Here is a 57671-nt window from a genome sequence, read left to right as displayed (position 1 = left end):
ACCAGCAGGATCACCGGGGTGAAGGAGACCATGGCAAGGCCGTAGTGCCGGGTCATGAACAGCTCGGTGCTGAACTGCAACACGATCACCAGGCAAACCAGGACGGCGGCCTCCTGCCCGGGGAAGGCCAGCAGCGGTGACCCCGGCCACGGGAACAGGACCGCCGCGACCACCACGAGACCGCCCAGTGTCCCGACGATCCGGTGGACGCCGCGGTACACGCTGCTGGGCAGGTCCGCACCGGCAAGCGGCACCGCCGCCGCGGCCATGGCCCAGTGAGGGTGGCCGCTGCCACTGAGGACCCCCAGGGTCCCGGCGCCGCCGACAGCGGTGACGTAGCGGGCGGCATGCAGCCACGCCGCCCGGCGCCCGGCCCCGCGCAGCACTGCGACGTCCCGCCGCCTCCCGCGCTGCCAGGTGCGGCCGACAAACCAGCCGCCAAAGCCGACCATGATGGAGAACGCGGCCGATCCCGCGGCGATGAGAACGCCCGTGTGCCAGGGGACGGCGGCGGGAACGGAGGCGCACGCGCCCAGGGCCAGGATCCCGAAGAAGGGACCGGCGGGTTTCAGGGCCGTCTTGTCCGTGAACAGCGAGCCCGCGCCGGCGAACGCGGCCTCAATGATCACCAGGGCCCACGAATGAATGTGGTGGGCCGAGAGGAAGACGCCGACTCCTACGCCGGCAACCAAAAGGACAGCCGCCTGGCCCTGATGCCGGAGCCGGAGCTGGTGAGGCTCGGTGCGGCCGTACATGCCGGTCAGCGCGCCGAAAACAGCGTAGCCCGCCAGCCCGGGGCGACCGGCCGCCAGGAGCGCCAGGGACGGAACGGCCACGCTGATCGCCACCCGCCAAGCCGACACGTGGTCCTTGTTGGCCGGGGCCAGGCTGTGCAGCGAACGGATGTGGTGCAGCAGGGACATCACAACTGCCTCTCCGGTTCCTGTGGTTCCTGTGGTTTCCCCGGGGGCCCGGGGTTTGCGGGGTTCGCGGGGCCCGGGTGCTGATAGTGGTTCGGACACGCCTAAGGCCTGCCCGGATGCGTCCCCAACGGGTAAGCATCCGGAACAGGCCTCAAAGGGCGGGGCTGTCAGCTACGTAGCCTGGACTGCTGCTGCCGGTCCGGTCGGACCGGCAGGCTTAGGCTGTGGCCGGGACTTTCTCGGCATCCCCGCGCCCTGCCGTGGAATCGACGGCCGGTGCGACCATGGGCATGTCCATGTGCTCGAGGTCGATCAGCGGGTTCTCGTCCTGCGTCGCGACCAGCTCGCGGGCCTCAGCCTGGGTGTCCACGCTCGGCATGGAGCCGGGCAGCGGCATCTGCGCGGATTCCTTGAGGAAGTAGATCGCTACTGCGCCGATCGCCGAGGTGGCCATCAGGTAGTAGGCCGGCATCATGTCGTTGCCGGTTGCGCTGATCAGGGCGGCAACGATGAACGGCGTGGTGCCGCCGAAGATGGCCACAGAGAAGTTGTACGCGATGCCCATGGCGCCGTAGCGGCTGGCCGTCGGGAACTGGGCCGGCAGGGCCGACGCCAGGTTGGCCACGTAGAACGTCACGGGGAAGGCAATCAGGGAAAGGCCGGCCAGCGTGGACCAGATTTCACCGATGCCGATCAGCAGGAAGGCGGGGGTGGCGAGGACGACGGTGCTGATGGCGCCGATCCACAGCACGGGGCGGCGGCCGATCCGGTCAGAAAGCCTGCCGGTCAGCGGGATGCAGAGGCTCATGATGACCAGCACGGGGATGGTCAGCAGCGTGCCGTGCAGCTCGTCGTAGCCCTTGGACTCCGTCAGGTACGTCGGCATGTAGGAGGTCAGTGCGTAGCCGGCGGTGTTTGCTGCCGCGACCAGGATCATCGCGACGATGAGGGAGCGCCAGTACGCCTTCACGATGCCCACCGGGCCCTTGGAGGCTGTGGTGTCCGAGGCGGTGGCGTCCTTGGCGAGGTTCTCCTGGGCATCCAGGGTTGCCTGGAACTGCGGGGATTCCTCGATCTTGCTCCGGAAGTACACGGCGATCAGGCCGAGCGGGCCGGCAAGGAGGAACGGGATGCGCCAGCCCCACTGCTCCATGGTGTCCTGGCCGAGGGTCAGCTGCAGCACCGAAACGAGGGCCGCGCCAAGGGCGAAACCGAGGTAGCTGCCCATGTCCAGGAAGCTGGCGAAGAATCCGCGGCGCTTGTCAGGGGCGTACTCGCTCACAAAGGTCGTGGCGCCGGCGTATTCACCGCCGGTAGAGAAGCCCTGGATAACTTTGAACAGGACCAGCAGGACCGCAGCCCAGATGCCGATCTGTGCGTAGCCGGGCAGGAGCCCGACGGCGAAGGTGCTGGCGGCCATGATCATCAGGGTCGCGGCGAGGACCTTCTGGCGGCCGATCTTGTCGCCAAGCCAGCCGAACACGACTCCGCCGAGGGGGCGGGCGATGAAGGTGGCGGCGAAGGTTCCGAGCAGGAACAGTGTCTGGACGGACTTGTCCGCCTCCGGCAGGAATACCGGTCCCATGGTGGTGATCAGGTAGCCGAACACGCCGACGTCGTACCACTCCATGGTGTTACCCACGATGGTGCCGCCGAGTGCCTTCTTTAGCATCGGCTGGTCGACAACGTTGACGTCGGACTCGCGGAGTCGACGGCGACGTAGCTTCGGTTTCTTCACACCCTTGGGTGCGCCTTGGTTGGTTCTGCTGGCGTCGATGACGCCTGCTGAAGAGTCGGTCGTGCTTCGGTCTGTGGGCATTTGGGAAGCTCCTAGGGAGATCATTTGCTTGCGACTTGTAGCTGCCCCGCTCTGGGCAGGCTTTCAATTTTACGGGAATTCTCTGGAGTTTCCGAGTTGTGTGCCGTATGATCGCCCATTTCGGGTGCAAATTGGGGGCAATTCATTAATTTCTTTTGCCCACTTTCGCCGCGCGGATACTGGGAACCGGCCTTCCCGGCGGCGCCGCGCCCAAAATTTTCCGCGCCAGCCCTCGATTGCGGGGGTTTCCGACGGGATTCGGGCCGACGGAAAGTCCGACGGCGGGCGCTACAGACATCTCCCCGGGGCAGTCCTACGATTGATGGACACTTCATTTCACAGCGGTTAATTACAGCGGAAAGGAAGATCAATGGCGGATCATCAGTTCGGAGAAGAAATCGAGCCCGAGGTCGCGAGCCATCTGGCGCAGTCCATGGCTGAAGCCCCGGGACCCGAGGCCCTGCACCACGCTCCCCCCGGGCCCGGCCAGGGACAGCAATGGCCGGACGGCAGCGGCAAGCAGCGGCACCCCAAGGACCGCGACACCGCCCGCGGGCGGCAGGGCCAGCAGGTGGCCGCCGGCGCCATGCACCGGCAAAGCCGTCCGCAGCTGCCCCACCACGACTAGCCCCATCACCGCTGGCCCCACACGACTAGGGGCCGGCGGCAGGGTCAGCCACGACGTCGGCTGGCGCCTTATCCAGGCGCCAGCCGCGCCACACCGGGTGCCGGAGCTTCCCGTTGCCGGTCCATTCCCCGAAGGTGACCTCGCCGACGAGTTTTGCGCTCACCCAGTTGGCGTCTGCCGCGTCAGCGTCCGGCACGTCCCGGAACGGGGAGGTCTTCCGTGGCAGGGCGTCGAGTTGTTGCCTGAGTTCCTTGAGTTCACGGGTGCTGAAGCCGCTGCCCACCCGGCCCACATACCGTAGTTTCGAGCCGTCCGGAATCCCCAGCAGCAGCGAGCCCACGGATTCCCGGCGCCCCCCTTTCCCGGGCCGCCAGCCGCCCACCACCACCTCCTGGGTCCGTTCAACCTTGAGCTTGAGCCAGGACCGGCTGCGCTGGCCGACGTAGCGCCCGTCCGTGCGCTTGGCCATGACCCCCTCGAGTCCGAGCTCGGCGGCGCTTTCCAGGATGTGCGCGACGTCGCCATCGATCACGCCGGAAAGCTCCACCGGGGCGGCGGAAGGGCGGAAAAACTGCTCCAGCCGGCGGCGCCGCTCACTCAGCGGCTGGCGCCGCAGGTCCTCGCCGGCGTCGAAGAGCAGATCGAACAGCATCAGCCGCACGGGCGTCGACTGCTGCGCCCGGGCGACGTCGGCGGCCCTGCTCAGTTTCATCCGGCCCTGCAGCAGCCCGAAGTCGGGCCGGCCGGAGCGGCCGACGGCGATGATCTCGGCGTCGGCGACGAAGCCCTGCTCCGGCCAGGAGGACCGGTCCGTCAGCTCGGGGTAGCTCACTGACATGTCGATGCCATTGCGGCTGATGAGCCGGACTGTCGTTGCGTCGCCGATCACCAGGGCCCGCACCCCGTCCCACTTGAGCTCGATCTGCCAGTCCAGGTCCGGAAGGTCCGCCAGGGTCCCTGATGTGGCCAGCATCGGGCTGAACCCTGAGGCGTCGGGGGCACGTTCGGTGCCGGCGGCGGTTTCCGCTCCGCCCTCACCATGGCCGCGGCCGTCCCCTGAGCCGTCCTCCCCGCCCTCGTCCGCTGCCTCGTCGGTGTCTTTCTCGGTATGCTCCGCCGTGCCGGCCGGGTTGTCCGCTGTGCCGGCCGGGGGCCGCGGGCCGGGACGGCCCTGCGGGCCCGCAGGGTCCATCAGGTGGATCAGCCACTGGTCATCGGCCCGGCCGGTGTGGATCAGGGCGAACCTGCGCGCTCCGCCGAGGCCGCCGCCCTCCGCGCCGGTCAGGGTGGCGATGACCTCCTTGCCCGCGATCCATTTTTCGCATTCGTAGTGTCCGTGGTCCCAGATGCTGACCGTCCCGGCGCCGTACTCGCCCTTGGGAATGTCACCCTCGAAGTCGGCGTAGTCCAGCGGGTGGTCCTCGGTCTGGACCGCGAGGTGGTTCTTGGTTTTGCTGGTCGGGACACCCTTGGGCAGCGCCCAGGACACCAGCACGCCGTCGCGTTCCAGCCGGAAGTCGTAGTGGAGCCGGCTGGCGTGGTGCTCCTGGATGACGAACTTCTCCCGCCGTGTCCCGCCGTCGTCCCCGGCGTGGTGCCGGTCCGCGGTGAAGGGCTCGGGAGTGGCCGCCCTGTCCCGTTTGGTGCGGTACTTTTCCAGCCGCGGATCGGTGTCGCCGCCGTCGCCGGCCGGCTCGGGAGAGATTTCGGCCCGCCCTCCGGGCAGGTGGACGTCCCGGTGGTCCACCCGGCGGTCCGGCGCGTGCGCCGCCGGGGCTCCGGCGCCGTGCCGGCCACCGGAAACCGGGGCGAACGGATCCTTGCCGGCTGCGACGCGCTTCATCACCTCCTGGAAATCCAGCTGGTGCAGCGACGCGGAGCTGAGTTCCCGCCATGTCCGCGGGGCGGCCACCGTCGGCCGGAGCCGGCCGCGCAGCGAGTACGGCACGATCGTGGTCTTGGCCGCGTTGTTCTGGCTCCAGTCCACCAGCACCTTGCCCGTGCGCAGGGTCTTTTTCATGTCGCTGACGGCGAGATCCGGGTGGTCTGCCTCGAGCGAGCGGGCCAGTTCGCGGGCGAAGTCGGAAATCCGGTCCGAGGTCTGGGACCCGTCCAGGGCCGCGTAGAGGTGGATGCCCTTGCTGCCGCTCGTCACCGGTACGGGGTCCAGGCCAACGTCCTGCAGGATGGTGCGGGCCAGCCTGGCCACCTCCACGCACTCCGCCAGTCCCGCGCCCTCGCCCGGGTCCAGGTCCAGCACCAGCCGGTCGGGCGGCATGGCGTTGCCGTGGGAGTCAACCCGCCACTGCGGCACGTGGATCTCCAGGGCCGCGATCTGGGCCAGCCAGGTGAGGGTGGCGGGATCATTGACCAGGGGATATTGGATGGTCCGGTCCTTGTGCGTGATGGCGGCACGGGGCACCCAGCCGGGCGTTGAATGGTCCAGGTTCTTCTGGAAGAACATCTCTCCCGGGGCATCTGCGGTCCCGACGCCGTGGACCCAGCGCTTCCGCGTGGCCGGCCGGTTGCGGGCGGCGGGGATCAGCACCGGCGCGACGGCGGCGTAGTAGGCCAGGACGTCGGCCTTGGTGGTGCCCGTCTCCGGGTACATGATTTTTTCCAGGTTGGTGAGCACCAGTTCGCGCCCGTCCACGCGGACGCGTTCCTTACCGTTGGGCAAAACCCTTCACCTCCGCGCAACTGTGATGTTCACTTGATCCATGAGAGCCATCTGGAAAGGCGCAATAGCGTTCGGGCTGGTCAACGTGCCGGTCAAGGTCTACAGCGCCACCGAGGACCACGACATCAGCCTCCACCAGGTCCACAACGCCGACGGCGGCCGGATCCGCTACCAGCGCCGTTGCGAGGTCTGCAGCAAGATCATCGACTACGAGGACATCGACAAGGCCTACGAGGACGACGGCCGCACGGTGGTCCTGACCCGCGACGAGCTCAAGTCCATCCCGGCGGAAAACAGCCACGAAATCGAAGTGGTCCAGTTCGTTCCGGTCGACCAGCTCGACCCGATGATGTTTGAAAAGAGCTACTACCTTGAACCCGACTCCAAGTCGCCCAAGGCGTATGTGCTGCTGCGGCGCGCCCTCGAAGACACGGACCGGGTCGCAATTGTGCAGTTCGCGCTCCGGGACAAGACCCGGCTTGGCGCGCTGAGGATTCGCGACGAGGTCCTGGTCCTGCAGTCGCTGCTGTGGGCCGACGAGGTCCGCGAGGCCAGCTTTCCCGCAATCGAGACCTCCATCCGGATCTCGGCGCAGGAACGCGAGATGTCCGCGGCCCTGGTTGACTCGATGGCCTCCGACTTTGAGCCGGACCAGTTCACGGACGATTACCAGGAGCAGTTGCGCCAGCTGATTGAGGCCAAGCTGGACAAGGGGGAGTCGCTGGACACGGAGGAGACCTTCGGCGCCCCCGCCGAGGCCGGCGAGGGCGAAGTTATCGACCTGATGGAAGCCCTCAAGCGCAGCATCGAGAAGAAACGCGGCGGCGGGCCGGCGGAGACTCCTGCCGGGGGCTCCGGTTCTGCTGCGAAGGCCGCCCCGAGGACCTCCGCCAAAACGGCGGCAGCCAATGCCACAGGCACTAAATCCACGGCCACCAAGACGGCGGCAGCCAGGAACGGTTCCAAGGCTGCCGCGGCTTCCAAGACTGAAGCGGCGCCTAAAGTGACGGCGTCGAAGACGGCGCGAAAGCGTGCCTGAGCCCGGATGCCGGCTGGCGCCGTCGTGCACGTTAATCAGGAGTTCCGCAGGGCGGAGATGAGCTCGTTCTTCTTCTTGGCCGAGTAGCCTTTGAGGCCGATCTCCTTGGCGCGTGCCTTCAGCTGCGGCACTGTCCAGTCCTCGTAGTCTCCGGCCTTGCCGCCCTTGCGGCCGACCGAGGAACGGCCCCGCTTGGCGGCGGCGTTGGAGATCCTGGCGGCTTTTTGCTTGGAGGCGCCGTCCTCGAGCAACTTCTCATAGAGCTCGGGGTCCTTGATGCTGGGGCTCTCTGAGCCTTGTGGCTTGCCTTTCGTCGTTGGCATGGCTGCGCGATCATCTCCTTCGGCCGGGAACCACCTGAGCGGCGTCCCGCGGTCGGTGCCGCGGGGGATTCCAAACTATCCGCGCCGCGGGGCCGTGACAAGCATTTGCTAAGGCCCCTTATGAAAGTTGCCCCCACGGTCCGTCGCCAGAGCAACGCGGGGTCACTTAGCGCCCAAGTACCCCACCGGAATGGGCCGTAAATGACCCCGCGTTGCTTCTGAACGAAGCGGCAGGCAACGCGAAGGCCCGGCCGGCCCCTGATCGGGGCCGGCCGGGCCTTCTGAAGCTGCCGGTGTTCCGGCGCGGGGCCGGAAGGTGAGGCTATTCGGCGTCGTGATCCGTCTCAAGGATCTGCACGAGGCGGTCAAGTGCGGCGTCGGCGCCCTCACCTTCGGCACGCAACACCACAACTTCGCCGTGCGATGCGCCGAGGCTCATCAGCGACAGGATGCTGGCGGCGTCCATCGCCTCGTCCTCGGGCTCGCCCAGCCGGGCAATCGTGATCTCGAGGTTGTCGAACTCGCCTGCAGCCTCGGCGAAGATGGCGGCCGGACGGGCGTGCAGCCCGACCCGGCTGGCAATGGTGGCGTTACGTTCGGTCATTTCTGCTCCTTGAAGTCAGCTTGGGTGTTTGTCAGCTGTGAGTATCTGCTAGGAAAAAGCGTCCCGGTTCAGGCGGCTACGGGAACCGTTTCCACCGTACCAACCGGCTTCTTGACTGCCCAGCGCTTGAGCCCGATCACGGCGAAGGCGCCGACAACGGTACCGGCCGCAATGGCGATGCAGAACCACAGGAACGAATCGATCGCGAAGAAGACGAAGATTCCGCCGTGGGGGGCCTTCGAGCCCACACCGGCCGCCATCGAGATGGCACCGGTCACGGCGCCGCCGAGCATGCTGGCGGGGATGACGCGGAGCGGGTCCGCGGCGGCGAACGGGATGGCGCCTTCGGTGATGAAGGAGGCCCCCAGCAGCCAGGCAGCCTTGCCGTTTTCCTGTTCCGCAAGGCTGAAGAGCCTCTTGTTCAGCACGGTCGCGGCCAACGCCATGGCCAGCGGCGGGACCATGCCGGCGGCCATGACGGCCGCCATGATCTGCCACGGGGCCTGGTTGGTGATGGAGGCTGCGCCCAGGCCGGCGACTGCGAAGGAATAGGCAACCTTGTTGACGGGACCGCCGAGGTCGAAGCACATCATCAGGCCCAGGATGACGCCCAGGGCGATGGCGCTGGCACCGGTGAGGCCGGACAGGAACTCGTTGAGCCCGACAGTGACCCGGGCGATGTAAGCGCCCAGGAACACGAACAACAGGCCCGACGCCGCGAGCGACGCCACGAGCGGGATAACGACCACCGGCATCAGGCCGCGCAGCCAGCGAGCCACTTTAAGCTTGCCGATCGAATGGGCCACGTAGCCGGCGATCAGGCCGCCCACGATGCCGCCGAGGAACCCGGCACCCATGAAGACGGCAACGGCGCCGGAAACGAAGCCCGGGGCGATGCCGGGCCGGTCAGCAATGGCGTAGGCGATGTAGCCGGCCAGCGCGGGTACGAGGAAGCCCAGGGACAGGGCGCCGATCTTGAAGAGCACGGCCCCCAGGTAGGCGCCCAGCGGGCCCCAGGCCAGCTCCGGGTACACGGTAGGCAAGTTCGTGAGGCTGTTCTCCGCCAGGATCTTGTCCGCGAAGGCGGTGATGTTGTAGCCACCCAGCAGGAAGCCGAGGGCGATCAGCAGACCGCCGCCAGCCACGAACGGGATCATGTAGCTGACACCGGTCAGGAGGGCCTTCTTCAGCTTCGTGCCAATGTGCTCACTCTTTTCCTCGGCGGCCATCTCAGCCTGCTCCTCGGCGCCGAAGTGGGGCACGCGGTGGGCGTGCGGGTTGTCCGCTGCGGCGAGTGCCTCGGCGACCATCTTGTCCGGTTCGTCGATGCCTCGCTTGACCGGCGCGTTGATCACCGGCATGCCGGCGAAGCGCTCCTTGCCGCRCACGTCCACGTCCACTGCAAAGATCACGGCATCGGCGGCGGCGATCACGGCGGGGTCAAGTGCCTTGGCGCCGGAGGATCCCTGCGTTTCGACCTGCAGGTCCACGCCGACCTCCTTGGCCGCGGCGACGAGCGAGTCGGCGGCCATGTAGGTGTGGGCGATGCCGGTGGGGCACGCGGTGACGGCGACGAGGCGCTTAGGCCCCTTGGCCTTCGCCGCGCCGGCACCTTCACCGGTTGCGGCCGCCGCGGTTGAGGCGCCGGCCGCGGATGCGGCGCCGGTCGCTTCTGCAGCGGTGTGGGCGGCCGGCTTGTCCGCCAGGGCGGCGTCGACGAGGTCGACAATTTCCGCCTCGGAGGTCGCGGCGCGCAGGCTGGCCGTGAAGTCCTTCTTGATCAGCGACCGCGCCAGCTTCGAAAGCAGCTTCAAGTGGTCCTGGTCCGCGCCCTCGGGAGCGGCGATGAAGAAGATGATGTCCGCGGGCCCGTCCTTGGCGCCGAAGTCGACCGGCTGGGACAGCCGCGCCATCGCCAGCGTGGGTTCGGTGACCGCCGTCGAGCGGCAGTGCGGGATCGCGATGCCGCCCGGGACGCCCGTGGCGGTCTTGGATTCCCGGGCGAAGGCGTCGGCGAAAAGCCCTTCGGCCTCGGTGGCGCGTCCGGTGTCAGCAACCCTGCCTGCCAGATGCCGGATCACGTCCTCGGGCGAGCTGCCCAGATTCTGGTCGAGCTCGACCAGTTCGGTGGTAATGAGCTGTGTCACTGTCAATCCTTCCGGAGGGCCGTGATGGTTACGGCATCAGGGGTGGTTTGGTTGACTGCCGGGACAGTGGAGCCAGGCAGGGAAGCGGCGGCGGCACCATGGGCCACCGCCTGACGGAGGCAATCGACCGGGGCGGCGCCCTGGCTGGATGCGAGCAGGTATCCGGCCAGCGAGGAATCGCCGGCGCCGACAGTGCTGACCGCGGTGACCGGCGGGTGCGTGGCCAGCCACGCGCCGTCGGCCGTCACAAGAACGGCACCCTTGGAGCCGAGGGTGGCCAGTACGGCACCCACTCCGGAGCGCACGACGGCGGAGGCGGCGGCTGCTGCAGCCTCCGGGTCCGCTTCGAGCTCCTCGGCGGACTTGTTCGTGGCGAAACCGGCTGCGGCAGCCAGTTCCACCAGTTCCTCGGCGTTGGGTTTCAAGAGGTCCGGTTTTCCCGAGGTGTCGCCGGAGACCGCTGCGGCGAGGGGTTCGCCGGATGAATCGACGGCGACCCGTGGTGCGGCCTCGCCGTCGAACATGGACCGCAGCCGCCGGGTGACGGTTGCGTAGAAGTCGGCCGGGACCCCGGGTGGGAGCGAGCCGGCCAGGACTACCCAGGCGGCACCGCGGGCGTGGTCCAGCAGCAGGCTGATCAGGGCCTCCTGCTGGTCCTCGCTGAGGGCCGGTCCGGGTTCATTGATCTTGGTGGTGACGCCGCCGGGCTCGGTGAGGGCCACGTTGCTGCGCAGCGGCTCGCCAATCGGGAGGGCCGCGAACGGAACGTCGGTCTCCCGTAGGCCGGTGAGGACGGGGTCGGCCTCGGCGCCGGGGAGAACGGCGACTGTCTTCAGCCCCGACGCGACGAGGGCGCGGGAGACGTTGACTCCCTTGCCGCCGGATTCCTGGCGGACGGAGAGGGCCCGCTGAACTTCCCCGCGGAGGAGGGGGCCGGGCAGCGCCACGGTGCGGTCCAGGCTGGGGTTGGCGGTGAGGGTGACAATCACGCGACCACCACCTCCACTCCGGCTTCCGCAAGGGCGTCGGCGAGTTCCCGGCTGGGTTGCGAGTCTGTGATCACGGTGTCCAGATCTTTCAACGAGGCGAACTGGACCAGCGTTTCCGCGTCCAGCTTGGAGGAGTCAGCCAGCACCACAATGCGGCGCGCTGATTGGACGAAGGCAGCCTTGACAGCGGCTTCTTCAGGATCGGGTGTGCTCAGCCCGAAGGCTGCATGGATGCCGTTGGTGCCGATGAAGGCGATGTCCGGGCGGATCCGGCGGGCGGCTTCCACCGTGGACTGGCCGACGGCGGCCTGGGTCAGGCCGCGGACCTTGCCGCCGAGCAGGTGCAGGGCGATCCCAGGTCCGCCGGACAGCCGGGACGCGATGGGCAGGGAGTGGGTGATGACGACGAGTTCGGCGTCGGACCCGGATGCCGCAACGGTGCCCTGCGCGGCGGCTCCGGCGGCCCGGGCGGACAGGAGTTCGGCGAGGGCCTCCGTGGTGGAGCCGGCGTCGATCAGGATGCTGCCGGTGAGGCCCTGGGGAATGAGGGCCAGGGCGGCCTCGGCGATCCGGGTCTTTTCGGGCTGCCGCTGGACGGTCCGTTCCAGGATGCTTTCTTCCGTGGTGCTGAAGCGGTCCGGGGAGACCGCGCCGCCGTGCACCCGGCGCACGCTGCCGGAGGCTTCCAGGGCGGCGAGGTCCCGGCGGATGGTTTCGGTGGTGATGCTGAAGCGCTCGGCCAGGTCCGTGACACTGGCCCGGCCGCTGGCGTAGATGAGCCCCACGATCAGCTGCTGGCGTTCTTCGGCGAACACTTACCCTCCATTGCGTACTGCGTCTGACTTGGTTCTTGTTCTTGCCGTGCGTTGAGCTGGAATTGCGCCCTGGCCGCTTCGGTGACTCCCGTCACATGAAGTGGAATTATTTGACTTTATCTTTGTTCTTGTTGGTTTGTCAATGAAAAACCACATGAACGCAGAAGGGTGGGCTTCGCCGCGGGACACGTCCAGTGGTCGGGCCGCGTTCCGCCGGGGGACATGTCCAGTGTTCGGGCCGGGGAGTGGGCATTTGGGCAATGTGTCCATGGGCCGCCGCGGGGGCTGGGCATGTGCTGTGGTTGTGGTGGGAGTGGGCCCGGATGGCGGAAGCCGGGCCCGACCTCGAGGTCCGGCCCGGCTTCCGGGTCGTTTGATTCCGCGCCGCTCAGTGGGTGCGGGGAAATCTCAGATGCCTGCGTCGCGGCTCTCATTGCGGGTGATGGTCTCGCCGGTGTTGGGGTCCACTACCGTGCGGCTTTCGCTGACCCGGCGCGTGCGGCCGCGTCCTGGGCCGGCGAGGACGAGAGAAGCGATGAGTCCAATCACGCCGACCGCCATCAGGATGTAGCCGATCATGGCCTGGTTCACATTGGGGATCAGCCCCGGGGCGACGGCCCAGGCCAGGATGGCGCCGATGGCGATGAGGAAGATTGCGGAACCGATTCTCATAACGTGCTCCTTGATGCCCGGGGGGCGGACTGATGATGGTAAGCATGCTGTCCAGCGTCACGCTACAACCCCGCCCCTACTGTTTCAATGAAGCACCCTCCGCCCCGCGGGGAAAATTTCCGCGCCGGTTTCGGCCAGCCGCGCCTTTTCCAGGCGGATGCGCCACGGATCCGGGGGGCGGAGGTCCGCTTCCGCCGCGGAAACCGCGGAGCGCGGCCCCGTGCGGGGCGGGACGCGTGGCGGTGCTGGATAGGCTGAGCCAATGGAGACGGTGATCTGGTCAAAACCCGAACACGAACGCGGCGGCACCCCGCTGCTGGTGATGCTGCACGGCTACGGCACGGACGAATTCCGCATGTCCAAGCTGTTCGCTTCCCTGCCGCCCGAGTTCAGCTGCGCCGCCCTGCGTGGACCCAAGGACATTGGAGACCACTACGGCTGGTTCCTGCTGGACTATTTCCTCACCCATGACTTTGCCGACGTCATCGCCTCCACGAACGCGGTCTTCGCCTGGATCGAGTCGGTCAAAGCCCGGCACAGCAGCGTCAGCCTGTTCGGATTTTCGCAGGGGATGGCGATGGCCAGCACGCTCCTGCGGCTCCGGCCGGAACAATTCCGCGCAGCTGTGGGGCTCTCGGGTTTTGTCCTGGACAACGAACTGCTGGCGATGAGTGAATCGTTCACCGCCCGGCCGCCGTTCTTTTGGGGCCGGGACAAGGGCGACGTCGTCATCAACGACGCCGCTACCGAGCACACCGAGGCGTGGCTGAACCGGAATACCCAGCTCACAGCCAGGACCTATCCGGGCATGGGCCACACGATCTCGAAGGCCGAACTCGTGGACGTCAGCGCGTTCCTGCGGCACTACGTCCTGCGCTGACCGGGCGCTGACCAAGGCGCTACGTCCTGCGCTGACCGGGCGCTGACGGGGCGCTGACCAGGACACCCGCCGGTCCCGCCAACCCACGGCCAAGCAGGCCTGCCAACCCGTTCCCGCTCCGCTGCCAAACTCAGAATCATCCACTTGCATGCCAAATATGTAAGCGCTTACAATCGACCTCGGCCATGAACACCGGGCCCACTACTTCGGGGGGAAGAAAGGGCTGAGCCCGTGCCGCAGGCCAATACCCCGCGCGTGAGAATCCAGCACGTCCCCGCGCTCCCCGGACTCTCCAGCTGCACCGTCTCCTCCGGACCTCGTGCTCGACGCCGGCTCCAGCATCGAAGGCGGCCGGCTGGCCATGGTGGAGCCTGTGGAAAACCCCGGGATGCCGTCCGCGGTCTTCGCCGGTTGCGACGAGACGGCCTGCGGTGCGCTCATGGCCATGCGGGAGCTCGGTTTGTCAGCGCCGGAAAACGTGTCCATCATAGGAATAGACGATCATCAGATGAGTTGGTTCCTGGGCCTGACCATAATTGCCCAGCCGCTGGCCGGCCAGGGCGCGTTCGCGGCCAACCTGCTGATTGAAAGACTTCATCGCTCAGGACTTGCCACGCCGCCTGCCAGTCCGCCTTCGAACCATCTGCTGGACACCAAATTGGTAGAGCGCACCAGCACGCGCCGACGCTGATCCGGACGGCGTCCGACGCCGGAACGGCCCCCAACAGAGCAGCCCTGAACTGCCTGCCTTAGACCATCGCTTTGACCAAACCGTCTTGCCTGCCCGTCGTCTGAAAGGACCTCGACTCATGACTGTAGTTCCCGACACCTCCGGCCTCGCCGGTGCGCTCTCCGGTGCAACCGCCATCCTTTTTGACCTCGACGGCGTATTGACCCCCACCGCCGTGGTGCACGAGCACGCCTGGAAGCAGCTCTTTGACGGCTTCCTGGCCTCGGTCCCCGGTGCTGAGCCCTACCGTGAGAGCGACTATTTCGACCACATCGACGGCAAGCCGCGGTTTGACGGCGTCCGGGACTTCCTGGCCTCCCGGGGGATTGTGCTGCCCGAGGGCCCGGTGAACGACGAGCCCGCGCATGACACCGTCCACGGACTCGGCAACCGCAAGAACAAGGTCTTCAACGACATCGTCGAGGCCGGCGGAGTCCAGCCGTACGAGGGCTCCGTCCGGCTGGTTGAGGCCGCGCTGGCCCGCGGACTCAAGCTCGCCGTCGTCTCCTCTTCCCGCAACGCCCCTGCCGTGCTGAAGGCTGCCGGCCTGTCCGACTACTTCCCGGTGGTGGTCGACGGCGTCGTCGCCGTCGCCGAGGGACTGCCCGGCAAGCCCAGCCCGGCCACCTACGAATACGCCGCGCGGCTTCTGGGCCTGCCAAGCCAGGAGTGCGTCGTGGTGGAGGACGCCGTCTCCGGCGTCCAGGCCGGCAGCGCGGGAGACTTCCGCTCGGTGATCGGCGTCGACCGCGGCGCCGGCCGGCAGACCCTGCTCGACGCCGGCGCCACGGTCGTGGTCAACGACCTCGCCGAACTGCTCTAGCCCGGCCCGCTCACCCCACCGCCCAGCCCACTGCCCACTCCCGCCGAAGGAACCCCCTAAACCATGGCTCTCATCACCTCGGACCGCGCCCGGTTCCCCAACGATCCCTGGCAGCTGGTCGAGACCGTTCACCTCCCCGGCAATGCCGGCACCCTGGAGACCCTGTTCAGCCTCGGCAACGGGCACCTGGGCATCCGCGGCGCGCACTGGGGTGCCGCGGACGCCGAACTTCCGGGCAGCTTCATCAACGGCTTCCACGAGACCTGGGACATCAAGCACGCGGAAAACGCGTACGGCTTCGCCCGCACCGGCCAGCGGATCCTCTACGTCCCGGACGCCAACAACTTCACCGTCATCATCGACGGCGAGCCGCTGAGCCTGGAGGAGTCCACCGTGCTGGACTACCGCCGCTCGGTGGATTTCGCCACGGGTATCTACGAGTGCCGGATCACCTGGCAGTGCCGTTCCGGTGCGACGGTGACCACCACCGAACGGCGCGCCGTCGGTTACGCAACCCGCGGGGCGCTGGGCATCAGCCTCGAAGTGGCGGCCGACCGGGATATCTCCGCGGACGTCACGTCCTCGGTCATCAACCGCCAGGACCAGCCGGTGGAGGACCACTCCGCCCATGATCCGCGCCGCGCCGGCCGCCACGCCGGCCGTGTGCTGCTGCCCCTGCGGCTCGACGGCGGGGACGGCTCCCTGCGCCTGTCCTGGGAAGCCTCGGAATCCAAGCAGCGGCTCGGGATGGCCGTGGATCACTGGACCTCGGCCGGCGTGCAGCCGTTCGACACCCAGGTGGACCAGGACGACAGCAGCGTGCGCTACGTGCTCGCCGTCAGCGCGGACGCACCGTTCGTGCTGGAGAAGAGCGTCAGCTACGCCGTGGGCCAGGCCGCCGAGGACCTCGCCGACAACGCCGAAGCCAGCCTCAAGCCGGTCAGCGAGATCTTCGCCGAGAGCGAGGACCACTACCGCGCCTACTGGAGCACAAGCGACATCGTCCTTGCGGGCCAGACCGAGCTCCAGCAGGGCGTGCGCTGGAACCTCTTCCAGCTCGCGCAGGCCACGGCCTGCGCCGATGTGGCCGGCATCCCGGCCAAGGGCGTGTCCGGCTCCGGCTACGACGGCCACTACTTCTGGGACCAGGAGGTGTACCTGCTGCCCTACCTGACCTACACGAACCCGGGCAACGCCCGCCAGGTCCTGGAATTCCGCCACGACCTCCTGCCCGAGGCGAAGATCCGCGCCAAGGAACTCAGCGTCGACGGCGCCCTCTTCCCCTGGCGCACCATCAACGGACTCGAGGCCAGCGCCTACTACGCGGCCGGCACCGCACAGTTCCACATCGCCGCCGCGATCGCCTTCGCGACCAACCGGTACATCTGGGCCAGCGGGGACACCGGGTTCCAGGCCACCCTGGGCTCCGATCTGCTGATCGAGACTGCACGGATGTGGGTCTCACTCGGCTTCTTCGGCAAGGACGGACTGTTCCACATCCACGGCGTCACGGGTCCCGACGAGTACACCGCCGTCGTCAACGACAACCTGTACACGAACGTCATGGCGCGCTTCAACCTGCGCGCCGCGGCGGCACTGGACCACCCGGAGATCGACGACGCCGAACGCCAGCTCTGGGAGCAGGCAGCAAACCGCATGCAGCTGCCCTACGACGAGGACCTCCAGGTCCATTCCCAGGACAACGACTTCATGACCCTGGAACCGTGGGACTGGACCACGCCCCGGTCCAAGTACCCGCTCCTGCTGCACTTCCACCCGCTGGTGATCTACCGTCACCAGGTCCTTAAGCAGGCCGACACCGTGCTGGCCATGTTCCTGCAGTGGCAGGACTTCACCGCCGAGGAAAAGCGCCGCGCCTTCGATTTCTACGACCCCATCACCACGGGCGACTCCACGCTGTCCGCCTGCGTCCAGGGCATCATGGCGGCCGAGGTCGGCTACGGCAAGGCCGCGCTGGACCACTTCACCCACGCCCTGTTCATCGATCTCGACGACACCCACGGCAACACGATCGACGGCGTCCACATCGCCTCCACCGGCGGGGTGTGGAGCTCGCTGGTCAGCGGCTTCGCCGGGCTGCGGGACCAGGGCGCTGTGCCGTACTTCGACCCCCGGCTGCCTGCCGAATGGGACGGCCTCGAGTTCCACCTGAAGATCCAGGGCAGGCTCCTGCACGTCGGGCTCGAACCGGATTCGATCAGCCTGACCGTCCGCGACGGCGCGCCGCTGGAGGTCGACGTGCGCGGGGAACTGCTCACGGTCGACGGCGGCCCGGTCCGGGTCCCGCTGGCGCCCGTCACCGTCCCGGAACCGACCATCTTCCCCAGCGGCCTTCCGACGTCGTCGATCCCGGTGGTGCGCGCCGCAGTCTAAACCGCCGCCGAAGCAACGCGGGGTCACCTATCGCCCATGATCCCCCCGGACATGGGCGCTAGGTGACCCCGCGTTGGTCTGGGCCGGGCTGCCCTGGTCCGGAGGATTCGGCAGAGGCCGGGGCGTCGGCGGGTTCCTCACCGCCGGCGGGTTCCTCACCGCCGGCGGGCTCCTCACCGCCGGCGAGGGGGTGGGCCAGTTCATCGGCAGGCATCCGCGCCACGACCATCGCGACGACGGCCATCGCCGGGCACACGGTCCCGGCGACGAGGAAGATCAGCCACACCGGCAGCGCCTCGGCGGCCGGCCCGGCGAGTGCCATGGAGACCGGCATGAGGGCCAGGGATACAAAGAAGTCCAGGCTCGAGACGCGGCCCAGCAGATGCGGCGGCACCCGGCGCTGGAGCAAGGTTCCCCAGATCACCATGCCCACGCCGCCGGTGGCGCCGAAGATGAAGAGGGCGGCGGCCACGGCCCAGAAACTGTCCATGATTCCGACGGCGGCGATTGGCAGGCTTCCCGCTCCCCAGGACACCATCATCACGGTGAGGTAGCGGCGCGGGAGGGGAAAAGAAGCCGTGGCCAGCGAGGCTGCGGCACCGCCCACGCCCATGATGGCGAGCAGGAAGCCGAACATGCGCGCGTCCCCGCCGAGCTGGTCCCGGACCACGAAGGGGATCAGGACCTCGATGGGGCCGATCAGGAACAGCACCGAAATGCAGGCCCAGAGCAGGGTCCACAGCAGCCAGGGCGTCCGGACGGTGTAGCTGACGCCCTCGCGGAGGTCGTGGCGCAGGGACGTCTTGGCCCGCGGCTGGCCAGATTCGTTAGCCTCGCCGCTGACCGGGACTCCCGCCGCTGGCTGGCGGTGGAGGAGGTTCAGGATGCAGAAGGCCACCAGATGGCAGGCCGCCACTCCGGTGACGGCGTAGGCGGGGGACAGGGCCGCCACCAGGATGCCAGCAACGGCCGGTCCGGCGGCCTGCTGCAACAGCGGCCGCATGGTGCCTTCCAGGCCGTTGGCCGCCAGCAGGTCCTCGGGCGGCAGGATCCGCGGCAGGATGGCGGAGTAGGCGGGGAAGAAGAACGCAGCCCCGACGCCGAGCACGAAGGCCCCCAGCGCGAGATGCCACAGCTCGAGCAAGCCGGCCAGGGCCAGCCCGCTGACAGTGGCAACGACGGCGAGGTTGGCGCCCTCGACCGCGATGATCAGGAGCCGCTGGGGCACGCGGTCCGCGGCGATGCCGCCGGCGAGCAGAAACGTCACCAGCCCGACGCTGCCCGCCGCGGCCACGACCGAAAGCTCCAGCGGTCCGCCGCCCAGGTGGATCACCTCGTAGACCATCGCGACGGCCCACATCCCGGAACCGAAGATGGAGATGGCCAGCGCCGTGATCAGCACGCGGTACTCCCGGTGCGCGAAGGGGCGGAGGGCTCGCAGGGCGGGCATGGGCCCAGTCTAGTAGCCAGCCGCGCGGCCGGGCTGGACCCCTCCGGGGCGCAGCGGCGACCCCGCCTGCCTGCCCGTGTGTAGTGTTAAGTGCACTTAGTTTTATGGTTCCGACGAGAGGCGATCATGGCCAAGCGCAGCAACCCGGCAATGAAGATTGCCCAGGAAACAGCCCACAGCGCGATGTTCGACGCCGCCGGCCAGCCCCGGCCCGGTCTGCACAAGGTGCTCCTGCGGGCGGTTGAAGTCCAGCGGCCGCTGGTGCTGGCCAATATCCGCAGGCTTCAGCGCAGGCACCCGCAGGCCACCGCGGCGCAGCTCGCCGCCATCCTGGAGCGCGACTACCTGCTGGCCGTCACCGGCGGCGGTGCGCTGGTCGGCGGGGCTGCCGTGATTCCGGGCGTCGGAACTGCGGCCGCACTGGGTCTCTCGGCCGCCGCAGCAGTCGGGTTCCTCGAAGCCACCGCACTGTATTCCACGGCCCTTGCTGAACTGCACGGCATCCGGATGGTGGACCCGGACAGAGCCAGCACCCTGGTCATGGCGGTCATGCTGGGCGAGGAAGGCACCCAGCTGCTGAGCTCGCTGAGCGGACAAGCGGCGGGCCGGGGCAAGGGGCCCACCCAGGCCTGGACCGCGGCCTTCACCCGCCGCGTCCCCCTCGCCGGCTTCGGTACAGTGCGGGCCAAGATCCAGACGATGTTCCTGCGCTCCCTGCTCAAGACCCAGGGCACAGCCTGGCTGGGCCGTGCCCTGCCCTTCGGTATCGGCGCCGTCGTAGGCGGCGTGGGCAACCGGGTGATGGGCCATGCGGTCGTCGCGAACGCCAAGGAAGCATTCGGGCCCATCCCGGACACGATTCCGGGAGAACTGCAGGCCCTTGCGGAAACCACCGGGCCGGCCGCGCTCTACGAAACTTCCCTGGACGCGCAGCCGGGCGGCGGCACCCAGGGCGGCGGCACTCAGGGCAGCGGCGCCCCGAAGGCTTCAACGAAGGACGGCGGCACGTTTTGGATCTGAACACTGACCTGGGGGAGTCCTTCGGGACCTGGACCAAGGGCGCCGACGCCGCGATGTTTCCGCTGGTCACGAGCGCCAGCGTGGCCTGCGGGATGCACGCCGGGGACCCCGTGACCATGCTGGACACCTGCCGGGCGGCGTACGAGCTCGACGTCAACGTCGGTGCCCACATCGGCTACCCGGACCTGGCCGGCTTTGGCCTGCGCTCGCTGGACATGACCTTTGACGATCTCTTCGGCGCGGTCCTTTACCAGCTCGGGGCGCTCGACGGCGTGGCCCATGCCGTGGGCGCCTCGGTGGACTACGTCAAGCTGCACGGGGCGCTCTACGACCGCACCGTGCACGACGGCGAGCAGGCCTCCGCCGTGATCGCCGCCATCCAGGCCTACGATCCCGGACTGCCCGTCCTCGGCTTCCCCGGCTCAGCCCTGCTGGAAATCGCCAAGGAAGCCGGGCACCCCGTCTTCTCCGAGGCCTTCGCCGACCGCGCCTACTTCCCCGACGGCACCCTCGTGCCGCGCACCGAGGTGGGAGCAATGATGCTCGACGCCGGACAGGTTGCCGAGCGGGCGGTCAGGCTCGCCACGAAGGGCGAAATCGAGGCCGTCGACGGCACCGTGCTCCGGATCGAGCCGCAGTCGCTGTGCCTCCACGGCGACACCGCCGGCTCCGTTGCCGCGGCGGCCGCGATCCGTGCGGCGCTGGAGGCTGCCGGCGTCGAGCTGGAGAGCTTCGCCTGAACCGCGAGCCCCGACCCGCGGGGCCGGCCGGGCAGCTCCCGGGCCGCCCGGACCCGGGCCCGCCACAGTGTCCTAAGGCCCTGTTCCGGCCAGAAGGGGCACCCTAGCTTGAAGGAATGACTGCCGGAGACGCGGCGGGGCTGGACGGGCCCGCCTCGGATGCAATGTTGAAGCTGGGCCGATTCTTTACGAAATGGGACCAGACCGACGACGGCAGGGCGGTGTTCCGCGAGGGTGGCCGCAAGGGCGACATCTTTTACCGGGACCGCTGGAGCCACGACAAGGTGGTCCGGTCCACGCACGGGGTGAACTGCACCGGCTCCTGCTCCTGGAAGGTGTACGTCAAGGACGGCATCATCACCTGGGAATCCCAGCAGACCGACTACCCCTCCGTGGGCCCGGACAGCCCGGAATACGAGCCGCGGGGCTGCCCGCGCGGCGCGGCCTTCTCCTGGTACACCTATTCACCCACCCGGGTGCGTTTTCCGTATGCGCGGGGCGTCCTCGTCGAGATGTACCGCGAGGCCAAGGCCCGGCTGGGTGACCCGGTGCTGGCCTTTGCCGACGTCGTGGGCGACCCCGAGCGGCGCCGCCGCTACCAGCGCGCCCGCGGCAAGGGAGGCCTGGTGCGGGTCTCCTGGCAGGAGGCGATCGAAATCGCCGCCGCCGCGCACGTGAACACCATCAAGGCCTACGGCCCGGACCGCTGCGCCGGCTTCTCGCCCATCCCGGCGATGTCCATGGTCTCGCACGCCGTGGGGACCCGCTTCATCCAGCTGATCGGCGGGGTGATGACGTCCTTCTACGACTGGTACGCCGACCTCCCCGTGGCCAGCCCGCAGGTGTTCGGGGACCAGACCGACGTCCCGGAATCGGGGGACTGGTGGGACGCCCGGTATTTGATGATGTGGGGATCCAACGTCCCCGTCACCCGCACCCCGGACGCGCACTGGATGGCCGAGGTGCGGTACCGCGGCACCAAGGTGGTCACGGTCAGCCCGGACTATGCGGACAACACGAAGTTCGCCGACGAATGGCTCCCCGCACAGGCCGGAACCGACGCCGCGCTGGCCATGGCGATGGGGCACGTCATGCTCAAGGAATTCTTCGTCGACCGTGAGGTGCCGTTCTTCGCCGACTACGTCCGCCAGTACACCGACCTGCCGTTCCTGGTCCGTCTCGAACGGCGCGACGACGGCTCCCTCACCCCGGCCAAGTTCCTCACCGCCAAGGACCTTCCCGCCGAGTCGCTGACCGAGGACGCGGCGTTCCGCACCGTCCTGTTCGACAAGAAGACCGGGCTGCCGGCGGTCCCCAATGGCTCGATGGGCTTCCGCTACTCAGAGAGCGGCGAGGGCAAGTGGAACCTGGACCTCGAAGCGATCGAACCGGCGCTGTCCCTCCGGGAAGTCTCAACGGAAAGCGCCGAGATCCTGCTGCCGTGCTTCGAGGACGCCGGCGGGGACGGTAGTGTGCTCCGGCGCGGTGTTCCCGTCCTGGAGCTGGAAGGCCAGCTGGTCACCACCGTCTTCGACCTCATGCTGGCCCAGTACGGGGTCGGCCGCGACGGGCTCCCGGGGGAGTGGGCCGCCGGCTATGAGGACGCCGCGACGCCCTACACTCCGGCCTGGCAGGAGGAGATCACCTCCGTCCCGGCGCAGGCCTGCATCCGGGTGGCCCGCGAATTCGCACGCAACGCCGAACAGTCCAAGGGCCGGTCCATGATCATCATGGGCGCCGGGATCTGCCAGTGGTTCCACGGCGACACCACCTACCGGGCGGTGCTGGCCTTGGTGATGCTGACCGGCTGCATGGGCCGCAACGGCGGCGGCTGGGCGCACTACGTCGGCCAGGAAAAGACCCGGCCGGTCACCGGCTGGCTGTCGCTGGCCAACGCCCTTGACTGGTCCCGGCCGCCGCGGACCATGATCGGCACCGGCTACTGGTACATGCACACGGACCAGTGGCGGCAGGACGGCTACTCCGCGGATGCGCTGAAGTCCCCGCTCTCCACCGGGGCCCTGGACGGCATGCACACCGCGGATGCCCTCGCCCAGTCCGCCCGGCTCGGCTGGATGCCGTTTTACCCGCAGTTCGACCGGAACCCGCTGGACCTCGCGGACGAAGCCGGGGCGGCCGTCGCCGCCGGCACCGCTACGGACGCCGCCGGCTACATCGCCGATGCCCTGAAGAGCCGCACCCTGAACCCGGCGATCGAGGACGTGGACGCCCCGGAAAACTGGCCTCGGACCCTCGTGCTGTGGCGCTCCAACCTGTTCGGCTCCTCGGCCAAGGGCAACGAGTACTTCCTGCGGAACCTGCTGGGAACCCACAACAATGTCCTGGGCCAGGACCATGCCGAGGGGCTCAAGCCCAAGGATGTGAAATGGCATGAGCAGGCGCCCGAAGGAAAGCTCGACCTGCTGGTTTCCGCGGACTTCCGGATGACCTCCACCACCCTGCTGTCCGACGTCGTGTTCCCGGCCGCCACCTGGTACGAAAAACACGACCTGTCCTCCACCGACATGCATCCGTTCGTGCACGCCTTCACCCCCGCGATTGACCCGCCGTGGGAGACCAAGACGGACTTCGACACCTTCCACCTGCTGGCCCAGGAGTTCTCCCGGCAGGCCAAAACCCACCTCGGCGTCCGCCGGGACCTGGTGAGCGTGCCGCTGCAGCACGACACGCCCGGCCAGTTGGCCCAGCCCGGCGGGATTGTGCGGGACTGGCGGGACATGTCCGTCCCGGCGGTCCCGGGTCAGAACATGCCCATTTTTTCCGTCGTCGAGCGGGACTACACCGCCATCGCGGACAAGCTCGCCGCCGTCGGGCCGCTGGCGGACAAACTGGGCTTCACGGTCAAGAACGTCACGTACAAACTTGCCGGCCCGTTGGACCGGCTCAGCCGTTCCAACGGGGTGATGCTTGGCGGCGCCGCGGACGGCCGTCCCGCGATCGATACGGACGCGAAGATGGCCGAGGCCATCCTGGCGTTCTCCGGCACCACCAACGGGGCGCTGGCCGTGCAGGGCTTCAAGGACCTGGAAATCCGCACCGGGAGGAAACTGGCGGACCTGGCCGAGGGCTCCGAAGAAAAATACATCACTTTCGCCCAGACCCAGGCCGGCCCGGTTCCGGTGATCACCTCGCCGGAATGGTCCGGCTCAGAGACCGGCGGCCGGCGCTACGCACCCTTCACCATCAACGTCGAGCGGCTCAAGCCCTTCCACACCCTGACCGGCCGGATGCACTTCTTCCTGGACCACGACTGGATCCGGGACATCGGCGAGGCGCTGCCGATCTACCGGCCGCCGCTGGACATGCACCGGCTCTTCGGCGAACCCAGGCTCGGCCAGGACGGGTCCATGGAGGTGGTGGTCCGCTACCTGACGCCACATTCCAAGTGGTCCATCCACTCCGAATACCAGGACAACCTGCTGATGCTCTCGCTCTCCCGCGGCGGGCCCACGGTCTGGATGAGCCCCGCCGACGCGGCGGCCATCGAGGTCAAGGACAACGACTGGGTGGAGTGCCTGAACATCAACGGCGTCCTGGTGGCCCGGGCGATCGTCAGCCACCGGATGCCGGCCGGTGTGGTCTACGTCCACCACGCGCAGGAACGCACCATCGATGTGCCGAAGTCCGAGGCCACCGGGCGGCGCGGCGGCATCCACAACTCCGTGACCCGGCTGCTGGTCAAGCCCTCGCACCTGATCGGCGGCTACGCCCAGCTCGCCTACGCGTTCAACTACCTTGGCCCCACCGGAAACCAGCGCGACATGGTGGCCACCGTCCGGCGTCGTTCCCAGGAGGTGCAGTACTGATGCGTGTCATGGCCCAAATGGGCATGGTCATGAACCTGGACAAATGCATCGGCTGCCACACCTGTTCCGTAACCTGCAAGCAGGCGTGGACCAACCGTGCCGGCACCGAATACGTCTGGTTCAACAACGTCGAAACCCGGCCCGGGCAGGGCTATCCGCGCCGCTACGAGGACCAGGAGAAGTGGCACGGCGGCTGGGCGCTGAACAAGCGCGGGAAGCTGGTGCTCAAGGCGGGCGGCCGGGTCAAGAAGCTCTTCGGGATCTTCGCCAGCCCGGTCCAGCCCGAGCTCAAGGACTACTACGAGCCATGGACCTACGACTACAAGACCCTCGTTGACGCGCCGCTGGGCGACGACTTCCCGGTGGCCCGGCCCAAGTCCCTGATCACCGGGGAGGACACCAAGATCACCTGGTCCGCGAACTGGGACGATGACCTCGGCGGCTCCGCCGAGAACGGCCACCTGGACCCGATCGTGGAGAAGGTCCGGCGGGAATCCGAGGACAAGATCAAGTTCGCGTACGAACAAACCTTCATGTTCTACCTGCCGCGGATCTGCGAGCACTGCCTGAACCCTTCCTGCATGGCCTCCTGCCCCTCCGGCGCGATCTACAAGCGGGTGGAGGACGGGATTGTGCTGGTGGACCAGGACAAATGCCGCGGCTGGCGCCAGTGCGTCACCGGTTGCCCCTACAAGAAGATCTACTTCAACCACAAGACCGGCAAGGCCGAGAAGTGCACCTTCTGCTACCCGCGGGTGGAGGTGGGGCTCCCGACAGTCTGCTCCGAGACCTGCGTGGGCCGGTTGCGGTACCTGGGGCTGTTCCTGTACGACGCCGACGCCGTCACCGGCGCGGCCGCCGTCACGGACCCCCGGGAACTCTACGACGCCCAGATGGACGTGCTGCTGGACCCGAACGACCCCGCCGTCCAGGCCGAGGCCCGGGCCCAGGGCATCCCCGAAGACTGGATCGACGCCGCCGGGCGCTCGCCGGTCTACGCCCTGGCCAAGGTCTACAAGGTGGCGCTGCCGCTGCACCCGGAATACCGGACCATGCCGATGGTCTGGTACGTGCCGCCGCTCTCACCCGTGGTGGACCTGCTGCGCGACCAGGGCCACGACGGCGAGGACACCGGCAACCTTTTCGGCGCCATCGACGCGCTGCGCATCCCGGTGGAATACCTCGCTGAACTCTTCACCGCCGGCGACGCGGACCGGGTGACCGCGGTGCTGAAGAAGCTCGCCGCCATGCGCTCCTTCATGCGCGGCATCAGCCTCGGCGACGACCCGGACGACGCCATCCCGGAGGCCGTGGGGATGGACAGCCAGAGCATGTACGAGATGTACCGGCTGATGGCGATCGCGAAATACGAGGAGCGCTACGTCATCCCGAAGGCCCACGTGGAGCAGGCCCACGACCTCGAGGAAATGGGCTGTTCGCTCGACTTCGAGGGCGGCCCGGGCATGCAGGATACCGCCCACTTCGGCGAAGCCAGCGGCCGGCCCGTCCCCGTGGCGGTGGAAACCTTCAACGCCCTCCGGGACCGGCAGACCTCCGGCTCCGCGCCCGGGGAAACCACCCTGCGCGGCAGGGTGAACCTGCTGAACTGGGACGGCACCGGAGCGCCCTCCGGGCTTTTTCCGGAAAAGGCGTTGCTTCCGGAAAAACCGCCTCCGGCGGAACCGCCGCCGCCGAAACCGGCGGGCCCCGCGGAATCCCCTCCGGCGGGGGAGCAGCCATGACCCGCCGCCAGCAGGTCCTCTACCTCGCCGCGGCCTGGTGCCTGTCCTACCCTGACGAGGAACTGACCGGCCGGGTCCCGCTGATGCGGGCCGCGCTGGCCGAGTTCCCCGGCGCCACGGCGGACTTCGTTGCGGTCCTGGACCAGCTGGAGTCCACGCCGCCGATCCAGCTCCAGTCCCAGTACGTGCGCGAGTTCGACCTCGGAAAGCGCCACGCCCTGCACCTGTCCTACTGGACTGATGGGGACACCCGGCGCCGCGGCGAGGTTCTGGGCAACTTCAAGAAGACCTACCGGCAAAGCGACATCCTGGTGGACACCCACGGCGAACTGCCCGACTACCTCCCGATGGTCCTCGAATACGCCGCGCTGGTGGACCTCGAGGCCGGCCGCGAACTGCTGACGCGCTTCCGGGCGAGCCTGGAGATGCTCCGCTTCGGGCTGCTCCGGGACCAGCTGCCGCACGCCCGGATCCTGCAGGCCGTCTGCGCCACGCTGCCCGGGAAATCCCCGGCGGACGAGCAGGCCGTCATGCGGATGGCCGGCTACGGCCCGCCCACGGAGGCCGTGGGCCTGGACCCGTACGATCCGCGCCTGCTGCCCGTGAAGGGGGCCTGAGCATGCTGGCATTCGAAGCGGAACCCGGATCCGCCGTCGGACTCACCGCACTGGACATCGTGCTGTGGGGCGTGCTGCCGTACGTCATGGTGGTGGTTTTGGTCGGCGGACTTCTCTGGCGCTACAAGTACGACCAGTTCGGCTGGACCACGAGGTCTTCCCAGCTCTATGAGTCCAGGCTGTTGAGGATTGCGTCCCCGTTGTTTCACTTTGGCCTGCTCGCCGTGATCGCCGGTCACTTCTTCGGCCTGGTCATTCCGATGGCGTGGACCCAGGCGGCCGGGATGAGCCAGGAGTTCTACCATTTCAACGCCCTGCTGGTCGGCGGGATCGCCGGGGTCGGAACGCTGGGCGGGATCCTCCTGCTGATCTACCGCCGCCGGACCACCGGGCCGGTCTTCATGGCCACCACCGGCAATGACAAGACCATGTACGTGGTGCTCACCGCGGCCATCGTGTTCGGGCTGTGGACCACCTTGGCGAGTGTCTTCGAGGGCGAGCACGGGCACAATTACCGCGAGACCGTGGCCCCGTGGTTCCGCTCGCTGTTCATCTTCCAGCCCGACATCGCGGCGATGGCCGCGGCCCCGTTCTCCTTCCACCTGCACACCCTGGTAGGCATGGCGCTGCTCGTGATCTGGCCGTTCACGCGCCTGGTCCACGCCTTCACGGCCCCGTTCCACTACCTCTTCCGCCCCTACATCGTCTACCGCTCCCGGGATCGGGACACCGGCGGCGCCGGGGCCAAAGGCACAGCCGGCGCTGCCGGCGCCCGGAGCTCCACGGCCGGCGCCCGGCGGGGCTGGTCCGCCGTCGGAACCCGGGACCGGGACACCAGGAACCGGTGACCCGGTGCCATCGCTGAAGCTGCTTTGCTGAACCGCTTTGCTGAACTGCTTTGCTGAACTGCTTTGATCAACAAGGAAGGAGACCGCCGTGGCCGGAGCAGTGTCCCCGCCCGTCGCCGCCCCTGCGGGCCGGGCGCTCAATCTGACGCTCGCCACCTCGACCTCGGTGGTGTGCTTCTGGGCCTGGAACTCCATCGCCACGCTGAGCGCGTACTACACCCAGCATCTGCACCTCAATCCGGCCACCACCGGTGTGCTCGTGGCCATGCCCGTCTTCGTCGGCTCGCTGGGGCGGATCGTCGTCGGCGCCTTGACGGACAAGTACGGCGGCCGCGCCATGTTCACTTTTGTCCTCCTGGCCTCCATCGTCCCGATCCTGCTGGTGGCCGTCGGCGGCAGCCTCGACTCCTTCGCCCTGGTGCTGGCTGCCGGCGTGCTGCTGGGGGTCGCCGGAACCGTCTTCGCCGTCGGGATCCCCTTCGTCAGCGCTTGGTACGAGCCCGCCCGGCGGGGTTTCGCCACCGGCGTCTTCGGCGCGGGCATGGGCGGAACGGCCCTGGCCGCTTTCCTGAACCCCCGGCTTGTCGCCGCCATCGGCTACGTTCCCACCCACCTGCTGATCGCCGCGATTCTGGCGGTCATGGCCGCCATCATCTGGTTCCGATTGAAGGAGGCGCCGGGCTGGACCCGCAGCAACGCGCCCGTGATGCCCAAGCTGATCGACGCCGCGAAGACCCCGGTCACGTGGAAGCTGTGCTTCCTCTACGCAGTCCTCTTCGGTGGCTTCGTTTCCTTCGCCACGTATCTGCCCACGTACCTCCGGGATGTCTACAGCTTCGATCCCAGCGCGGCCGGCGCCCGTACCGCGGGGTTTGCGCTCGCCGCCGTGCTGGCGCGGCCGGTGGGCGGCGTACTCGCCGACAAGATCGGTCCCAAGCCAGTGGTGATCGCTGCCCTCGCCGGCGTCGCCGTCCTTGCCTGGGTGGTGAACCTGCAACCCGACGGCGACGTCCCCGCCGGCCTGACGTTCGTCGCCATGGCGGCGGCGCTGGGCCTGGGCACGGGCGGGGTATTCGCCTGGGTGGGGGTCCTCGCGCCGGAGGGCAAGGTCGGCAGCATCAGCGGGGTGGTCAGCGCGGCCGGCGGCCTGGGCGGCTACTTCCCGCCGCTGATCATGGGCGCCACCTATGACGCCGCGGCGCACAGCTACGCGATCGGGCTGCTGCTGCTCGTCGCCACAGCGCTCGCGGCGCTTGTCTTCACCATCTTCGCCATGCACGGCAGGACCAAGGCCAAGGTCGCGGCCGCCTAGCCGGTGCCGCGGAGCGGGGCCCAGCTAGCCGAACAGCAGGGTGGCCAGCGTAAAGATGGCCAGCCCGGCCAGTGCGCCCACCACCGTGCCGTTGATCCGGATGAACTGCAGGTCCCTGCCGACCTGCAGTTCGATCTTCTGCGACGTCTCGTCGGCATCCCAGCGGGCCACGGTGTCCGTGATGACCCCCGCGATGTCCGAGCGGTAGGTCTTCACGAGGTAGCCGGCCGCGTCGCCGATCCAGGCGTTCACCTTGCCGGCGAGCTCGGGATCGACCAGCAGCCGGGTGCCGAAGTCATGCACGGCCGCCTTGAACTTGACGGTCAGTTCGCTGTGCGGGTCATCGACGGCGGTGAGCAGGGCCGTCTTGATGGTGTCCCAGGTGCGGGAGGCGAGCTCGCGGACCTCCGGGTCGCCGAGCACTTGGGCCTTGATGCCCTCGGCGCGGGCGATCATGACAGGATCATGCTGCAGGTCCTGCGCGAGTTCCTTGAGGTACTTGTCGATCGAGAGGCGGACCTGGTGCTGCGGGTCGGACTGCACGGCGCGGGTGAACTTGAGGATCTCCACGTACACCTTGTCGCCCACCAGCCCGTCCACGAACGAGGGCACCCACGTCGGGGACCGGTCGGTGACCAGCCTGTTGACCGTCTCCTGGTTGTCCCGCACCCAGTCCACGGTGCGGTCCACCATTAGGTCCACCAGCGCATGGTGGTGCCCGTCGTCGAAAATCCGCTCGGCGAGGCGGCCCACCGGCGGCCCCCACGGCGGGGTGAGCAGGTGCTTGCGGACCATGGACTCGATCACGGCCTGGACGTCGTCGTCGTTGAGGACCTTGAACGCGCCGCGGATGACGGCGGCACCCTCCTTGGCGACCCGGTCCGGGCCGCCGGGGCTGGACAGCCAGGCGCCGGCCTTGCGCGCAATGTCTGCGGACGCCAGCTTCTCCTGGACCACCTGTTCGGAGAGGAAATTGGTTTCCACGAATTCGCCCAGCGAGGCGCCGATCTGGTCCTTGCGGCGGGGGATGATCGCGGTGTGCGGGATCTTGATGCCCATGGGGTACTTGAACAGGGCCGTGACGGCGAACCAGTCCGCGAGGGCCCCGACCATGCCGCCCTCGGCCGCGGCGCGGACGTATTCGAGCCCCGGATACTGCTTCTGCAGGGCGAACGCGACGATGAAGATCACCGCCATGACGGCCAGCAGCGAGAGGGCCAGGAGCTTCATCCGGCGCAGCGCCGCGGCCTTCTCGACGTCGCTGGAGGCAGCGGAACGCTGCCCGGGGGGACCGTCCGGCCGGGCGCCGCCCGGACGTCCCGCGGCGCCGGTCAGGGAGGTTGACTCAGTATTCACCTGCATGAGCCCAGCCTAGCCCGCCACGGAAACGGACGGTCCGCTAACGTGGCACCATGACCACTGATGAGCCTGCCGCCGCCCGGCCTTTGGTCTATGCCCACCGCGGCGCCAGCGGAACTTTCGCCGAGCACACCCGGGCCGCGTACCTGCAGGCAATCGCCGACGGCGCCGACGGCTTCGAATGCGATGTCCACCTGACCCGGGACCAGCACGTGGTGCTCCTGCACGATGCCACCCTGGACCGCACCTCGGACGGCACCGGCCAGGTGGCCGACCGGACCCTGCAAGAACTCCAGGAACTGGACTTCTCCTCCTGGAAGGGAGCCCGGATCCCGGAGGCCTACGGCGCCAAGTCCGGGCAGTTCCTGACCCTGCCGGACCTGCTCGACATCCTGCGTGCGGCCGGCCGCGGGATCGGGCTGGCGATCGAGTTCAAACACCCGAGCCCGTACCAGCTCAGACTCGAGGACCGGGCCCTCGAGGTCCTGAGGGCCCAGGGCTGGGATCCGCGGACGTCGATGCTGGAGAACATCACGGTTTCCTTCATGAGCTTTAGCCCCGACTCCGTAAAACACCTCCTGGAGTCCGTACCGGCCGCGGCTGTCTGCCAGCTCGTGGATGACGTCAATGTGGCGGACATCCGGGAGGAACTGGGCCTCGGTGCCCTGACCGGCGGGGCGCTGGCCAACGTGATGAAGGCCGCCCAGGCTGAGGGGGAACGGATCCTGGCGACGGCCGAGGCCGGCATTGCCGGCCCCGGCATCGGGTACGTCCGCACGCACGCCCCGGCCGTTCAGCGCTGGCTCGCCTCGGGGCTGCGGTGCCGGGTGTGGACGGTCGACACCGAGGACGACGTCGAACGGTGCCGGAAACTCGGGATCCAGGAGATCACCACCAACTGGCCCGCCCAGGTCCTCTCCCAGCTCATGGCGGACAGCCGGCCCCCACGGTAGCCGTCTGGCTGCCACACGAATCTTGGGCTGACATCTTCACATCCCCCGAGTCCCGGGCGGATTACGGCCGGCGTGGCCGCTGTGGTTGAGTTGTTGCATGCCATTTCGCCGGCCCGTCCTGGACGTCCAGACGCTGTCCGCGGCAGCGATGAGCGCGCTGCTGCTCACCAGTGCCGCCAAGCACTTCCGCGAGCCTGAATTTTTCCACCCGGTGGTACCTGACTTCCTGTGCCGGGACGACTCCGGCGAGCAGCCGAACGGGCCCCTGGCCGTCCTGTCCCGTGAGGAATGGGTGGCAGTGAGCGGGCTGCTGGAAGCCGCCGCCGCCGTCGGGCTCCTGGTCCCGGCCACCCGGAGGGCCGCCGCGGGCTGCGTCACGGCGATGTTCGCCGCCTTCCTCGCCGGCCACGTGGATGCCCTGCGCAAAGCCTACGGGCCGGAGGGCTCGCCGCGCCGGCGACGCGTGCACACCCTGCGGCTCCCGCTCCAGGCGCCCCTCATCGCATGGGCCTGGACTTTGACGCGGCGGAACCGGCGCCCGTGAAAATCCTGCAGTCACCGGCGGTGCGGATCGGTTTGTCGATCAGCATCGCCACCGGTCTCTACGGCGTCTCCTTCGGTGCGCTGTCCGTAACCTCGGGCCTGGATTTCTGGCAGACCATGGCACTGAGCCTGCTGCTGTTCAGCGGCGGCTCGCAGTTCGCCTTCATCGGTGTGGTGGCCGGAGGCGGGTCCGGCGTCGCAGCGATGGGCGCCGCGACGCTGCTGGGCATGCGCAACGGCATCTACGGCATGCAGATCAATGCCCTCCTGCAGCCGCGCGGGTGGCGGAAGTTTGCCGCGGCCCAGCTGACCATCGACGAGTCCACCGCCACCAGCACAGGGCAGACGGACCCCGACGAGCAGAAACGCGGCTTCTGGACCGCCGGAATCGGCGTCTTTGTCCTCTGGAACCTGTTCACCGCCCTCGGCGCACTGGCCGGCGGGGCGCTCGGGGATCCCAAACAGTGGGGACTGGACGGCGCCGCCGTGGCGGCCTTCCTTGGCCTGCTCTGGCCGCGGCTGAAAGGCAGGGAACCTGTGGCCATCGCGGTGGTCTGCGCGCTGGCCACCGTGCTGGCCGTGCCGTTCGTGCCCCCGGGAGTGCCTATCCTCGTCGCCGCCGTGGTCGCGGCAGGGATCGGCTGGTTCAGCCACGGCCGCAGCGACGAGGGCCTGGAACCGGACGTCGATCCGTACGCGGAGGACCACGTGCACCACCACCACGACCCGGCCCGCGAATCCCGCGGTGACCGCCCCGGAGACGACGCATGAATCTTTGGATGTGGCTGCTGCTCTCCTGCCTGCTCGCCTACGCCTGGAAGCTGCTCGGTTACCTGGTGCCGGCCAGTCTGCTCCGCAACCCGCGGATGTCCAGGATTGCCGGGACCATGACAATCGGGCTGCTGGCGTCCCTGACGGTGGTCAATGCTGTCGCCTCCGGCCAGTCGCTCGTCCTGGACGCCCGGCTGGGCGCATTGGCGGCGGCTGGCATCGCCTTGTGGTTGCGCGCGCCGTTCCTGGTGGTGGTGATCGCCGGCGCGGCCGCGGCCGCCGGGCTCCGGCTGCTCGGCTGGGACTGACCCGCCAGTGGAACGCCTGACCGCGCTGGAGCGCGGATGGGCTGTGGGTGCCGCCGGAACGGTCTTTAGTCCCTACTTGGTGCCGGGATCGCATGGGAGCATTCGAACATGACTGAACACGACGGCGAGCTGCCGGCTGCCGGCCGGGAGGCTGCCGACGAGCAGGCCGCGGAGCAGCAGGCCGCGGAGCCGCGCAAGGATCAGCGCACCAAGCAGCACGAGCCGTATGTTTCCGGCGGGGCTGAGTCCACCCGGGAAATGCGCGAAATGTCCCGCCGCCGTCGGGAAGCCGAAGAGAAGCTTCAGCAACACCTTCTCGAAGCCAAGGAAAAGCCGGCCGAAGACTAGCGCCGGGCACCGGACTGTCGGGGCACCTGCAGGATCCGGCGCTTATGGGTGCTAGCCGAGAACGGCGTCGAACGCGGTGCCCGTCAGCGGGGCCTGCGGCGGCAACGCCCGGTCCGGCCGCTCCGTCCGGATGGCGTCCTCAACCAGCGCCACGGGCCGGCGCCACGCGTCGGAGCCCGGCTCCATGGTGTCCACGACGCCGATCAGCATGGCCAGCAGGCGGATCATGTCCGTCATGGAAATATCGCTGCGCAGGGTGCCCTGCCCCTGGCCCCGGCCCAGCAGCACGGCGATGGATTCAATCAGGCCACCCGTAATCCCGGTCAGCAGCCCGCGCCGGCCCGCGACAGCTCCCAGCAGGTTGGCCTCTTCGCTGGCGACATGCATCGTGGCATCGATGACCCGAAAGAGCCCTGCGGCGGCGTCAGGATCGGCCAGGGCCTCATCGATGGCCGGGTCCACCTGCAGCCGGAGCTGCTGGTTCAGGGCAGCGAGCACCAGCTCTTCCTTGTCGGCGAAATTCCGGAAAAGGGTGGCGGGACCCACGCCGGCGGTGACGGCAATGGTCTGCAGCGGCACCTCGGGGCCGTGCTCGCGGAAGCACTGGCGGGCCGCGGCGATGATTTTGTCCACGTTGCGCGCGGCATCTGCGCGGAGCGGCCTGCGGTCTACTGCCCGGTTCATTTGCCTAGGGTAGCAACGCGAAGGGTGTGCGAACCTGTTACCGGCGGGTAGTGACTTATGTGACGGTGGCGGAGGTGCGCCCGGCCGCTGCCGGGCTTGAATCGCGTGAAAGACTGGTGCCGGACAGCCCGGAAGTTTTCGCCCCCGGTGTCCTGACTGAGTGAAGGGAACCACCACATGCTGGTCGCATTCTCCGTAGCACCCTCCGGTGACCCCGCCAACGGGCAAGCGCCCGGCGACGCGTCGGTGCACGACGCCGTCGCGGCCGCGGTGCGGATCGTCCGGGAGTCGGGCCTGCCCAACCGGACGAGTTCCATGTTCACCGAGATCGAGGGCGACTGGGACCAGGTCATGGACGTCGTCAAGCGGGCCACGGACGCGGTGGGCGCCTACGGTTCGCGCGTCTCGCTGGTCCTCAAGGCGGACATCCGGCCGGGCTACAGCGGCGAGCTGACCGGCAAGGTGGAACGGCTGGAAAACGCCATCGACGGGCAGGGCGCCGGCGGGACCGGCCCGCAGATTCCAACCCGGCCGGGAAACCAGGTGTACTGAGTCGGACCGCACGCCGAAATCCGGGCGGGAAAAGCGCGCCCGCGGGGGTACCGCCGGGCGCGGACGGCTGGAACACTGGGGGCATGATCGAGCATCAGTCCGCCCCCGGCTGGGTCGCCGTCGAGAACTTCCTCTCCGACGCGGTGGTCCGCCCGGACCGTTCACTCAAGCGCGCCGTGACCAGCGCACTTGAGGCAGGCATGCCGGCCATCGAAGTGGCCCCCAACGCCGGCAAACTCCTGAAACTGCTGGTCCAGCTCTCCGGTGCGCGCCACGTCCTGGAGATCGGCACGCTGGCCGGCTTCAGCACCATCTGGATGGCCCAGGGACTGCCCGACGACGGCCGGCTGGTCACCTGTGAATACCTCCCCCTGCACGCCCGCGTCGCGCGGACCAACGTTGACGACGCCGGGCTGGGCCACAAGGTGGAGATCCGGGTCGGCGCGGCGCTGGACACCCTGCCCGAGCTGGAAAGCGAGGCCGGGCCGCCCTTCGATTTCGTGTTCATCGATGCCGACAAGGAAAACAACCCGCACTACCTGGACTGGGCCATCCGGCTTGGCCGGCCCGGCACCACCATCGTGGTGGACAACGTCGTGTGGGAGGGTGCGGTGCTGGACGCGTCGATGGACCCGGTCAACGCCCCCGGAATCATCAGCACGCTCCAGATGATGGGCGATGACCCGCGGCTGGACGGCACCGTGATCCAGACCGTGGGTTCGAAAGGTTGGGACGGCTTCGCCCTCGCGATCGTCCGCTAGGCGCAAGAGACTGTCCGCCGGGGCGAACGCGCCGGTGGCAGCCGACCCCGTGCAGCCCCCGGCCACCCCCAAGTGCTAAGTATGCTTAGATTACTTGTCGACGGCGCCAGCGATGGCGGCGCGGCCGCGGACGCGCAGGACTTCAGCCACGTGGCCGGGCCCAGCCCGAATCCGCCCAGCCCGAATCCGCCCAGCCCGAAGGAACACAGGCAGCCGAAATGAACGGGATCCCCATTTCCCACCACCCCCTACCTGTCCGGATCAGCTCCGCGGCCGCAGACCTGGAGACGATCTGCCCCCTGCTGTCCGAGGCGCAGGACGCCGTCGGCGATGTGCCGGCGCTGCTGGAGCTGGCCAAGGCGGCCGCGGCGGCGGCGCCCAAACCCGGGGACGGCCGGACCGCGTTCCTGTGGGAGATTCTGGCCTCCGTAACCGCCGTCGATGTCGCCGCCGGACGGGTGCTGGAACCACACCTGGATGCCGTGGCGATCCTGGCCCAGGCCGGCGACGAGGCGGCACGGCACGGCCGGGACTGCCCGGACCCCGACGATGCCAACTTCGAGGGGGCCTGGGGTGTGTTCGCCGCCGAGGCGCCCGGCCTGCGGCTTGAAGCCAAGGAATCCGCAGACGGCTGGATCCTGCAGGGATCCAAGCCCTGGTGCTCGCTCGCCGCCCAACTGGACCATGCCGTGCTGACGGCCCATCTGGAGGCCGGAGGCCGGGCCGCCTTCGCCGTCGACCTCCACGCGAACGGCGTGGGCTTCGCGAATCCGGAGTGGACCAGCCGGGGACTGCGCGAGATTCCCAGCGGCACAGTCCACTTCGAGGCCGTTCCCGCCGTGCCCCTCGGCGGCGCCGGCTGGTATTACCAGCGCCCGGGTTTCGCGTGGGGCGGCATGGGCGTGGCCGCCTGCTGGCTCGGCGGCGCCGTCGCCGTGGCGCGCAGCTTCGCCGACTCCCTGCGGCACGCCGCCGACGGCGGACGGGAACCGGACCAGATTGCGCTGGCCCACCTCGGCGAGATTGACCGAACGCTGGCCGCCCTCACCGCCTACCTGGCCGGCACGGCCGCAAGGATCGACGCAGGCGAACTCTCGGACCGCGGTGCGTGGCAGGAAGCCCTGCGTGTGCGCGGCAGCGTGGCCGCCGCCGTCGAACGCGTCCAGACGCTCGTGAGCCAAAATCTCGGTCCGGCCCCCCTCGCCTTTGACGAGCGCTACGGAAAACGGATGGCCGATCTCGCCCTGTACATCCGCCAGCACCACGCGATGCGCGACGACGCGCAGCTGGGCGCCCTGGCACTGGCCGAAAGCAACCCATGGTGACTTTCACACACAACGACGCCGGGACGTCCGAGGCCGCCTGGGCCGGCAGCCCCGCCGCCAGGCTGCCGGACCTGCCGCTGGATGACGCGGCGCTCGCCGGCCGGGCCTTCATTGTCCTGGCCGCGCACCCGGACGACGAATCGCTCGGGGCTGGCGGGCTGCTGGCCCGGCTGCACGCCGTCGGCGCCACGGTCCGCGTGCTGCTGTGCACGGCGGGGGAAGGATCCCACCCCGGCTCGCCAACGACGACGCCGGAACAGCTCGCCGCGGTCCGGCTGCAGGAGTTCGGCGACGCCCTGAAACGCCTTTCCGGAGCCGGGAACGGGGCCGGGAACGTGGCGTGGCAGTGCCTGGGCCTGCCCGACGGTCACCTCGCCGGGCACCGGGAAGAGATCCGGGCCGCGGTCCGGGACGCGGTCCGGGAGGCGGCGGCCGTGTGCGGTCGCGCCGCCGACGAGGTGGTTCTCGTGGCGCCCTACCGCTCCGATGGACACACCGACCACGACGTCCTCGGATCCGTTGCCGCCGGGCTCAGCGCCGCGGCGGGCCACGCCCTCCTCGAATACCCCATCTGGTACTGGTTATGGGCGGCACCAGGCGCGCCGGACGCCGGTGGCGGCCCGGCCGGGGCGGCCGGCCTGACCGGACCCGGCGACCCGGACGGCGGGGCATGGCGCGGCTGGTTCCGGCTGCCGCTGCGCCCGGCAGAGCTTGAGGCCAAGGCCGCCGCGATGGCGGCACATGCGTCCCAGGTGCGCCCGCTCTCCGCGCTGCCGGGCGACGAGGTGCTCCTGCCCCCGGCCTTCCTGACACACTTTGAGCGGACCTGGGAGACGTTTGCCTGGCACCCCGCGGTCGCCCCGGCGGATGGGCCGGGCGATGGACCGGGCGACGGCCCGGGCGATGGCGGGGCGGATGGCGGGTCCCGGCGGCCCTTCGCCGCGGGCGACGCGGAGCGCGTGTTCGATGCCGTCCACGCCCGGGAGGAGGACCCCTGGCAGTACACCTCGAGCTGGTACGAGCAGCGCAAACGCACACTCACGCTCGCCGCGCTGCCCGGCAGCAGCTACACGTCCGGGTTGGAGATCGGCTGCTCCATCGGGACCCTGAGCGTGGAACTCGCGCCGCGGTGCGGAAGCTTCCTCGCCGTCGATGCCAGCGGCACCGCGCTGGACCGTGCCGCCAGGCGGCTCGCGCACCTGCCCGCGGCGACGACGCGACACCTGACCGTCCCGAACGAGTGGCCGGACGGATCGTTCGACCTGATCGTGGTTTCAGAGGTGGGCTACTACCTCTCACCGGCAGAGCTCGCCGGACTGTTCGACCGGATTCAAGGCTCGCTCATGCCTGGCGGGACCCTCGCGCTGTGCCACTGGCGGCACCCCATTTCCGGCTGGGAACTCGACGGCGACGCGGTCCACGCCGCGGCCCGGCGGCACCTGGGCTGGGCCGGCGGCGGGACCTACCAGGAGCGCGACTTTGTGCTCGAGGTGTTCCTTGCCCCGGACGCTGTACCGGGTGCCGTGCCGGGCCTGGGCGGCCTGGAACGGATGCGGTGACCCCGATGACGGCGTTGCCGTTGCCGCGCGGGCACCGCATCGACCGGGTCGCCGTCGTCATGCCCGCAAACAACGAAGAAGACCACCTGGAACTGGCGTTGGAGGCCGTCCAGCGGTCCGCGGACGCCCTGCACAGGGTCCGGTCCGACGTCGAGACCCGGGTGACGGTGGTGCTGGACAGCTGCACGGACGGTTCCGCCGCCGTCATGGCCGGCTTCGCAGCCTCGGACCCGCGTTTCAGCGCATTGGAGGTCAGCTACCACAGCGCCGGCGCCAGCCGGGCCGCTGGCGTCCGGGCCTCCGGCATCGGCGTGACCCGGCGGCGGCCGCCCGGCCAGCGCTGGACGCCGCCGCCCTGGGCCGGCCGGACCTGGCTGGCCAACACCGACGCCGATTCCCGGGTGCCGGAGAACTGGCTGGTGCGCCAGCTGGAGTTCGCCGAGGCCGGGGCCGACGCCGTGCTGGGTTCCGTGGAACCGGACCCCGCCGGGATGGACCCTGAACTGCTCCGGCGCTGGCACGAACGCCACCCCTTCCGCGAGGACCACCCCCATATCTATGGCGCGAATTTCGGGGTCCGGGCTTCCGCCTATCTTGCCGCCGGAGGGTTCGCCCGGGTCACGTCCGAAGAAGACCGGACCCTGGTGCACAGCCTCCGCAGCCGCGCCTTTACGGTCACCGCGACGGACAGCATCAGGGTCATGACCTCCGGCCGGACCCATGCCCGGGCGCCCCACGGCTTTGGCACCTACCTGCGGAGCCTGGGCCACCTGCTGCCGCCTGCCAGCTGAAGATTCATTGACGCCGGGACCAGGCCGCTCCACACTGAAGAAGTGACGGACGATGCGAAAGAACCCAGCATTGATCAGGTTGTCGAGCGTCTGGCTGCCAGGTTTCCGCACGTACCGCGGAGGCACATCGCCGGGATCGTCGGCGAGGAATTCGATGCCCTGAACGCAGGCCGGATCCGGACCTACATACCCACACTGGTTGAGCGCGGCGCCCGCGTGCGGCTCAAGAGCGAGTTCGGGATCAGCGCCGCCGAAGACTAACGCACGTGACGCCGCCCCCTACCCCCGAGTTCGCCGGATCCGCGCCACACCGCCGGAAAGTTCCGGCGATCCCGCAGCTGTCCGGCGATTTCGACGGCGGCGGCCGGCGGTCTGCAGTGCCCGTGAGGGGCGGAGCGCGGGGGTGAATCCCGGGCCGGGGCAGGACTCGCTGTCAGCCGTCGCCGGACTCAGCGCCGACGAAGCTGCCCGGCGGTTGAAGCAATTCGGTGCCAACAAACTGCCCGAGCCCCGTCCGGTCCCCGGCTGGCGAAGGCTCTTGGCTGAGCTGACCCATTTCTTCGCGATCATGCTCTGGGTGGCGGCCATCTTCGCGATCATTGCCGGCATGCCGGAACTGGGCATCGCCATCGTGGCGGTGATCCTGGTCAACGGGGTGTTCGCCTACATCCAGCAGGAGCGGGCCCAGCATGCCGCCGCCAAGCTCCGCGAACTGCTCCCGGCCATGGTGTCAGTCCGCCGGGACGGCCGCGTCATCAAGGTCCACTCCACCGAACTGGTGCCGGACGACGTCGTGGTGCTGGTGGCCGGCGACCGCGTTCCGGCGGACCTCCGGCTGGCCCTGGCCACCGGCTGCGAGGTGGACGAGTCCATGCTCACGGGCGAAAGCGAGGCAGTCGCCAAAACCCCCGGCGACACCGCCTTCGGCGGGACCTTCCTGGTCAACGGGCACGCCGAAGGCGTGGTCTCGGTGACGGGCGGCCAGACCCGGCTCGCGGAGATCGCATCCCTGACAGGTAAAGTCGAAGCCCCCACCAGCCCGCTGTCGCTGGAACTGCAAAGAATCGTCCGCATCACCGCCACCATGGCCCTGGGCATCGGCGCCCTGTTCTTCGTCCTCTCGCTCGTGATTGGCATTTCCTGGCGCGACGCCTTCCTGTTCGCCATCGGGGTGGCCGTCGCGCTGGTCCCCGAGGGCCTGCTGCCGACCGTCACGCTCTCCCTGGCCGTCGGCGCGCAGCGCATGTCCAGGCGCAACGCCCTCGTGCGCAACCTCCAAGCCGTGGAGACCCTCGGCTCCACGACCTTCATCTGCACCGACAAGACCGGAACCCTGACGCAGAACCGGATGAACGTCGTCGAGGTCTGGACCCCGGCCGGGCTGCTGACCATCAATGGCCAGGGCTACGGCCCCGAAGCCGAGATGACGGGCGGCGGCCTTCAAGAAGCCCGGCGGCTCAGCGTCGCTGCCCGCGCCGCCTCGGTGGGGCGCGCCGTCCTCCACGAAGACCGCTGGATAGCCGAGGGGGACCCGATGGAGGCGGCCATCGACGCGCTCGCCGTCCGCCTCGCCCTTCCGGGTGAGCAGCCGGAATGGCCGACGCCGTCGCACCGGTTCGCGTTCGACTCCCGCCGGCTGCGGGAGTCGGCAATCGTCGGCACCGCCCTCTTCGTGAAGGGGGCCCCGGAGTCCGTGATTCCGCTGTGTCTGGCCACCGGAGGCGGGGCTTCTGATCCCGGCTCGAACCGCGCAATGGACATGGTTGACGAGATGGCCGCCCGTGGCCTGCGGGTACTCGCCGTCGCCCAGCGCAGCCTGCCCGGGCCGCCCGGCGCCGCGTTCAAGCTGGAGGACGTCGAGGCCGGGCTGACGCTGCTGGGCCTGATGGGCCTGCACGATCCTCCCCGGACCGAGGTGAAAGTGGCACTCCAAGCGGCCCGCGACGCAGGAATCAAAGTGGCGATGGTGACAGGCGACCACGCCTTCACCGCCGCCGCCATCGCCCGGGAGACGGGGCTGCTCGGCCCCACGGAAACCGTGCTGCAGGGAGGGGACCTGCCCGGCGATGACGCCGTCCTGGCCGCACTGCTGGACTGCGACGGAGTGGTGGTCAGCCGGGTGACGCCGGAACAGAAGCTCCGCGTGGCCCGGCTCCTGCAGGGCCGCGGGCATGTCCTGGCCATGACCGGCGACGGCGTCAACGACGGCCCGGCGCTGCAGCAGGCCGACATCGGGGTCGCGATGGGACGCAGCGGCACCGACGTCGCCCGTGAGGCCGCCGACCTCGTGCTGCTGGACGACGACTTCGCCACGATCATGGCCGCGGTGGAGCAGGGCCGTGCCACCTACGCGAACATCCGGCGCTTCCTGACGTACCACCTGACGGACAACGTCGCCGAGCTCACGCCCTTCGTCATCTGGGCCTTGTCCGGCGGCCACTTCCCACTGGCGCTGGGCGTGCTGCAGATCCTCGCCCTGGACATCGGCACCGACCTGCTGCCCGCCCTGGCCCTGGGCAGCGAGGCGCCAAGCAAGGGGACGCTGAAGCGGCCGCCCGAGCGCCGGCACCTGATGGACCGCGCCCTCATGTTTCGGGTGTTTGGGCTGCTGGGACCGGTCGAGGCGCTGATGGAGATGACGGCGTATACGGTGGTTCTGCTCGGTGCGGGGTGGCGGCCCGGCGCCGAGCTGCCGGCTAGCGACGTGCTCCTGGCGGCGTCGGGCGCGGCCTTCACCACGGTTGTCCTGGCCCAGCTGGCGAACGCCTTCGCCTGCCGCAGCGCCACCGTCCCGCCCTGGCGGCTGGGCTGGTTTACCAACAAGCTGCTGCTGTGGGCCGTGCTGGCCGAGCTGGGGCTGCTGTGCGTGTTCCTGTTCCTCGGGCCGTTGGCGGCGCTGCTGGGCCACGCGCCGCCGACGCCGGGAGGCCTGGCGGTGGCGCTGGCCGCCGTCCCTGCCGTCCTGCTCGCCGACTGGCTGTACAAGATCGTCCGCCGCCGGGCTGGTTCCGCCGGCGGCGCCGGGCCCGGCGCGGGAACAGGAGGCTTTCCCCCAGGCGGCACAGTAGCCGGCGGCGGCGCGCGGGTCCAAAGCCCCTGACCCCGGGACACCGGTCCCGCGCAGTATGGGTCCACCGACAATCCGCAGGAGTACTGACATGGCTGAATCGCCCGTGATGTGGTTTGACGAGATCGGCATGGCCGACGTCCCGCGGGTCGGCGGGAAGAACGCCTCGCTCGGCGAGCTCATCCGGACCCTCCAACGCGAGGGGATACGGGTTCCTGACGGGTTCGCCACCACAGCCGCCGCGTACCGCTCGTTCGTCGTGGCTAACGGGATCGACGCCGCCATGCGATCGCGTATTGCCGCCTACCGGGCCGGGGACGCCACGCTGCGCGCCACCGGCGAGGCCATCCGGGACCTGTTCCTGGCCAGCGAGTTCCCCGGCGACATCGCCGAAGCCATCCGCGCCCACTACCGGACGCTGGGGGACCGGGCCGGCATGGACCGGCTCGCCGTGGCGGTGCGCAGCAGCGCGACGGCGGAGGATCTCCCGGACGCGAGCTTCGCCGGGCAGCAGGAGACCTTCCTGAACATTGCGGGTGAGCGGGAACTGCTGGACGCCTGCCGCCGCTGTTACGCCTCACTCTTCACGGACCGGGCCATCAGCTACCGCGAGGTCAAGGGCTTCGACCACATGGACGTCGCCCTCTCGATCGGCGTCCAGCGGATGGTGCGCTCCGACGTCGGGGCATCCGGGGTGATGTTCTCCATCGATACCGACTCGGGCTTTCCCCGCGCCGCCGTCATCAGCGCGGCCTGGGGCCTCGGCGAAACAGTCGTCCAGGGCACCATCAATCCGGACAAGTACCTGGTCTTCAAGCCGCTCCTGACAGAGTCCGCGGCCGCGGAGGGCATCACCCCGATCATCGAGAAATCCCTCGGCTCCAAGGCCCGGAAGATGGTCTACAGCCGCGGCGGGAGCGCCCGCACCCGGATGGTGGACACCTCGGAGGCCGAGCGCCGGGCCTTCGTGCTGGGCGACGCCGAGATCCTCGCCCTCGCCCGCTGGGCCGTCACGGTCGAAAACCACTACGGCCGGCCCATGGACATGGAATGGGCCCGGGACGGCGAGACCGGGGAACTCTTCATGGTCCAGGCCCGGCCCGAGACGGTCCAGTCACGCCGGACCGGGCCGCAGTTCACCATCCACCACCTGCTGGAACAGGGGCCTGTGCTCGCCACCGGATCGGCCATCGGCGACTCGATTGCGCACGGCACGGCCTGCGTCATCCGGACCGCGGCGGACATCGCGGCGTTCCGCGACGGCGCCATCCTCGTGACCGAAATGACCGACCCGGACTGGGTGCCCATCATGAAACGGGCAGCCGGGATCGTCACGGACCACGGCGGCCCCACGAGCCACGCGGCGATCGTCAGCCGCGAGCTGGGTGTCCCCGCCGTCGTCGGAACCGGCAACGCCACGGCCGTCCTGGCCGAGGGCCGGTCCGTGACGATCTCCTGCGCCGAAGGTGATCTGGGCCGGGTCTACGACGGCACCCTGGCGTTCGAAACCGAAGATGTGGACCTCGGCGCGCTGCCTGCGACGCGCACGGCCGTCATGGTCAACATCGCCAGCCCGGCCGCGGCCTTCCAGTGGTGGCGGCTGCCGGCGGACGGCGTCGGGCTTGCCCGGATGGAATTCATCATCAGCAGCCTGATCCGCGTCCATCCCATGGCGCTTGTCCACCCGGAACGGGTCACGGATCCCGCCGAGGCGCACCAGATCCGGGAGCTGGCGCAGGCCTATGCGGACCCGGCCGAGTACTTCGTGGACGCCTTGTCGCTGGGGATCGCCAAGATCGCCGCGCCGTATTATCCGCGCCCCGTGATTGTCCGGCTCAGCGACTTCAAGACCAACGAATACGCCCACCTGCTCGGCGGGGCCGCCTTCGAGGAACCGGAAGAGAATCCCATGCTCGGGTTCCGCGGCGCCTCGCGCTACTACGACCCCCGTTACCGTGAGGGGTTCGCGCTCGAATGCGCCGCGCTCAAACGGGTCCGCGAGAAGCTCGGGTTCACCAACGTGATTGTCATGGTGCCGTTTTGCCGCACGCCGCAGGAGGCGGACAAAGTCCTGGCCGTGATGGCCGAGCACGGTTTGGTCCGCGGCAGCAACGGGCTGCAGGTCTACATGATGTGCGAAATCCCATCCAACGTGGTCCTGGCCGAGAAGTTCGCGACGCGGTTCGACGGGTTCTCGATCGGCTCCAACGACCTCACCCAGCTGGTCCTGGGCGTGGACCGTGACTCCGGCCAGCTCGCGGCGCTCTTCGATGAGCGGGACGAGGCCGTGATGGCGATGATCAGCGAGGCCATCCGCAAGGCCCACGCCGCCGGGATCAAGATCGGCATTTGCGGGCAGGGACCGAGCAACCACCCGGAGTTCGCCGCGTTCCTGGTGCGCGAAGGGATCGACTCGATCTCCCTGAACCCGGACAGCTACCTCAAGACCGTGCCGCGGATCGCGGCAGCGGAGACAGAGTCAGCCGTCGCGGCAGCGGAGACAGAATCAGCCAGGAAATAGTCATCCCGGTAGCGGGGCCTGCCGCGCGCTTTCCCGGGACCGCACCGGGCTGGCGGCGCCGTGGCGGCCGGGGCCGAGTGAACGCAGGGCATTGAGGATCGTGGCGAGGTCCACCAGTTCCTGGGACAGGGCGCCGGCGATGGCCGGCACGTAGCCCGCGGCCGCGGCCAGCATGAGGGCCACGCTCAGGCCGATGCCGATCCAGATGCTCTGCAAGGCCACCTGCACGGTGCGTTGCCCGATCCGGACAGCGGTCCCCACCTTGGAGAGATCATCGAGGATGATCACGACGTCGGCCGACTCGCCGGCCGCCGTCGAGCCGCGGGCGCCCATGGCGATTCCGACGTCGGCGACCGCCAGGACGGGGGCATCGTTGACGCCGTCGCCGACCATCATGACCGGACGGTCCGGCAGCGACCTGATGGCCTCGACCTTGTCCCGCGGCAGGCACTCGGCGCGGACGTCGGTGAGCCCTGCCTCGTCCGCGATGTGCCGGGCCGTGGCGAGCGCGTCACCGGTCAGCATGACTGTTCGGCGTACGCCCAGGGCCTTGAGGTCGGCGAGGGTGCGGCGGGTCTCTTTGCGAATGGGATCGCTCATCACCAGGGCGCCCACGAATTTTCCGCCGGCACCGACGTAGATGGCGAGCTCGCCGCTGGCCAGCCCCGCCTCCACCACGCCGGACGCCCACTCTGCGACGAACGCGGGCTTGCCCACCACCACGTCCTGGCCGTCGAACCTGGCGCGGACCCCGTGGGTGGCGAATTCGGTGGCTTCGGTGGCGGCCGCGAAGGGCAGGGCCCGGTTCCGGGCGGCCTCCATCACCGAGGCGGCCAGGACATGCGAGGAATACTGTTCCGCGGACGCCGCCAACTGCAGGACCTCGTCCTCTGCGAGGGGCCCGGCGGTCCGGATACGCAGCAGGGACGGGCGGCCGTACGTGAGGGTTCCTGTCTTGTCGAAGGCGGCCGTCTTGATCCGGCTCAGCTGTTCCAGCACCCCGGCGTACTTGACGATGACACCGGAGTGCGCGGCGCGGCTCATGCCGCCGAGGAACGCCACCGGCGCTGCGATCAGCAGGGGGCACGGCGTGGCCACCACGAGGACCTCCGCGAAGCGTTCCGGGCTGCCGCTGATGATCCAGCCCACGGCGCCGAGCACGTACGCGAGGGCCGTGAACGGCACGGCATAGCGGTCAGCGAGCCGGACCATGGGCGCCTTGCTGTCCGCCGCCTCCTGCACGAGGGCGACGATCCGGCTGTACTGCGAATCCTCCATGCGCGCCGTGACCCGCATCCGGACCGCGGCCTCACCGTTCAGCGACCCGCTCATGAGCCCGTCCCCGGCGGACCGCTCCACCGGCAGGCTCTCCCCGGTGAGCGAGGACTCATCGAAAGAGCCGGACTCGGAGAGCAGGACGCCGTCCAGCGGGACCACCTCGCCGGGCCTGACCAGCAGGACGTCCCCGATCTCGACGTCGGCGGCCGCCACGTCCTCGTGTTGGCTCTCCGTTGGGGTTCCGGCTGTGTGGGTTCCGGCGGCGGCGGAGCCGTTGCGCTCCCGGTGGGCCGTCTGCGGGACGCGTTCGAGCAATGCGGTGAGTTCGCCCTTTGCCCTGCCGGCGGCGTAGTCCTCAAGGGCAGTGCCGCCCGCAAGCATGAGTACGACGATCATCGAGGCGACGTACTCGCCCACCAGCACGGTGCTGACGATTGCGGTGACGGCCAGGATGTCGATGCCGAACTGGCCGCCTGCGAGCCGGCGCGCCATCCCGACGGCGAGGTAGGCCGCCACAGCCAGGGCATAGACGCTCGCAGCAGCCCGGGCTATGCCTTCCTGCCCGGAGAACAGCAAGACCAGCACCGCCAGCAGGACGACGAGGGTCCCGGCCACGAGCGGATACCGGAGTACGAATTTCACGGATGTTCCGCCTTAGCTTCGTATCAGTTTTGGCGTCTCCCTGAATCCTACTGCGCGGCCGCGCCCGGCTTGCCGGGGACGGCCTCCCGGACCGTCCCCGGACCTCGGCATGAGAGGCTGGAAGAGCATCCGTCCCGATCAAGCGGGCCGGCGCGCAGGGACCCGATACATGCAATGGGCGCGGCGCAGCACAAGCGATGCCAGGAGGAATGACGTGCGAAGCAGTTCAGAGACCGTCGACACCCGGACCGCCCTGGTGGTGGGGGCAAGCGGAATTGCCGGATCCGCCCTGGTGGACAGGCTCGCCGAGGAGGGCTGGGACGTGGTGGGGCTCTCCCGCAATCCCCTTCGCCGCCGTGACGTGCGCCATGTGAGCGCGGACCTGACATCCGTGGAGAACCTGCGCGAGGCCCTGGCAGGTGTTTCGCCCACCCATGTGTTCTACACCGCCTGGTCCAGGCGGAAGACCGAACAAGAGAACATCGACACAAACGCGGGCATGCTGCGGAACGTCCTCGCCAGCCTCAACGGCAAGCCTGTGAAGCACGTCGCCCTCATGACCGGGCTGAAGCACTATCTGGGCCCGTTTGAAGCGTATGCGGCCGGGGAAATGCCGGACACCCCCTTTCGGGAGAGCGAGCCGAGGCTGCCGACGCCGAACTTCTACTACGCCCAGGAAGACGAGTTGTGGGCTGCGGCCGCGAAGCAGGGCTTTGGCTGGTCCGTGCACCGGGCGCATACGGTGATCGGACATGCGGTCGGGAACGCCATGAACATGGGGCTCACCCTCGCCGTTCAGGCATCCATCTGTAAGGAACTGGGCCAACCGTTCATCTTCCCGGGCTCCGAGACGCAGTGGAACAGCCTCACGGACATGACCGACAGCGGACTGCTGGCGGACCACATGATCTGGGCGGCCACAGCGGACAACGTTGGCGACCAGGCCTACAACATCGTCAACGGCGATGTCTTCCGCTGGCGGCGCATGTGGCCTGCGCTGGCCGACTACTTCGGGGTCGAGCCGGTAGGTTACAGCAACGAACCGCGGCCGTTGGAGCAGCAAATGCGCGGCATGGAAGGCGTGTGGTCGGCCATCGCCGCCCGCCATGGGCTGGCCGAACCCGACCTCGCTCAGGTCGCCTCCTGGTGGCACACGGACGGCGACCTGGGCCGGAACCTCGAGGTGGTCACGGACATGAGCAAGAGCCGGCTTGCCGGTTTCACCGGGTACCGCCGCACGGAAGACGCCTTCCTGCAGCTGTTCGACCGGTACCGTGCGGACGGCCTGATTCCGGCGGCCTCCTAGGCTGCGGCACGGGCGGGGCCTTTGAGCCCTAGCCTGCCGTAGTGCGTGGTGCCAAGGTGAAACATGGGGTCCATGACCGCGGGCCGCCGCCGGCTGTTGGTGATCGCGGCCGTGGTGGTTGCGCTGCTTCTGGCCGCCGGTACCGCGGTCGTGCTGCTTCAGGGGGCGCCGACGGCGTCACCGCCCCCATCTGCGCCCGTCACCGCCCCGGTATCCGGACCCGTCAGCGCAAGTGCCTCCGGGACCGCGCCCCCTGCCTCCCCGTCCCCTGAACCGACCTCGGCATCGCCGGCCCCGGACACCAGCGGGCCAGTTCCGGCCGAGCCGGTTCCCGTCCCCCCGCCGAGCCGGGCACCGACGGCTCCCGCTCCCGTGCCCCCCGCGGCGCGGTTCCCCGCCGCGCTCGCCGGCCACGACGTCGAGACCATCCCGGGCGCCGGAACCGTAGTGGCCCTGACCTTTGACGCCGGCGCCAACGCTGCCGGACTGCCGAGCATCCTGCAGAGTCTCGCCGCCGCGGACGTGCGGGCCACGTTCTTCCTTACCGGCCGCTGGGCCGCCGCGAACCCCGGAGGCGTGGCGGCGATCGTCGCCGGCGGGCACCGGGTGGGCAACCATTCCATGACCCATCCGGCATTCACCGGGCTGCCCGACGCCGGCATCAAGGACCAGGTCGGATCGGCCGAACAGGCCATCCGGGCGGCCGGGGCTGACCCGCGGCCGCTCTTCCGGTTTCCCCTCGGCGACCGCGACGCCAGGACCATCGCCACCGTCAACAACCTCGGCTACCTTCCGGTGCGCTGGAGCGTCGACACCCTGGGCTGGAAAGGCACCAGCGGCGGAGCGACGGCGCAGCTCGTCGCGGACCGCGTCCTGGCGGCCCTGCAGCCGGGGGAAATTGTCCTGATGCACATCGGCTCCAACCCCGACGACGGCACTACGCTTGACGCCGCTGCCCTGCCCCAGCTGATCAGCCGCATCCGCCAGGCCGGCTATGGCTTCACCACCCTCGACGCACTCCTGGGTAAGGGTGGGCCCAACGCCACTGTCGCGGCGCACCGATCGCTGATAGGACAGGGCCATGACGGAGTCGCCCACAGTTGCCGCCGCGCTGGCTCCCGTCGATGCCGTGATCTTTGACCTCGACGGCGTCGTGACCGATACCGGCGAGCTCCGCGCGGCAGCCTGGAAACAACTCTTTGACGACGTCATGACGGACCCCCGGCTTCCCGCGGACGCGAGGCGCGCGCCCTTCACGGACGATGACTTCGCACGCTGGATCGAGGGCCGGACCTGGGAGGACGGCGTGGCCGCATTCCTGGCCTCGCGCGGGGTCCCCATTCCCCGCGGCTCGCCCGCGGACGGCCCGGACGAGTGGACGGCGTTCGGACTCGCGCAGCGCCAGAACGGAACTTTCGAAGCCATGCTCGCGGGCCGGCCCGTGCCCGTTTTCCCCGGCACCGTGGCGCTGCTTGAGCGGCTCCGGGCCGGGCGGATCCCCGTGGTCCTCGCCACCTCCAGCCGGAACGCCGCCGCGATCGTGGCCGCCGCGGGCCTTGGCGAGGTCTTTGACCACATCGTGGATGGCCAGACGGCCCTGGACCACGATGTCGCCGGAATGCCGGCGCCGGCTTTGGTCCTCGAAGCCGTGCGCCGGCTGGAGATCACCCCCGCCCGGGCCATGGTGATCGCGGACGCCGCAGCCGGCGTGGAAGCCGGGCGACGTGGGGGATTCGGGCTCGTGGTCGGCCTCGACCGGGCCGGGCGGCGGGCTGCGCTGGAAGCCGCGGGCGCCGACGTCGTGGTTGAAGACGTCAGCGAACTGGACATCGGGCTGGTCATTACGCACCCGTGGCTGCTGGTGTACGAGGGTTTCGATCCCGCCCACGAAGGGCACCGGGAGGCGCTGACCACGCTCGGCAACGGCTACCTCGCCACCCGCGGCGCCGCCCCGGAACACCGCGCGGGGGACGCCCATTATCCCGGCAGCTACCTTGCGGGCGTCTACAACAGCGTCGCGAGCGTCGTCCAGGGCGTAGAAACCGTGGATGAGCACATGGTTAACATCCCGGACTGGCTGCCGCTGGATGTCCGGGTGGGCGACGGTGCGTGGTGGTCCGGCGGCGGCCTGACGCTCCGCAGCGAGCGGCGCACCCTGGACCTCAAGCGGGCCCTGCTGAGCCGGGAAGCACTCGTGGCGGACGACGCCGGACGGCAGCTTCAGGTACTCCAGCGCCGGCTCGTGTCCATGGCCGAGCCCCACCTGGCCGCACTGGAAACCACGCTGACCGCCGTCGGGTGGAGCGGGTCCATCAGCATCCGCAGCGGGTGCGACACCGGCGTCACCAACTCCAACGTGCCCGAGGACGCCCAACTGGCCAACCGGCACCTGACAGGGGTGGCGGTTTCCTCGTCGGAATCTTCGTCGGAGAACGGTTCGGACGCTGCTGAGCTGACGGTTCAGGTGCAGACGTCCGGGAGCAGGATCGGGATCGCCCTGGCACTGCGGACCCGGATTTCCGGCGGCGGGGTGGCCGTCGGGGCCGGCGCAATTCCCGAGGTGGCAGGAGGGATGTACAGCCACCGCTTCGAGCTGCAGGTCACTGACGGCATCCCCGTCACGGTCACCAAGGCAGCGGCCGTCGCCACCTCCCGGGACCACGCCGTCGCCTCGCCGCTCTCGGGGGCGCTCGCGGTGCTGTCGCGCGCACCCCAGGAGTTCGACGCGCTGCTGGCGGACCACGACGCGGCATGGCGCCTGCTGCTGGCACCGTTCATCATCGAATCCGATGCCACGTCCCAGGCCCAGCTGATCCTGAACCTTCACGTTTTCCATCTGCTGCAGACACTCACCACCCACACAGCCGAGCTCGATGCCGGGGTCCCGGCCCGGGGGCTCCACGGCGAAGGCTACCGGGGGCACATCTTCTGGGACGAACTCTTCGTCTTGCCGGTCCTGAACTCCCGGCTGCCCGCGGTGGCCCGCGAGCTGATTGACTACCGCTGGCGGCGGCTGGGAACCGCGCGGGACGCGGCCCGGAAGGCCGGGCTGCGCGGCGCGCTTTTTCCGTGGCAGAGCGGCAGCGACGGCACCGAGCAGACACCCAAGTTCCTGTTCAACAAGCTCTCCGGGCACTGGATGCCGGACTACTCACGCCTGCAGCGGCATGTCGGACTGGCGGTCGCCTACAACGCCTGGCAGTACTTCGAAGCAACTCAGGACCGGGGCTGGCTGACCCGGCACGGCGCCGAGATTGTGGTGGACGTCGCCAGGCTGTTCGTCTCCCTGGCGGAGCACGACGCCGCCCAGGACCGGTTCCACATTAAGGGCGTCATGGGCCCGGATGAGTACCACACCGGCCACCCGGGCAACCCCGGCGGCGGCCTGGACGATAACGCCTACACCAACATCATGGCGGCCTGGGTGTTTGACCAGGCGGTCTGGATCATGCATTCAGTGCAGGGTTTCGACATGGAGGAACTCCGGGCACGGCTGGGGATCACGGGCACGGAAATCGACGCCTGGGCGCACCTGAGCCGGCGCATGTTCGTTCCCTTCCACGACGGCGGCATCATCAGCCAGTTCGACGGTTACGGCGCCCTGCGGGAACTCGACTGGAATCACTACCGCCGCGCCTACCGCAACATCGAACGGCTGGACCTGATTCTCGAAGCCGAAGGGGACAGCACCAACCACTATCGGCTGGCCAAACAGGCGGACGTCCTGATGCTCCTGTATGTCCTGGGCGAAGACCAGCTCCTGGGGTTCCTGCGCCGGATGGGCTACGACGTCGAGCCGGCGCAGATCGCGGCCACCGTGGACTTTTACCTGGCCCGGACCGCGCACGGCTCCACCCTTAGCCGGGTCACCCATGCCTCGGTGCTGGCGCAGCACGATCCGGAGCGGGCGTGGGCGACATTCCGGGAAGCCTTGGACACGGATCTGGACGATACCCAGGGCGGCACCACGCGCGCGGGCATCCATTTGGGCGCCATGGCAGGCTCGATCGACGTGGTCCAGCGCAGCTTCGCCGGGCTACGGATCACCCGGGACGCCTTGGACTTCACCCCGCGGCTGCCGGCCGAGCTGTCCCGGGTGGAGTTCCAGGTCCGCTACCGTGACCAGTTGCTGTCCGTGCACCTCGGGCCGGACCGGCTGCGGGTGTCCGCCGCCCCGGGGGACGCGGCTCCGGTGCTGGTGCGGGTGGGCGTCGAGAAGGTGCTGCTCCGGGCGGGCCAGGAGCACGAGTTCCGCCGGGACGCCGGGACGCCCGGCTGACGCGCCGAAGCGTGTCCCCGGCGTTGTCGTGGTGACTTGCTTGCGATGGTTCCGGGCTATGTCGTGTCCATGTGCAGCACGGCCGCTCCGGTGATCCGGTCCTCCGCCAGGTCCCGCAGGGCCCGGTCCGCGGCCTCGAACGGGTAGGCCACAGTGGTCGGGCGGAGCGGGATCTCGGCGGCGATCCGGAAGAACTCCTCGCCGTCGGCCCTGGTGTTGGCTGTGACACTGCGCAGCTGGCGCTCTTCGAAGAGCTCGTCGGCGTAGTGCAGCGGCGGAATATCGCTCAGGTGGATGCCCGCGACGGCGAGCGTCCCGCCGCGGTCCAGGGCCCGGAGCGCAACCGGCACCAGGCCGCCCGCGGGGGCGAAGAGGATCGCGGCATCCAGGGGATCGGGCGGTTGTTCCTCGGCCCCGCCCGCGAACGTCGCGCCGAGGTCCAGGGCCAGCGCGCGAGCCTGCGCGGACCGGGTCATGACGTACACGCGGGCACCCCGGTAGAGGGCGATTTGGGCCGCCAGATGCGCGGAGCCGCCGAACCCATAGATGCCCAGCCGTCCGCCGATCGGCAGTTCGGCCCGGGTCAGGGCCCGGTAGCCGATGATGCCTGCACACAGGAGCGGCGCAGCCTCCTCATCGCTGAACGTCTCCGGGATCCGGTAGGCGAAGTTCTCCGCCACGGTGATGAGCTCGGCGTACCCGCCGTCGCGGTCCCAGCCGGTAAACGTGGGGGACAGACAGAGGTTTTCCTGGCCGCGCAGGCAGAACCGGCAGGCGCCACAGGTGCCGCCCAGCCAGGCCACGCCCACCCGTTCGCCGATGCCGAACCTGGCGGCCCCCGGTCCCTGCCCGATCACCTCACCCACTACCTCGTGGCCCGGGATGACCCCGGCGTGCCGCGGCGTGAGGTCGCCCTCGGCCAGGTGCAAGTCCGTGCGGCACACACCGCAGACCCGCACTTTCAGCAGGACTTCACCGCGTCCCGGCACAGGATCCGGGCGGTCGGTGGCCACGAGGGGGCCGCTGGACATGGGCCCCGGAAGTCCAACTTGCCATGCTCGCACCGCGGCCTCCTTCTTTGCAGCGTCTGCAGGTCCGAATCGGTTGCGCTCGCGGCGGCTAGCGGGTGACCAGCACGTTGCAGCGCGCCTTGTGCAGCACGGCGGAGACCGTGTTGCCGGCTCCGGCCGCAGGGTTGTGGGTCCCGAGCACCAGGACGTCGGCGTCGTCCGCGGCGTCGAGGAGCTCCCGGGCCCCATGGCCCTCACGCAGGGCGCCGGTAACCTCCAGCCCGGGCGCCATCCCGCGGGCCTCGTCGATGGCGCGGTCGAGCAGCTCCTGGCCGTGGAGCAGGGCATGGCGGCCGTGCTCTTCCCGTGCCCCGCCGCGCAATGGATCGACGTGGACGAGGTGCAGCGGGGCGCCGAGGACTTTGGCCAACCGGATGGCCTCGGCCACCGTGGCGGGGCTGCGGGGCGAGGCATCGACTCCCACCACGACGGGGTGGGCCCGTCGGCGCGGGCGCCGGATTATCATCACCGGGCAGGGTGCCGAGCCGGCCAGATCGATGCAGACCGAGCCGGCCACCTGGCCCAGGACGGCGCCGAGGCCCCGGCTGCCCACTACCAGCAGCCGTGCGTCCCGGGAGGCGTCGCGCAGCACGGGTGCCGGGAGCCCGGCCTCCATGACGCCGTCGACGGCGGGGCCCCGAGGTTCCGGCTGTTGCCTGGTAACAACGCGCTCGGCCCCCAGCGGTGCGCCGCCGGCCGCTTCGCGGGCGGCGCCGCGTGCCAGCTCGATGCCCTCGGCGAGGACGGCTTCCGCGGAATGCCGCAGCCCGCTGCCGGCCACGCCCTTGACAGGGCCCAGGTTCTTGGTGAAAACCGGCCACACCCAGGCATGGATCACCAGGAGGTCCAGCCCGGCCGCGGCCGCGTATTCGGCCGCCCAGCGAACGGCGAGTTGGGCGGCCCCGGACCCGCCGTAACCGACCGCCACGGTGCCGCCCTGCTGCCCTGTGGGTGCCGACATTATTCCTCCCGGCTCGTCGGACGCACCCCTTCGCCCGGCACTATGTGCAGCCCCAGTAGAACCCTGCGGCCCGGGAATGTGTAGGGGCTTTGGTCCCGCGGGCTGGCGGCGCCCGGGGCCGCCTCCGGGGCCGCCGGTGAACTAGGGTTGAAACATGCACAATGCGGGGGATAGCTGATGGCCAAGCGGGGCAAAGGGCGGGGCGCCCAAACCGCCGGGCCGGGAGTGGTGGAAGTGCCCAAGGGTTCCCGCCCGGCCGGTCCTTTGGCCGGGGTGTACTACATCGATACCGGGGACTGCGAGCTGATCCCGGACCAGGACAATTCCACCGGCTGGCTCCTGCGCATCAACGGCGTCATGAGCTCGCACATTGACCTCGCGGACCCGTTGTTCCTCGACTTCGAGTACATGCGCTGGATGGCAGCCCTGGTGGAGTCGCGCTGGCCGCGGGAGCCTGGGCCCAAGCTGCGCGCCCTGCACCTTGGCGGGGGAGCATGCTCACTGGCGCGCTATTTCCACGCCGCGTACCCGGACGCCCGCCAGGTGGTGGTGGAGCTGGACGGCAAGCTGGCCGACTACGTCCGGGGCTGGTTCGACCTGCCCAAGGCGCCGTTGCTGCGCCTGCGCGTGGGAGAGGCCCGCGAGGTCACCGAGAGCCTGACCCCGCAGACCCGGGACCTGATCATCCGCGACGTCTTCGCCGGCTCGCTGACCCCGCGGCCGCTGACCACCCGGGAATTCATCGAGCACGCCAAGCGCGTCCTGGCCCCCGGCGGGATATATGTGGTCAACTCCGGCGACGCCCCGGACCTCAAGAATGCCCGCGAGGACGCCGCGACCATCGCCGACGCCTTTGCCTACACCGTGATCATCGCGGATCCGGCCATGCTGAAGGGCCGGCGCTACGGCAACATGGTCATGGCCGGCAGCGATGTCCCGTTCGACGACGACCCCGGCCTCGCGCGGCGCCTGCTCGGCGGTGCTGTGCCGGCCCACATCTGGAACGACGAAAAGGTGCGGGCGTTCGCGGCCGGCGCCGCCGTCCGGCATGACCCGAAGTCGCCCGTTCTCGCTGAGCCGGCCGCGGAACCGCCCGTTCTCGCTCAGCCGCCCGCCGAGCCCCTGGCTGGGCCCCGCGCAGGGACGCCGACTGCTCCGTAGCAGCCCCTTTGCGGCACTATATTTGCGGCACTATAGAGGCGGCTACGGAGCAATCGATGGGGCTGCTCCCCGGCCCAGCAGGGCATCGCGGTGCGCCGCGGTCTGCTCCCGCAGCGCCTGCACGAGCGCGGCCACCGCCGGCCGGCGCATCGAATCGGGCCGGAGCACCATCCAGTAGGGCAGCAGCTCCGCGAATTCATCCGGCAGAAGCCGGACCAGGTCCGGATGCAGGTCGGCCGCGAAACAGGGCAGGAACCCAATCCCGGCGCCGGCCCGGGTGGCCTCCACGTGGACGAAGACGTTGGTGGAGCTCAGCCCGTCCCGCATGGTGGGCACCAGCCGCCGCGGGGCGTCCAGATCGTCCACCTGCAGCATCGAATCGACGAAGTAGACCAGCGAGTGGGCCGTCAGTTCCTCCACGGTGGCCGGGGTGCCGTACTCGGCGAGGTAGCCGCGGGAGGCGTACATTCCCAGCATGTACTCGCCGAGCCGCGCGGCCTCTGCCCGGTGCACCTGCGGCTCGCCGACCACCACCTCGATGTCCAGGCCGGACCGCTGCTGGAGCGCCCGGCGCGTCACGGTGATGATCTCGACGCTGAGGCCGGGATGGTCGCGGCGGAGCCGGGCCACGGCCGGGGCGGCGATGTAGGCGCTGAATCCATCCGTCGCGGTCATCCGTACGACGCCGCTGATGGGGTCCGGGGTGTGCCCGGGCTGCTCCAGGGTGCGCACGGCGCTCTCGACCTGCTCGGCCACCCGAACGGCCTCGGCACCGAGCTCGGTGAGCTCCCAGCCTCCCGAGGCGCGGGAGAGCACGCGGCCGCCCAGCGCCTTCTCCAGCGCAGCGATCCGGCGGGAAACGGTGGTGTGGTTCAGTCCGAGCGTCTGTGCCGCCGTCGTGAATTTCGCCGAACGGGAGACTGCGAGCAGGACCAGCAGGTCATCGGGATTGGCGTTCATATCTGCAATTCTGCACATAGCGGGTGCTGGTTTGGCCATTGAATCGCCGTGGATGTGCGGCAATACTCAATGAAGCCATTTCAGTGCTGTGCGTCACAGCGCGTGTCACCGTGGACACTAAGGAGAACCAGATGAGCGTAAACGAACGCTCTGCAACAACCGCCGCAGCACCCGCATCCAAGGGTTCCGGGCTCAAGAAAATCGTCGCCGCATCGATGGTGGGAACCGTCGTCGAGTGGTACGAATTCTTCCTCTACGCCACCGCCGCCACCCTGGTGTTCGGCAAGTACTTCTTCCCCGCCACGGGCAACGAACTGGACGGCATCATCCAGGCGTTCCTGACCTACGCCGTCGGTTTCGTGGCCCGCCCCCTGGGCGGCATTGTCTTCGGCCAGATCGGCGACAAGCTCGGCCGCAAGCCCACCCTGCAGCTCACCATCATCATCATCGGTGTCTCCACCTTCCTGATGGGCTGCCTCCCTGGCTTCGCCACCCTCGGCTACCTGGCGCCGGCGCTGCTGGTCCTCCTGCGCTTCATCCAGGGCTTCGCCCTCGGCGGCGAATGGGGCGGCGCAGTCCTGCTCGTCGCCGAGCACAGCCCCAACAAGTCCCGTGGCTTCTGGTCCAGCTGGCCCCAGGCCGCCGTTCCCGTCGGCAACCTGCTGGCCACCCTGGTCCTGTTCATCATGTCCAACGTGCTCAGCTCCGCCGACTTCCTCAGCTGGGGCTGGCGGGTGGCGTTCTGGCTTTCCGCCGTGATCGTGTTCGTCGGTTACTACATCCGCACCCACGTCTCCGAATCGCCCATCTTCCTCGAGGCCAAGGCCCAGCTGGAAGAGGATCAGTCCGCCAGCTACGGCGTCCGCGAAGTCATCCGCAAATACCCCAAGGGCATCCTGCAGGCCATGGGGCTCCGGTTCGCGGAAAACATCATGTACTACCTCGTGGTCAGCTTCGCGATCGTCTACCTGAAGTCCGTGCACAAGTACGACACCTCCTCGCTGCTGCTGGCCCTGCTGATCGCCCACGTCGTCCACTTCCTGGTCATCCCGCAGGTCGGGCGCCTCGTGGACAGCTGGGGCCGGAAGCCGGTCTACCTCATCGGTGCCGTCACCGGTGCCACCTGGCCGTTCTTCGCCTTCCCGATGTTCGATACCCGCAACCCGGTGATCATCGTCCTGGCCGTCACGATCGGCCTGTGCCTGCACGCCTTCATGTATGCCGGCCAGCCGGCCCTCATGTCGGAGCTGTTCCCGACCCGGATGCGCTACGCCGGGGTCTCCCTTGGCTCGCAGGTCACCTCGATCTTCGCCGGTTCGCTGGCGCCGCTCCTGGCCACCCAGTGGCTCAAGGACACCGGCTCCTGGCTGCCCACCGCGATCTACCTGCTGGTCGCCTGCGCCATCACCACCGTCGCAGTGCTGAGCCTGAAGGAAACCAAGGGCATCGC

The 57671-nt window shown here is 69.2% G+C and carries 47 protein-coding genes (2 of these 47 only partly in view); 31 read left to right on the top strand and 16 right to left on the bottom strand.

Going from position 1 to position 57671, the window contains the following annotated elements; translation table 11 throughout:
• Positions 1–923, bottom strand: the 5' portion of a protein-coding gene (locus tag AC1DFR_RS10700; RefSeq protein ID WP_476873297.1) for an FUSC family protein. 130 nt of this gene lie to the left of the window's left edge; the window shows 923 of its 1053 coding nt (coding positions 1–923); the start codon lies at positions 921–923; the stop codon falls past the left edge of the window.
• Between the two features lie 217 nt (positions 924–1140).
• The gene (locus AC1DFR_RS10695; protein WP_476849874.1) at positions 1141–2742 is read right to left on the bottom strand and encodes an MFS transporter; all 1602 of its coding nucleotides are present in this window, start codon (positions 2740–2742) and stop codon (positions 1141–1143) included.
• Between the two features lie 370 nt (positions 2743–3112).
• Here AC1DFR_RS10695 and AC1DFR_RS10690 point away from each other — a divergent pair, with 370 nt between their 5' ends.
• On the top strand, positions 3113–3370 hold the full coding sequence (locus AC1DFR_RS10690) for a hypothetical protein (protein ID WP_223914655.1): 258 nt from the start codon (positions 3113–3115) through the stop codon (positions 3368–3370).
• A gap of 25 nt (positions 3371–3395) precedes the next feature.
• Here the strand turns inward: AC1DFR_RS10690 and AC1DFR_RS10685 are convergent, their stop codons facing one another.
• Entirely contained in the window at positions 3396–5981 is a 2586-nt protein-coding gene (locus AC1DFR_RS10685) for an ATP-dependent DNA ligase (protein WP_476873378.1), read from the bottom strand.
• A 109-nt stretch (positions 5982–6090) separates the two neighbouring features.
• Between AC1DFR_RS10685 and ku the strand changes: the two genes are divergently transcribed.
• Complete coding sequence (gene ku / locus AC1DFR_RS10680) at positions 6091–7089, top strand: non-homologous end joining protein Ku (protein ID WP_476873296.1); 999 nt, start codon at positions 6091–6093, stop codon at positions 7087–7089.
• A gap of 35 nt (positions 7090–7124) precedes the next feature.
• Here ku and AC1DFR_RS10675 read toward each other — a convergent pair whose 3' ends face one another.
• From AC1DFR_RS10675 to AC1DFR_RS10650, 6 genes are all read right to left on the bottom strand, one after another.
• Positions 7125–7412: a DUF7218 family protein gene (locus AC1DFR_RS10675; protein WP_476873295.1), complete on the bottom strand. Its 288-nt coding sequence runs from the start codon at positions 7410–7412 to the stop codon at positions 7125–7127.
• A 322-nt stretch (positions 7413–7734) separates the two neighbouring features.
• Positions 7735–8016, bottom strand: coding sequence for an HPr family phosphocarrier protein (locus AC1DFR_RS10670; protein WP_018774864.1), 282 nt, complete (start codon positions 8014–8016; stop codon positions 7735–7737).
• Positions 8017–8084: 68 nt separating this feature from the next.
• On the bottom strand, positions 8085–10163 hold the full coding sequence (locus AC1DFR_RS10665) for a PTS fructose transporter subunit IIABC (RefSeq protein WP_476873294.1): 2079 nt from the start codon (positions 10161–10163) through the stop codon (positions 8085–8087).
• 2 nt (positions 10164–10165) lie between these two features.
• The gene (locus AC1DFR_RS10660; RefSeq protein WP_476873293.1) at positions 10166–11152 is read right to left on the bottom strand and encodes a 1-phosphofructokinase family hexose kinase; all 987 of its coding nucleotides are present in this window, start codon (positions 11150–11152) and stop codon (positions 10166–10168) included.
• Positions 11149–11967 (bottom strand): DeoR/GlpR family DNA-binding transcription regulator, encoded by an 819-nt coding sequence (locus AC1DFR_RS10655; protein WP_223914650.1) that lies wholly within the window; start codon positions 11965–11967, stop codon positions 11149–11151. Before AC1DFR_RS10655 ends, AC1DFR_RS10660 begins: the two co-directional genes overlap by 4 nt.
• A gap of 408 nt (positions 11968–12375) precedes the next feature.
• Positions 12376–12639, bottom strand: a complete 264-nt coding sequence (locus tag AC1DFR_RS10650; RefSeq protein ID WP_018774860.1) for a DUF6458 family protein — start codon at positions 12637–12639, stop codon at positions 12376–12378.
• 262 nt (positions 12640–12901) lie between these two features.
• On the opposite strand from AC1DFR_RS10650, the gene AC1DFR_RS10645 reads away from it, so the two are divergent.
• From AC1DFR_RS10645 to AC1DFR_RS10630, 4 genes are all read left to right on the top strand, one after another.
• Positions 12902–13519, top strand: coding sequence for an alpha/beta hydrolase (locus AC1DFR_RS10645; protein WP_079552210.1), 618 nt, complete (start codon positions 12902–12904; stop codon positions 13517–13519).
• A gap of 319 nt (positions 13520–13838) precedes the next feature.
• Positions 13839–14210: a substrate-binding domain-containing protein gene (locus AC1DFR_RS10640; RefSeq protein WP_476870181.1), complete on the top strand. Its 372-nt coding sequence runs from the start codon at positions 13839–13841 to the stop codon at positions 14208–14210.
• Positions 14211–14328: 118 nt separating this feature from the next.
• Positions 14329–15072, top strand: a complete 744-nt coding sequence (locus AC1DFR_RS10635) for an HAD family hydrolase (protein WP_223914646.1) — start codon at positions 14329–14331, stop codon at positions 15070–15072.
• A 63-nt stretch (positions 15073–15135) separates the two neighbouring features.
• The gene (locus tag AC1DFR_RS10630) at positions 15136–17466 is read left to right on the top strand and encodes a glycoside hydrolase family 65 protein (RefSeq protein WP_476873292.1); all 2331 of its coding nucleotides are present in this window, start codon (positions 15136–15138) and stop codon (positions 17464–17466) included.
• Between the two features lie 58 nt (positions 17467–17524).
• Here the strand turns inward: AC1DFR_RS10630 and AC1DFR_RS10625 are convergent, their stop codons facing one another.
• Positions 17525–18916, bottom strand: a complete 1392-nt coding sequence (locus AC1DFR_RS10625; RefSeq protein ID WP_476873291.1) for an MFS transporter — start codon at positions 18914–18916, stop codon at positions 17525–17527.
• Between the two features lie 126 nt (positions 18917–19042).
• On the opposite strand from AC1DFR_RS10625, the gene AC1DFR_RS10620 reads away from it, so the two are divergent.
• The 7 genes from AC1DFR_RS10620 to AC1DFR_RS10590 all read left to right on the top strand — a co-directional run bounded on the left by AC1DFR_RS10620 (position 19043) and on the right by AC1DFR_RS10590 (position 29022).
• Positions 19043–19936, top strand: a complete 894-nt coding sequence (locus AC1DFR_RS10620; RefSeq protein WP_476870177.1) for a hypothetical protein — start codon at positions 19043–19045, stop codon at positions 19934–19936.
• The gene (locus AC1DFR_RS10615; protein WP_476873290.1) at positions 19927–20676 is read left to right on the top strand and encodes a 5-oxoprolinase subunit PxpA; all 750 of its coding nucleotides are present in this window, start codon (positions 19927–19929) and stop codon (positions 20674–20676) included. Before AC1DFR_RS10620 ends, AC1DFR_RS10615 begins: the two co-directional genes overlap by 10 nt.
• Positions 20677–20792: 116 nt before the next feature.
• Entirely contained in the window at positions 20793–24503 is a 3711-nt protein-coding gene (locus AC1DFR_RS10610) for a nitrate reductase subunit alpha (RefSeq protein WP_476870176.1), read from the top strand.
• The gene (gene narH, locus AC1DFR_RS10605) at positions 24503–26245 is read left to right on the top strand and encodes a nitrate reductase subunit beta (protein WP_476873289.1); all 1743 of its coding nucleotides are present in this window, start codon (positions 24503–24505) and stop codon (positions 26243–26245) included. Before AC1DFR_RS10610 ends, narH begins: the two co-directional genes overlap by 1 nt.
• Complete coding sequence (gene narJ / locus AC1DFR_RS10600) at positions 26242–26862, top strand: nitrate reductase molybdenum cofactor assembly chaperone (protein ID WP_476849859.1); 621 nt, start codon at positions 26242–26244, stop codon at positions 26860–26862. The genes narH and narJ overlap by 4 nt, the downstream gene beginning before the upstream one ends.
• A gap of 2 nt (positions 26863–26864) precedes the next feature.
• Entirely contained in the window at positions 26865–27710 is an 846-nt protein-coding gene (narI, locus tag AC1DFR_RS10595) for a respiratory nitrate reductase subunit gamma (protein WP_476873288.1), read from the top strand.
• 88 nt (positions 27711–27798) lie between these two features.
• Complete coding sequence (locus AC1DFR_RS10590; protein ID WP_476873287.1) at positions 27799–29022, top strand: MFS transporter; 1224 nt, start codon at positions 27799–27801, stop codon at positions 29020–29022.
• Between the two features lie 24 nt (positions 29023–29046).
• Here the strand turns inward: AC1DFR_RS10590 and AC1DFR_RS10585 are convergent, their stop codons facing one another.
• A complete protein-coding gene (locus AC1DFR_RS10585; RefSeq protein ID WP_476856156.1) occupies positions 29047–30384 on the bottom strand; it encodes a DUF445 domain-containing protein in 1338 nt (445 codons plus the stop codon).
• Positions 30385–30434: 50 nt separating this feature from the next.
• Between AC1DFR_RS10585 and AC1DFR_RS10580 the strand changes: the two genes are divergently transcribed.
• The 5 genes from AC1DFR_RS10580 (at position 30435) to AC1DFR_RS10560 (ending at position 33304) form a co-directional block, all read left to right on the top strand.
• Complete coding sequence (locus AC1DFR_RS10580; RefSeq protein ID WP_476873286.1) at positions 30435–31334, top strand: glycerophosphodiester phosphodiesterase; 900 nt, start codon at positions 30435–30437, stop codon at positions 31332–31334.
• A 97-nt stretch (positions 31335–31431) separates the two neighbouring features.
• Entirely contained in the window at positions 31432–31878 is a 447-nt protein-coding gene (locus AC1DFR_RS10575; RefSeq protein WP_476873285.1) for a DoxX family protein, read from the top strand.
• The gene (locus tag AC1DFR_RS10570; RefSeq protein ID WP_476856157.1) at positions 31839–32648 is read left to right on the top strand and encodes an AzlC family ABC transporter permease; all 810 of its coding nucleotides are present in this window, start codon (positions 31839–31841) and stop codon (positions 32646–32648) included. Before AC1DFR_RS10575 ends, AC1DFR_RS10570 begins: the two co-directional genes overlap by 40 nt.
• Positions 32645–32956, top strand: coding sequence for an AzlD domain-containing protein (locus AC1DFR_RS10565; RefSeq protein WP_230008482.1), 312 nt, complete (start codon positions 32645–32647; stop codon positions 32954–32956). The genes AC1DFR_RS10570 and AC1DFR_RS10565 overlap by 4 nt, the downstream gene beginning before the upstream one ends.
• Before the next feature lie 108 nt (positions 32957–33064).
• Complete coding sequence (locus tag AC1DFR_RS10560) at positions 33065–33304, top strand: hypothetical protein (RefSeq protein ID WP_223914633.1); 240 nt, start codon at positions 33065–33067, stop codon at positions 33302–33304.
• Positions 33305–33355: 51 nt separating this feature from the next.
• Here the strand turns inward: AC1DFR_RS10560 and AC1DFR_RS10555 are convergent, their stop codons facing one another.
• Positions 33356–33988, bottom strand: coding sequence for a TetR/AcrR family transcriptional regulator (locus tag AC1DFR_RS10555; protein WP_028275272.1), 633 nt, complete (start codon positions 33986–33988; stop codon positions 33356–33358).
• 177 nt (positions 33989–34165) lie between these two features.
• Here AC1DFR_RS10555 and AC1DFR_RS10550 point away from each other — a divergent pair, with 177 nt between their 5' ends.
• From AC1DFR_RS10550 to ppsA, 8 genes are all read left to right on the top strand, one after another.
• Entirely contained in the window at positions 34166–34540 is a 375-nt protein-coding gene (locus AC1DFR_RS10550) for a thiamine-binding protein (protein ID WP_476873284.1), read from the top strand.
• An 83-nt stretch (positions 34541–34623) separates the two neighbouring features.
• Complete coding sequence (locus tag AC1DFR_RS10545; RefSeq protein WP_476873283.1) at positions 34624–35301, top strand: O-methyltransferase; 678 nt, start codon at positions 34624–34626, stop codon at positions 35299–35301.
• A gap of 218 nt (positions 35302–35519) precedes the next feature.
• Positions 35520–36626, top strand: coding sequence for an acyl-CoA dehydrogenase family protein (locus AC1DFR_RS10540; RefSeq protein ID WP_476873282.1), 1107 nt, complete (start codon positions 35520–35522; stop codon positions 36624–36626).
• The gene (locus tag AC1DFR_RS10535; RefSeq protein ID WP_476873281.1) at positions 36620–38185 is read left to right on the top strand and encodes a PIG-L family deacetylase; all 1566 of its coding nucleotides are present in this window, start codon (positions 36620–36622) and stop codon (positions 38183–38185) included. The genes AC1DFR_RS10540 and AC1DFR_RS10535 overlap by 7 nt, the downstream gene beginning before the upstream one ends.
• A gap of 5 nt (positions 38186–38190) precedes the next feature.
• Entirely contained in the window at positions 38191–38976 is a 786-nt protein-coding gene (locus AC1DFR_RS10530) for a glycosyltransferase family 2 protein (RefSeq protein WP_476873377.1), read from the top strand.
• A 42-nt stretch (positions 38977–39018) separates the two neighbouring features.
• Positions 39019–39237, top strand: coding sequence for a three-helix bundle dimerization domain-containing protein (locus AC1DFR_RS10525; protein WP_079552243.1), 219 nt, complete (start codon positions 39019–39021; stop codon positions 39235–39237).
• Positions 39238–39379: 142 nt separating this feature from the next.
• Positions 39380–42076, top strand: a complete 2697-nt coding sequence (locus tag AC1DFR_RS10520; protein ID WP_476873280.1) for a cation-translocating P-type ATPase — start codon at positions 39380–39382, stop codon at positions 42074–42076.
• A gap of 58 nt (positions 42077–42134) precedes the next feature.
• The gene (ppsA, locus tag AC1DFR_RS10515; protein WP_476873279.1) at positions 42135–44564 is read left to right on the top strand and encodes a phosphoenolpyruvate synthase; all 2430 of its coding nucleotides are present in this window, start codon (positions 42135–42137) and stop codon (positions 44562–44564) included.
• Here the strand turns inward: ppsA and AC1DFR_RS10510 are convergent, their stop codons facing one another.
• Positions 44565–46484 carry a heavy metal translocating P-type ATPase gene (locus AC1DFR_RS10510; RefSeq protein WP_476873278.1) on the bottom strand — a complete coding sequence of 640 codons (1920 nt, stop codon included), beginning with the start codon at positions 46482–46484 and terminating at the stop codon, positions 44565–44567.
• A gap of 214 nt (positions 46485–46698) precedes the next feature.
• On the opposite strand from AC1DFR_RS10510, the gene AC1DFR_RS10505 reads away from it, so the two are divergent.
• The 3 genes from AC1DFR_RS10505 (at position 46699) to AC1DFR_RS10495 (ending at position 52069) form a co-directional block, all read left to right on the top strand.
• On the top strand, positions 46699–47790 hold the full coding sequence (locus AC1DFR_RS10505) for an SDR family oxidoreductase (protein ID WP_476856167.1): 1092 nt from the start codon (positions 46699–46701) through the stop codon (positions 47788–47790).
• A 63-nt stretch (positions 47791–47853) separates the two neighbouring features.
• Positions 47854–48930 carry a polysaccharide deacetylase family protein gene (locus AC1DFR_RS10500; RefSeq protein ID WP_476873277.1) on the top strand — a complete coding sequence of 359 codons (1077 nt, stop codon included), beginning with the start codon at positions 47854–47856 and terminating at the stop codon, positions 48928–48930.
• Positions 48872–52069, top strand: a complete 3198-nt coding sequence (locus tag AC1DFR_RS10495) for an HAD family hydrolase (protein ID WP_476873276.1) — start codon at positions 48872–48874, stop codon at positions 52067–52069. The genes AC1DFR_RS10500 and AC1DFR_RS10495 overlap by 59 nt, the downstream gene beginning before the upstream one ends.
• A gap of 56 nt (positions 52070–52125) precedes the next feature.
• Here the strand turns inward: AC1DFR_RS10495 and AC1DFR_RS10490 are convergent, their stop codons facing one another.
• Both AC1DFR_RS10490 and AC1DFR_RS10485 read right to left on the bottom strand, forming a co-directional pair.
• Positions 52126–53133: a zinc-dependent alcohol dehydrogenase family protein gene (locus AC1DFR_RS10490; RefSeq protein ID WP_476849842.1), complete on the bottom strand. Its 1008-nt coding sequence runs from the start codon at positions 53131–53133 to the stop codon at positions 52126–52128.
• Between the two features lie 55 nt (positions 53134–53188).
• Positions 53189–54100, bottom strand: a complete 912-nt coding sequence (locus tag AC1DFR_RS10485; protein WP_476873275.1) for a universal stress protein — start codon at positions 54098–54100, stop codon at positions 53189–53191.
• Positions 54101–54277: 177 nt separating this feature from the next.
• On the opposite strand from AC1DFR_RS10485, the gene AC1DFR_RS10480 reads away from it, so the two are divergent.
• The gene (locus AC1DFR_RS10480; protein WP_230009007.1) at positions 54278–55261 is read left to right on the top strand and encodes a spermidine synthase; all 984 of its coding nucleotides are present in this window, start codon (positions 54278–54280) and stop codon (positions 55259–55261) included.
• 42 nt (positions 55262–55303) lie between these two features.
• Here the strand turns inward: AC1DFR_RS10480 and AC1DFR_RS10475 are convergent, their stop codons facing one another.
• The gene (locus AC1DFR_RS10475; RefSeq protein ID WP_476873274.1) at positions 55304–56221 is read right to left on the bottom strand and encodes a LysR family transcriptional regulator; all 918 of its coding nucleotides are present in this window, start codon (positions 56219–56221) and stop codon (positions 55304–55306) included.
• A gap of 131 nt (positions 56222–56352) precedes the next feature.
• Between AC1DFR_RS10475 and AC1DFR_RS10470 the strand changes: the two genes are divergently transcribed.
• Positions 56353–57671, top strand: partial view of an MFS transporter gene (locus AC1DFR_RS10470; RefSeq protein WP_223914618.1) — the 5' portion only. It continues 64 nt past the right edge of the window; the window shows 1319 of its 1383 coding nt (coding positions 1–1319); the start codon lies at positions 56353–56355; its stop codon lies beyond the right edge, outside the window.

It is taken from the genome of Arthrobacter sp. 05T410 (assembly GCF_056396505.1).
Note: the sequence above shows the minus strand (reverse complement) of the source record. Positions and strands in the feature narration are given on the sequence as shown.

What these genes read in the sequence shown, in the direction of transcription:
- AC1DFR_RS10695 (WP_476849874.1), bottom strand. Translation starts at nt 2,742, where the DNA reads ATGCCCACAGACCGAAGCACGACCGACTCTTCAGCAGGCGTCATCGAC.
- AC1DFR_RS10690 (WP_223914655.1), top strand. Translation starts at nt 3,113, where the DNA reads ATGGCGGATCATCAGTTCGGAGAAGAAATCGAGCCCGAGGTCGCGAGC.
- AC1DFR_RS10685 (WP_476873378.1), bottom strand. Translation starts at nt 5,981, where the DNA reads ATGTACCCGGAGACGGGCACCACCAAGGCCGACGTCCTGGCCTACTAC.
- ku (WP_476873296.1), top strand. Translation starts at nt 6,091, where the DNA reads ATGAGAGCCATCTGGAAAGGCGCAATAGCGTTCGGGCTGGTCAACGTG.
- AC1DFR_RS10675 (WP_476873295.1), bottom strand. Translation starts at nt 7,412, where the DNA reads ATGCCAACGACGAAAGGCAAGCCACAAGGCTCAGAGAGCCCCAGCATC.
- AC1DFR_RS10670 (WP_018774864.1), bottom strand. Translation starts at nt 8,016, where the DNA reads ATGACCGAACGTAACGCCACCATTGCCAGCCGGGTCGGGCTGCACGCC.
- AC1DFR_RS10650 (WP_018774860.1), bottom strand. Translation starts at nt 12,639, where the DNA reads ATGAGAATCGGTTCCGCAATCTTCCTCATCGCCATCGGCGCCATCCTG.
- AC1DFR_RS10645 (WP_079552210.1), top strand. Translation starts at nt 12,902, where the DNA reads ATGGAGACGGTGATCTGGTCAAAACCCGAACACGAACGCGGCGGCACC.
- AC1DFR_RS10635 (WP_223914646.1), top strand. Translation starts at nt 14,329, where the DNA reads ATGACTGTAGTTCCCGACACCTCCGGCCTCGCCGGTGCGCTCTCCGGT.
- AC1DFR_RS10630 (WP_476873292.1), top strand. Translation starts at nt 15,136, where the DNA reads ATGGCTCTCATCACCTCGGACCGCGCCCGGTTCCCCAACGATCCCTGG.
- AC1DFR_RS10625 (WP_476873291.1), bottom strand. Translation starts at nt 18,916, where the DNA reads ATGCCCGCCCTGCGAGCCCTCCGCCCCTTCGCGCACCGGGAGTACCGC.
- AC1DFR_RS10620 (WP_476870177.1), top strand. Translation starts at nt 19,043, where the DNA reads ATGGCCAAGCGCAGCAACCCGGCAATGAAGATTGCCCAGGAAACAGCC.
- AC1DFR_RS10610 (WP_476870176.1), top strand. Translation starts at nt 20,793, where the DNA reads ATGACTGCCGGAGACGCGGCGGGGCTGGACGGGCCCGCCTCGGATGCA.
- narH (WP_476873289.1), top strand. Translation starts at nt 24,503, where the DNA reads ATGCGTGTCATGGCCCAAATGGGCATGGTCATGAACCTGGACAAATGC.
- narJ (WP_476849859.1), top strand. Translation starts at nt 26,242, where the DNA reads ATGACCCGCCGCCAGCAGGTCCTCTACCTCGCCGCGGCCTGGTGCCTG.
- narI (WP_476873288.1), top strand. Translation starts at nt 26,865, where the DNA reads ATGCTGGCATTCGAAGCGGAACCCGGATCCGCCGTCGGACTCACCGCA.
- AC1DFR_RS10585 (WP_476856156.1), bottom strand. Translation starts at nt 30,384, where the DNA reads ATGCAGGTGAATACTGAGTCAACCTCCCTGACCGGCGCCGCGGGACGT.
- AC1DFR_RS10580 (WP_476873286.1), top strand. Translation starts at nt 30,435, where the DNA reads ATGACCACTGATGAGCCTGCCGCCGCCCGGCCTTTGGTCTATGCCCAC.
- AC1DFR_RS10575 (WP_476873285.1), top strand. Translation starts at nt 31,432, where the DNA reads ATGCCATTTCGCCGGCCCGTCCTGGACGTCCAGACGCTGTCCGCGGCA.
- AC1DFR_RS10570 (WP_476856157.1), top strand. Translation starts at nt 31,839, where the DNA reads ATGGGCCTGGACTTTGACGCGGCGGAACCGGCGCCCGTGAAAATCCTG.
- AC1DFR_RS10565 (WP_230008482.1), top strand. Translation starts at nt 32,645, where the DNA reads ATGAATCTTTGGATGTGGCTGCTGCTCTCCTGCCTGCTCGCCTACGCC.
- AC1DFR_RS10560 (WP_223914633.1), top strand. Translation starts at nt 33,065, where the DNA reads ATGACTGAACACGACGGCGAGCTGCCGGCTGCCGGCCGGGAGGCTGCC.
- AC1DFR_RS10555 (WP_028275272.1), bottom strand. Translation starts at nt 33,988, where the DNA reads ATGAACCGGGCAGTAGACCGCAGGCCGCTCCGCGCAGATGCCGCGCGC.
- AC1DFR_RS10550 (WP_476873284.1), top strand. Translation starts at nt 34,166, where the DNA reads ATGCTGGTCGCATTCTCCGTAGCACCCTCCGGTGACCCCGCCAACGGG.
- AC1DFR_RS10545 (WP_476873283.1), top strand. Translation starts at nt 34,624, where the DNA reads ATGATCGAGCATCAGTCCGCCCCCGGCTGGGTCGCCGTCGAGAACTTC.
- AC1DFR_RS10540 (WP_476873282.1), top strand. Translation starts at nt 35,520, where the DNA reads ATGAACGGGATCCCCATTTCCCACCACCCCCTACCTGTCCGGATCAGC.
- AC1DFR_RS10535 (WP_476873281.1), top strand. Translation starts at nt 36,620, where the DNA reads ATGGTGACTTTCACACACAACGACGCCGGGACGTCCGAGGCCGCCTGG.
- AC1DFR_RS10530 (WP_476873377.1), top strand. Translation starts at nt 38,191, where the DNA reads ATGACGGCGTTGCCGTTGCCGCGCGGGCACCGCATCGACCGGGTCGCC.
- ppsA (WP_476873279.1), top strand. Translation starts at nt 42,135, where the DNA reads ATGGCTGAATCGCCCGTGATGTGGTTTGACGAGATCGGCATGGCCGAC.
- AC1DFR_RS10500 (WP_476873277.1), top strand. Translation starts at nt 47,854, where the DNA reads ATGGGGTCCATGACCGCGGGCCGCCGCCGGCTGTTGGTGATCGCGGCC.
- AC1DFR_RS10495 (WP_476873276.1), top strand. Translation starts at nt 48,872, where the DNA reads ATGACGGAGTCGCCCACAGTTGCCGCCGCGCTGGCTCCCGTCGATGCC.
- AC1DFR_RS10485 (WP_476873275.1), bottom strand. Translation starts at nt 54,100, where the DNA reads ATGTCGGCACCCACAGGGCAGCAGGGCGGCACCGTGGCGGTCGGTTAC.
- AC1DFR_RS10480 (WP_230009007.1), top strand. Translation starts at nt 54,278, where the DNA reads ATGGCCAAGCGGGGCAAAGGGCGGGGCGCCCAAACCGCCGGGCCGGGA.
- AC1DFR_RS10475 (WP_476873274.1), bottom strand. Translation starts at nt 56,221, where the DNA reads ATGAACGCCAATCCCGATGACCTGCTGGTCCTGCTCGCAGTCTCCCGT.